The following is a 57,671-nucleotide window of genomic DNA, read 5'->3' on the forward strand; positions in this document are numbered from 1 at the left end:
CCCGGCACTTCACCCGCTCGTTCACCCAGGAGGTCGGGGTCGCGCCGGGCCGCTACGTCGACCAGGTGCGGCTGGAAGCCGCCCGGCTGCGGTTGCAGGACACCGACGACAGCGTCACCAGGGTCGCGCGCGCCTGCGGGTACGGCACGCCTGAGGCGATGCGGCGGGCGTTCCTGCGCGCGTTGTCGGTGGGGCCCGCGGAGTACCGGCGGCGCTTCTCGTCCACTGTGGAGAGCTGATCCGCGCTGGGGGTGTGCCCCGGCCCTCGGGTCCCCCGGGGTCGGGGCGGGATCCCAGTGCTGGCAAGGCGATCGGTACTTGGGCCATTCGGGGGTACCTGTGCGCCGTGGTGTTCTTCTAGCGTGACCGGCGTTCGCTGGCACGACCGCCCCGCGGGGGTGGGCGGGCCAGGCCGTCGGGGAACGAGGGCGAACTGGTGAACTCTGTCCAGGACAGCGGCGGTGGGTCCGCGCCGGGAGACGAACGCGGGACCGCGCCGGTCGGTCGGCGCGGGGTCCCGGTCGGCGCCCCGCGCGCCCGCGCGGCCGAGGGTGCCGCACCGGCCACTGTGGACATGATCGAGCACCCGCCCCGCCCGCTCGGGCCAACCCCAGAACTGCTCGCCGAGGTCGGCGCGCTCGGGACAGACCGGTGGCTGGTCACCCAGCTCAACCCCGCCGGGATCCCCGACGCCGACCGCGGGTGGCAGGCGCCCCCGACCGCGCCGATGTCGGCGCGGCGGGTGCGTGGTCGCCGTGGAGGAGTACGGCTGGACGCGATGGTGGCCTATGCCCAGGCCACCCTCGCGCGCCAGTCGCCGCCCGGCTGAGCTCGTCCCGACCGGCCACCGGGGTCCCTTGTGGACCAGGCAGGCGCCGCCCGCGCGCACACATCACCCGATCGGGGTCGGCCCGGGCGGGTTTGGCGAAAGTCTGCCCAGGCCACGGGTTTCGACCACTGGTCGCGTTCGGTCGGTACCGCACCGGGTGGGTGAGGTTGCTGGCTTCCGCCCTCTGTGGACGGTACGACTCTGGGTGCCACGCCGATCGGCGCGGCGTCGCGTCCCCGAGGAGTGGAACCGATGAGGCGTGCCCACGTCACCAGACTCGCCGCCGCCGTCGTGGCGGTGTTCTGCGCCGCGACCGTCCCCGCCCAGGCGGCACCACAGGCCCCGTTCCAGTGGGTCGCCCTGGGTGACTCCTACGCCGCCGGGGTCATCCCGGCAGCGGGTGTCGAGCTGCCCGTGCCCGGCGGCCGCGACGGGTGTTCCCGCACGGCGGGCTCGTACCCGGAGGTGCTGCGCGTTCGCCTCGCGGCCGTCTACGACCTGACCAACGTCTCCTGCGGCGGCGCGACGATCGCGAACCTGTTCAACGAGTCGCAGGAACCCACCGGGTACCACCTGCCGTTCTTCGACGTGCTCGACCCGGGCTACCCGTTCCGGCCGGTGCCGCCGCAGATCGACGCCGTGTCCGAGAGCACGAACCTGGTCACCATCGGCGTCGGCGGCAACACGTTCGGGTTCGCGGAGGTGATCTACGCCTGCCTGCAGCTGGGTGCCTCCGCCGACAAGGACACCGACCACCCCTGTGCCGACGCCTTCACCACCGGCGGCGACGGCGTGCCCACCGTCAACGACCGGCTGGCCGCGGTCAGCCAGCAGTACGGCGAGCTGATCGAGATGATCAAGGCGCAGGCGCCCAACGTCACCGTGGTCGCCGTCGGCTACCCGGCGATCATCCCCGAGGACGTCTCGACCTGCGCGTACGGCTACGGCCCTGAGGCGCTGCGCGACTTCGCCACCGCCACCTACCCCGACCTGAGCTGGCTGCGCTCCGACGTGCTGATCCGCCTCAACGACGTCATCGCCCAGCAGGCCGCGACGCACAACGCCGTCTACGTCGACACCTTCGCCGGTACCGAGGGCCACGACGTGTGCCGTCCCGAGGGCACGAACTGGATCGAGGGCATCCTCGACAACTCCGGCGGCTGGGCCCTCATCCACCCCAACGCCGCGGGGCACCTGCGCATCGCCGACCTCGTCGAGGCCGCGCTCCCGCTGAACTGACCCGGGCCGGGCACGTCTGCCGGGGCGACCCGGATGGCAGGCGTGCCCGCGCGGTCACGGCTCGATCATGGTGACGCCGTTGCCCGGGGTGTTGCCCATCGCGGTGAGCGCCGTGGGGGCCTCGTCCAGGCCGATGGTGCGGGTGATGAGCAGGTCGGGCCGCAGGGTGCCGGTGGCGACCATGGACATCATCTCGGGGTAGGCGTGGGCGGGCATGCCGTGGCTGCCCAGCAGCTCCAGCTCGTGGGCGATGACGCGGGACATGGGCACCGGCGGGTCCTTGGGGAGCAGGCCGACCTGGACGTGGCGGCCGCGTCTGCGCAGGCTCGTGATGGACGCGGCGCAGGTGGCGGGGCTGCCGAGGGCGTCGAGCGAGAGGTGGGCGCCGCCGCCGGTCAGGTCGGTGATGGCCGCGGGGATGTCGACCGTGGTCACCGGGTTCAGCGATGCCACCGCACCCAGCGCGGCCGCCATCTCCAGGGCGGCGAACGAGATGTCGACGGCGATCACCCTGGCACCGGCGGCCGCCGCGACGGCCACCGCGGACAACCCGACACCCCCGCAGCCGTGGACCGCGACCCACTCGCCCGGCTTCACCCGGCCCTGCGCGATCACCGCCCGGAACGCCGTCGCCACCCGGCACCCCAACCCGGCGGCGGTGGCGAACGGCATGTCACCGGCCAGCCCGATCAGGTTGACCTCCGCGTCCTCCACGGCGACGTACTCCGCGAACGACCCCCAGTGGGTGAACCCGGGCTGGGTCTGCCGCTCGCACACCTGCTGGTCGCCCGCCGCGCACGACGGGCACCGGCCGCACGCGCACACGAACGGCACCGTCACCCGGTCGCCCTCCCGCCACCGCGTGACGCCCGCGCCCACCGCCGCGACCGTGCCCGCCAGCTCGTGCCCCGGCACGTGCGGCAGTCGGATGTCGGGGTCGTGCCCGATCCACCCGTGCCAGTCGCTGCGGCACAACCCGGTGGCGGCGACCCGGATGACCACCCCGCGCGCGGACGGCGCCGGGTCCGGCACCACCTCGACCCGGGGGTCCTCACCGAACTCCTCGAACACCACGGCACGCACCGGCGGTCTCCCTCCACACGCGGACCCACCCAGCATTCGGCCAGGCACCGCGCACGGTCAAGGCAGGCACCCGGTCGGCAGCAGGCCCCCGCGCCCACCGCGCCCCGCCACCGCCGGGGAGGATGGGTGAGTGACCCCGCGCCGGATCGACGTCAGCCAGCTCCCCGCCGAGGCCGTCGCGCTCATCGACGCCCTCGGGCCGGACGAGCACCTGGTCATCACCCGCGACGACGTCCCGATCGCGGCGGTCGCGGCGTTGTCCGCGCCGGAGGAGGCGTCCGAGGACGACGGCGAGGTGACCGTCGTCGCCACGGCGATGAAGCTGTCGTCGGAGGCGCGCGCCGCGTTGTCCGCCGGGCTGGGGCCCGGGTACATCGTGCTCGACCTGCACTCGGCGCCCGACACCGCCGATGTGCTGCTGGTCCCGCCCGCGAGCCCGCAGCTGGTCGAGAGCCTCCGCGAGATGTACCCGAAGGCGCGCGTGGTGGTCACCGAGATCGAGGACCGGGAGCTGGGCATCAGCTACCGGGGCCCGGTCCGCCGCCTGCTCGACGCGGGGGCCGAGACCTACCTGACCCCGACCACCATCCCGCGTCTCGCCCGGCAGCTCGACCACACGATCACGCACCGGCCCCAGATCACCGGTACCCGCTTGCGGATCGACAGCGGCGAGGGCTAGCCCAGTTCGGCGCGGACCTGGGGGAGGACCTCGGTGCCCAGGAGTTCGATCGCGGACATGACGTGGTTGTGCGGCACACCCGCCCAGTCCATCTGCATCGCGTAGCGGTCAGCGCCCACGAGACGGCCCACGGTGATGAGGCGCTCCGCGATCTCGTCAGGGCTACCGGCGAAGATGGCCTGCGAGTTGTGGGTGTAGCTGTCGTAGTCGGCTCGCGACGGGATAGACCAGCCACGGGCGCGCGCGCCGTACTTCATGGTCTCCAGCCAATACGGGTAGAAGATGTCCTTAGCTTCCTGGGACTTCTTCGCGATGAACCCGATGGCGCCCATCGTCACGTGCAGGCCGGTCTGACCGTTGCTCTCACCCGCGCGGCGATAGAGCTCGACCAAAGGCGCGAACCGCTCGGGTGCACCGCCGATCACGGCGTACACGACAGGTAGACCCAACAGGCCCGCGCGTGCGGACGATTGGGGGTTGCCGCCGGTGCCGATCGAGATTCGCAGGTGCTCGCCATAGGGCCGGGGGAGCACGTGCGCGTTCTCCAGCGGCGGGCGGAACCGGCCGGACCACGTGATGGGGTCCTCGCGGTCGAGGTGCAGCAGCAGCGCCAGCTTCTCGTCGAACAGGTCCTCGTAGTCGCCGAGGTCCGCGCCGAAGAGCGGGAACGACTCGGTGAACGACCCGCGACCGGCGAGCAGCTCCGCGCGACCCCGGCTGAGCTGGTCGAGCGTGGTGAACTGCTGGTAGACCCGGACCGGGTCCTCGGTGCTCAGCACGGTGACCGCGCTGCTGAGCGTGATCCGCTCGGTGATCGACGCGGCGGCCGCGAGGACGGTGCCCGGGCTGGAGATGGCGTAGGTGTCGAGGTGGTGTTCGCCGAGGCCGTAGAAGGAGAGGCCGAGCTCGTCGGCGAGCTTGATGCGCTCCAGCGTGTTCGCCAGCGCCTCGGCCACCGAGACCTGCTCACCGGTGACCGGGTCGGGGTGGCGGTCGGCGAAGCTGTAGATGCCGAGTTCCATACGACTTATGATGACACATCAACAAACTGCCCGAGGGAGGCCCACCGTGCCGCGTTGGCTCGACGACCGCGAGTCCCGGGTCTGGCGTGCGTACCTGGCCCTGCACACCGAGTTGCACGCGGTCCTGGAGCGTGAGCTCGCCGCCGACTCCGGCCTGTCCCTCGCCGACTACGCCCTGCTCGTCCCGCTCTCGGAATCCCCTGGCGGCGTCGTCCGGGCCCGCGACCTCGCCGTGTCGGTCGGCTGGGAGCGCAGCAGGCTCTCCCACCACCTCACCCGCATGCAGGGCCGCGGCCTTGTCGTCCGTGAGACCTGCCCGGAGGACGCCCGCGGTTCCATGGTCCGCATTACCCCTGAGGGCATGGCGACCATCACCGCCGCCGCCCCGTCGCACGTCGCCACCGTTCGCCGCACCTTCATCGACCCTCTTACCGAGGCCGATCTCACCGCGCTGGACGACATCTACAGCCGATTGCGCGCGGCCTTGGTGGAGGAATCCGAGCTGTAGCGTCTCGGGGGGCGGGAGAGGGCGAGAAAGAGGGGGCCTGGATGGACGCGCGGGATTTGGTGTGGGGTGCGAGGGCGGTCGTGTTCGACCTCGATGACACGTTGCTGCTCACGCGGGTGGTGAAGTGGGCGCACCACCAGGCGGTGGCGGCGCGGTTCTACGGGTTCGAGCTGACCGAGGCCGAGCTCGGCGAGCACTGGGGCAAGCCGTACGACGAGCTGATCACCCTGCTCTACCGCGGGTCGGCGTCCCTTGAGGACATGAAAAAGGCCAACCTGAGCCTTGAGCACCTCTACCGCAAGACCGCCGCCAAGGGGGCGCGCGAGCTGGTCACCGCGCTGCTCGACCACGGCACGCAGGTCGGCGTCGTCACCTCCGCCAATACCGATCCGACCCTCGCCGACCTGGACCACTCCGGTTTCCCGGTGGATCGACTGGCGTTCGTGCACGGTGCCGACCGCACCGACAGCCACAAACCGGACCCGGCCGTGTTCGACGAGGCCAAGCGGATCCTCCAGGCCCGCGGCGTCACCGAGTCCGGCACCGTCTACATCGGCGACGCCCCCATGGACGCCGTCGCCGCGCGGGGAGCCGGGTTCGGGTTCGTCGGCGTGGGATCGGCGCTGGGGGAGTTTTGGGCACCCGACCTCGCGGAGTTAAGGTAAGGCTTACTTAACACTGGGAGGCGTGGGTGCGGTTGGGGCTGCTGGGCGCGGGGCTCGTCCTCGTCTGCCTGTTCAGTGTGGCCGTCGGGTCGCGGACGATGTCGATCTCGACCGTCTGGGACGTGTTGACCGGGGTGATCCCGTCGGGCGACGAGGCGACCATCATCTGGGACCGCCGGGTGCCCAGGACGCTCATCGGGCTGGTGGTCGGCATCGCGCTCGGTGTCGCTGGGGCGCTGATGCAGTCGTTGACCCGCAACCCGCTGGCCGACCCGGCGCTGCTCGGCGTCGACATCGGCGCGTCGACCGCCGTGGTGGCCTCCATCGCGTTCTTCGGGATCACCACCGTCAGCGGCTACATCTGGTTCGCGTTCCTCGGTGCCGCCATCGCGTCCGTGCTGGTCTACGTGCTCGGCTCGACCGGCCGCACGGTCACCCCGGAGCGGATGGTGCTGGCGGGCGCGGCGATCAGCGCGACGCTCGGCGCCTTCGTCGCGGCGACCATCGTGCTCGACCCGGCCGCCTTCCAGCAGTTCCGGTTCTGGCAGATCGGCTCGTTCGAGGGCAGGGACATGGCGGTGGTCCTGGAGATCACCCCGTTCATCGCCACCGGGTTGGTCGTGGCGGCCGGGCTCGCCTCGCCGTTGAACGCCATCGCGCTCGGCGACGAGACCGGTCGGGCGCTGGGGGTGAACCTCACCCACGTCCGGATCGCCAGCGCGGTCGCCATCACGCTGCTCTGCGGTGCCGCGACCGCCGCCGTGGGCCCGATCGCGTTCATCGGCCTGACCGTCCCGCACATGGCCCGCGCCATGGTCGGCCCGGACCTGCGCTGGGTGCTGCCGATCAGCGCGCTGCTCGCCCCGGTGCTGCTGCTCGGCGCGGACGTGGTCGGCCGGTTGATCATCGCGCCCCGGGAGATGGAGGTCGGGATCATCACCGCCTTCATCGGCGCCCCGGTGTTCATCGCGCTGTGCAGGCGCAGGAAGCTGGCGCACCTGTGAGCGTCGTGACCGGTGTCCCCGTCCGCCTCGGGGCGGTGTCCTTCCGCGCGCACCCGCGCGCGATCCTCGTCGTCGTCGGACTCCTGCTGCTCGCCGCCGGACTGGCGCTGCTCGGGCTGCTGACCGGTGACTTCCCGTTGAACCTCACGCAACTGTGGAACACCTTGCAGGGCGCGGGGACCGGCGGCCAGAAGTACATCGTGTTCGACCTGCGGCTGCCCAGGGTCACCATCGCGGTGCTGGTCGGTGCCGCGCTCGGGATCAGCGGCGCGATCTTCCAGAGCCTGTCGCGCAACCCGCTGGGCAGCCCGGACATCATCGGCTTCTCCACCGGGTCGGCCACCGGCGCGATCCTCGTGCTGGTCGTCTTCGGCGGCGGCATGACCGAGATCGCGCTCGGCTCCATCGCGGGCGGGATTGTGGCCGCGATCGTCGTGTACGGCCTCGCCTACCGCACCGGCGTTCAGGGCTACCGGCTGATCCTCATCGGTATCGGTGTCACGGCGGTTCTTGGCTCTCTTAACACTTACGTCCTCACTAGGGCCGGGTTGCGCCAGGCGCAGGCGGCACAGGTGTGGCTCGTGGGCAGTCTTAACGGCCGTGGGTGGTCGGAAGTGCTGCCGATAGCCATATCTCTCGCGGTACTCCTACCGGCGGCCGTCATTCTGGGACGCAGGCTCGCGGTCCTGGAGATGGGCGACGAGACGGCGACGATGCTCGGCATCCGCACAGAGCCAACGCGGCTCTCGCTCGTGGTGATCAGTGTCGCTCTTACCGCCGTCGCGACCGCGTGCGCCGGTCCTATCGCGTTCGTCGCCCTCGCCGCCCCGCAGTTGGCGCGGCGGCTTGCGGGCTCGTCCGGGGTCGCGCTGCTGCCTGCCGCCGCCATGGGTGCCGCGTTGCTGCTCGGCGGGGATGTGTTGTCCCAGCGGGCTTTCGGCCAGAACGCGTTGCCGGTGGGCGTCACGACGGCGGCCATCGGCGGCCTCTACCTCGCCTGGCTGCTGGCGACCGAATGGCGGTCCGGCCGCCGGTGAGCGGGGTCGCGGGCGCCGCTGGTCCATCACATTGACACCCCGGCGTGTCGCAAGTAAGGATGACCTAACTTTTCTTAGCGCGCCCTGACTCGCGCGCGGCCACAGGGAGGACACCGGGGTGGATCTGCTGCGCAGCGGCCTGCGGAGGGAGCGGGTCGTGCTCGGCGCGGGCCTGGCCGCCACGGTGGTGCAGCAGGCCGCGCTGCTCGCCCTGCCGTGGTGCGTCCAGCACGGCCTCGACGAGGGGATCGCCCCCGGCGACACCGGCCGCACCGTGTTCTGGTCGGTCACGACCTGCCTGGTCGCCGCCGTCATGCTGGTCGCGGCCGTGGCGGGCAAGTGGTGGTCGAACCTGGCGGCGAACCGGATCGCGCACGCGCTGCGCGCCGACCTCGCCACCCGGGTCGGCGCCCTGGACCGGGCCGCCATCGCCCCGTTCGGCCGCGGTGACCTCGCCATGCGGGTCACCAGGGACACCGAGATGATCAACGCCTGGGTGCAGGGCCTGAGCAGGTGGGCGCGGGTCGCGGTCACCGTGCTGGTCGTGGTGCCCGCCGTCGCCGTGCTCGACCCGGTGCTGCTGGCCGTGCTGCTGGTCGCGATGCCGGTGCTCGGCCTGCTCAACGCCCAGTTCCCCGGCCGCTACCGGCGGGCCAACGAACGCCTCTCCGGCGCGCACGGCGACCGCGCCGACGCCGTGGAGGACCTGCTCTCGGCCAGCGCCGCGGTGCGCGGGCTCGGCGGCGAGCAGGTGCTGGTGCGCCGCCACGGCGAGGTCAGCGCGCACGTCACCCGGCACACCCTCGGGGTGGCCAGGATCTCGGCGTGGTGGGTCTCCGCCCCGCCCGCGGTGCTGCGGCTCGCGGTCGCCGTCGGGCTCGCGGTCGGCGGCCTCGCCGCGATCGACGGCCGGATCACCGTGGGCTCGCTGGTCGCGTTCACCTCCTGGATGATCACCATGACCGTGGCGGTGACCGTCCTGGTCGACCTGCTGGTCAACCGGGGTCAGGCCAGGGTCGCCGCGGCCAGGGTCACCGAGGTGCTCACCGCCAAGCCCGCCGTGGCCGCCCCGGACGACCCGCGACCGCTGCCCGAGACCGGGATGCTCTCGGCCGTCGGGGTCAGCGCGGTGCGCGACGGCAGGACCGTCCTCGGCCCGGTGGACCTGATCGCCGCCCCCGGCGAACTGGTCGTGGTGACCGGTCCGACCGGGTCCGGCAAGTCCGTGCTGGTCCGCCTGCTGTGCAGGCTCGACGACCCCGACCACGGCACCGTCCACTTCGGAGGGATCGACCTGCGGCTCGCGGACCCGGAGGAGGTGTGGCGCCGGATCGGCGTGGTGCCGCAGCGGCCGGTAGTGCTGTCGGGGACGTTGCGCGACAACATCACTCTTGACCGCGACGTCGACCCGGACCTGGTTCGCGAAGCATGCCGTGTCGCCTCTCTCGACGAGTTCATCGAAGACCTACCTGATGGTTACGACACCGTGGTCGGTGAACGCGGTGAGACGCTCTCCGGCGGTCAGGTCCAACGGCTCGCGTTAGCCCGGGGGCTGCTGGACAAGCCACCGGTGCTGGTGCTCGACGACGTCACCTCCGCGGTTGACGCCGAGACCGAGCGGACGATCCTGCGCAGGCTGCGCGACTGGTCTCCCCAGACCGCGATCGTGTTCGTCTCACACCGCCCCAACGTCGTCGCGGCCGCCGACCGGTTGATCGTGCTGGCCGCGGACCGGGAAGACATGGAGGTCGTCGGTGGCTGAGATCCGCACCCTGGACGAGGCGCCGCCGACCAAGGGCGTCCTGCGCCGGTTCTGGCCCCACCTGCGCCCGCACCGCTGGCGCATCGGCGCCGCGCTGCTCACCACCGCCGCCGCCACGGCCGCCGTGGTCGGCATCGCGCCGGTGATCGGCTCCGGCGTGGACGCCGTGCTCGGCAAGGACTCCGACGGCCTGTGGACGGCCGTGTTCGTCCTCATCGGACTGACCCTGGCCCGGCTGGTGCTGCTCGCGATGGCCGAGCTGCAGCTCACCTCGGTCGGCGAGCGGGTGGTGCGCCACCTGCGCGAACTGGTCGTCGACCGGCTGGCCGGCGCGCCGCTGCGGTTCATCGAGGCGCACCGCACCGGGGACCTGCTGCGCCGCAGCACCGGCGAGGTCGCCGAGCTGGCCCAGTTCGTCCGCGCCAGCCTGCCCGACCTGCTCGGCGCGGTGATCTCGCTGAGCATGACGATCATCGTGCTGCTCGCCTACTCCTGGCTGCTCACGGTGATCCTGCTGGCGGTGTTCCTGCCCGCCGCGGTCCTGGTGCTGCGCTGGTTCGAGCGCGACGCCGACGACGCGTTCGGCGACCAGGCCGCCGCCGAGGCCACCATGGCCGCGCAGTTCACCGAGTTCGTCGCGGCGGGCGAGACGCTGCGACTCGGCGGCGGGGTGCGGGCCCGGCTGCGCCGCTTCGGCAAGTCCAACGACGAGGCCCTGCGCGCGGCCAACCGCTCGGTCGCGGTGCAGAACCGGCTGGAGACGATGAGCCTGCTCGAAGGGCTCTCCACCGCCGTCCTGCTGCTGCTCGGCGTGTGGTTCGTGACCTCGGGGCAGATCAGCGTGGGCACCGTGGTGGTGTTCGTGCTGGCCACCAAGAACCTGTTCGAGGGCGTGCTCAACCTCTCCGAGCTGCTGGCCGAGATGCAGCTGGCCCGGGTCGGCCTGGCCCGGCTGCTCGATCTGCTTGGGGCCACCGAGCGCCCGAGCAGGCAGAGCGCCGCCATCGCGCCGCCCCCGCGCGCCGAGCTGTCCACCTCGGACCTCGGGTACGCCTACATCGGCGGTTCCGAGGTGCTGCACGACGTCTCGGTGTCCTTCGCCGAGGGCGACCGCGCTGGACTGGTGGGGCAAACCGGCTCCGGTAAGACAACCTTGGCCAAGCTGCTGAGTGGCCTCTACACCCCAGACCGGGGACAGGTCACCTACGGCGGCGTTGACCTAGCCGATCTCGACGAGGCCGACCTGCGGGGCAAGCTTGTCCTAGTGCCACAACAGGTCCACCTGGTCGACGGCACTATCGCCGACAACCTCGCTCTTGCGCCTACCGCCCCGACGCGCGCGGACATGGTCGCCGCCGTGCACTCCCTCGGGCTCGACGACTGGGTCGCGTCGCTGCCCGACGGCCTGGACACCGTCGTCGGCCGCCGCGGCGACCGGCTCTCGGCGGGGGAGCGGCAGATCCTCGGCCTGGTCCGCGCCTCGCTGGTCGACCCGGCGGTGCTGATCCTGGACGAGGCCACCGCCGACATCGACCCGGAGACCTCGGCCCGGTTGGAGCGCGCGGTCGACCGCCTGCACACCGGTCGTACGCTGATCGTCATCGCGCACCGCGAGGCCACCATCGAGCGGCTCCCGCGTGTCGTCACACTCGCCGGTGGGCGGGTCGTCCAGGAGGAGAGGGCAGGTTAGTGCCGCTTGTCGAGGTCAACGGCATCAGTTTGAGCTACCACGACAAGGGCACCGGTGACCCTGTCCTGATGCTGATGGGCACTGGCAGCTCTGGCCGTGTGTGGCACCTGCACCAGCAGCCCGCTCTTGTCGCGGCCGGCTACCGCGTGATCACAGTGGACAACCGCGGCATCGCGCCGACCTCGGAGTGCGCGGACGGCATCACCGTCGCCGACATGGCCGCCGACGTCGCCGCGCTGGCCGAGCACCTCGACCTGCCCCGGTTCGACCTGGTCGGCACCTCGCTCGGCGCCAGGATCGCCATCGAGGTCGCCGCGACGCGGCCAGACCTGGTGCGCGGCCTGGTGCTGATGGCGACGCGGTCGCGGGCGGAGGCGCTGCACGCCGCGTTCGACGCGGGCGAACTGGAGTTGGCGAAAGCGGGAATCCGACTCCCGGCCCGCTACCACGCTGCTTCTACAGCTTTGTGGAACCTTTCTCCGCGCACCCTGTTCGACGCCGGGAAAGCGCGGGAATGGCTCGACGTGCTCGAGTTCGGCACCCAGCCGCCGAGCCGGGGCGTGCTCGCGCAGATGGCGATCGCCGACGACCCCGACCTGCTCGCGGTCTGCGCCAAGATCACCGCGTCCACGCTGGTCATCGCCTTCGCCGACGATGTGATGACCCCGCCGCACCTGGGTCGCGAGGTCGCCGACGCCATCGCGGGCGCCCGGTTCGGCCTGGTCGCCGACGGCGGTCATTACGGTTATCTGGAACAGCCCGCCGAGGTCAACTCCCAACTGCTGGAATTCCTCGGGCAGCGCTGATCGCGCCGGTGTGACCGAACCCGCACGAGTTCGACTACCACTTCTCCACCAGGGCGAATTAGGTTAGCCTAACCAACGGAAATCCCCGGTCCCTGAGGAGTGCGCGCGATGTCGACCAACCCGTTCGACGACGAGAACGGCACCTTCCACGCCCTCGTCAACGACGAGGGCCAGTACTCGCTGTGGCCGACCTTCGTGGCGGTCCCCGCGGGCTGGCAGGTCGTGTTCGGTCCGGACACCCGGGCCGCCGCGCTGGCCCACATCGAGGCGAACTGGACCGACATGCGCCCGCGCAGCCTGGCCGCCCGGATGGACGCCGACAAGGCTGGCGCCTGACCGTGGCCGCTCCAGGAGTGGCCCGCCGCGGTCCGGCTGGGCGCGATTCGCTGCGCCCGTACCGGCTCACCGTGGCCAGGACGACGCGGATCACCCCGCACATGCTCCGGGTAACGCTGACCGGGCCGGACTTGGTCCACTACACCGAGGTTGGACCGGAGCCGCGGTGCAAGGTACTGCTGCCGCCCGCCCCTGGTGCGGAGGTCGTGGTGCCCGACAGCGTCCCGTTCTGGGACGCGCTCGCGGCGCTACCGGAGAGTCTTCGGCCCATCGTCCGCACTTACACCGTGCGGGCCGCGCGCCCGGCAGAGCAAGAGATCGACATCGACTTCGTGCTCCACGGCGACACTGGTCCTGCCTCTCGGTGGGCGGCCTCTACGAAGTCGGGTGACGCGGTTGGCCTCTATGGCTGCCTGAGCAGCTTCGCCCCGCCCGCAGATACCGCTGCCTATCTCGTTGTCGGTGACGAGACCGCGCTGCCCGCCATCACGGGCATCGTCGCGTCGCTGCCCGCCGGTGTGGCCGCGCGGGTCATCGTGGAGGTCGACTCGGCCGACGAGCAGCAGCCGCTGGAGTCGGCGGCGGACCTGTCGGTCACCTGGCTGCACCGCGGCGGCGCCGAGCCCGGCACCGGGACCGGGCTGCTCGACGCGGTCCGCGCCGAACCGGTCGACCAGCGCGCGTACGCGTGGGTGGCGGGGGAGTCCTCGGCCGTGCAGGCCATCCGGGCGCTGCTCGTGCTCGAGCGGGACCTGACCAAGCAGCGGGTGTACTTCAGCGGCTACTGGCGGCGCGGGCACGCCGAGGACGACTGAGCCGGGTTTACCAGCGAGAGCAGTGCACGCCGGGCCGCCGTCGCGGACCCGGCGTGGTGAAGGCCGTGCCGGAGAGGGTGAAGCGGGGATGTCTGTGCCAGTGGTCGCGGTGGGTCTCTCGCCCGCCCAGCAGGCGCTGTGGTTCGCGCAGCGGCTCGACGGCACTGGAGCCGGGTACACCACGGCCGAGGCGGTCGACCTGCGCGGACCCCTGGTGGTGGCGGCGTTCGTGCAGGCGGCCACTGCGGTCGCCGCCGAGGCGGAGGCGCTCGGCACGGTCTTCACCGTCGACGGCGACGAGGTCGCGCAGCTGCCTGGCGCGGTCGAGGTACCGGTCACCCTGGTGGACGTCAGCGGCGAACCCGACCCGGTGGCCGCGGCACGGCGGTGGATGGACGACGACCGCGCGCGGCCGATCGACCTGGTGACCGGTCCGGTCGCGGCGCAGGCGCTGTTCGTGCTCGGGCCCGACCACCACCTCTGGTACCTGCGCGCGCACCACATCGTGCTCGACGGCTACGGGTTCTCGTTGGTCGCGCGGCGGGTCGCCGACGTCTACCGCGCACTGTCCACTGGCGCGGAAGCCGGTCCCTCGCCTTTCGCGCCGGTGTCCGCCTACGTGGCAGAGCAGGACTCTTACTGCGCTTCGGATAAGTTTGCCGCCGACCGTGTGTGGTGGACCGAGCGGGTCGCGGACCTGCCCGAGGTGGTGTCACCGTCGAACTCGACTGCGTCGGTCGTGGGGTTCCGGCGGGTTCGGGGCAGCGTTGACCTCAAGCTGGATCCCTTGCACGGCCCGGCTTTCGTGTCCGCGGCTGTGGTGCTCGTGGTGCACCGCGCGACCGGGGCGGACGAGGTCGTGTTAGGCCTGCCGATGATGGGCAGGCTCGGATCGGTCTCGGCGAGGATCCCGACTACGACGGTCAACGTCTTGCCGCTGCGGGTCGCGGTGGCGCCTAGTACGTCAGTGGGGGACTTGCTCGCCGCGGTACGGGCAGAGCTGCGCGCGGTAAGTCCCCATCAAACCTACCGGGGCGAGGACCTGCGGCGGGAAGCGCACTTGCTCGCAGCCGGGCGGCGGTTGGTCGGACCGTGGGTGAACCTGAAGCCGTACCGCGCGGAGTTGGACTTCGGCGGGGTCGACGCGGCGGTGCAGTACCTGGCTGCTGGTCCCACGGAAGACCTGTCGTTCACGGTCTACAGCGCGCAGGGGTCGCTGGAGATCGAGGTCGACGGTAACCCCGCTCGGTACACTGAGGCAGACCTCTTGGGCTACCTCGACGCGTTCGCGACCGTGCTTCGAGGCCTGGTTGGCGCTGACGCTGAGCTGCCGACCGGTCGACTGGGGCTGCTGGACGAGCCTGTCTCCCTGGTGGGTCCTGCGCCGGTTCGTCCGTCGCTGGGGCTGGCGGAACTCGTTGTCGCGCAGGCAGAGCGGACGCCAGCCCGGATCGCGGTACGGGACGGTTCGCATTCGGTGACGTACCGCGAACTGGTTGACCGGGTCGGTGCAATCGCTGCGACGTTGCGTGAGCGGGGTGCTGCTCCGGAGACGGTGGTGGCGGTAGCCCTGCCTAGGACCGTTGACCTTGTCGCGACCCTCCTCGCGGTGGCGTCGACCGGCGCGGCTTACCTGCCGCTGGACTTGGGTTTCCCGGCCGACCGCATCGAGTACATGCTTGCCGACGCCTCACCGGTGTTGGTGGTTGGCGCCAACGGCTTGCAGCTCACCGAGGTTGGTACTGGGACCGTTAGCCCTGTCTCGGTGCGTTCTGACCAGGCCGCGTACGTGCTCTACACCTCGGGCTCCACCGGTCGCCCCAAGGGCGTGGTGATCCCGTCGGGCGCGTTGGTCAACTTCCTGCTGGACATGGTCGACCGGTTCGCGCTGGGTGCCGACGACGTGTTGGTCGCGGTGACGACGGTTGGGTTCGACATCTCCGGGCTGGAGTTGTTCGTCCCGCTGCTGTCGGGGGCCACGGTCCGGTTGGTGGATGGGGACACGGCGCGCGACCCGGCACTGTTAGCAGCGGTCATCGCCGATGGCGCCACCGTCATGCAGGCGACCCCCTCGCTGTGGCAGGCACTGCTCGCCGCATACCCGAGTGCGGTCCAAGGCCTCCGCGTGCTGGTGGGTGGGGAAGGCCTACCAGCCGACCTTGCCCGCGACCTCGCGTGGTCCCGTGGCGTCACGAACCTCTATGGGCCTACCGAGACCACTATCTGGTCGACCGCGCATGAGCTGAACGGCGACGGCGTCTCTATCGGCCTGCCTATCGCGAACACGACCGTCTATGTGCTGGACGGCGCGCTTAAGCCTGTCCCCGTTGGCGTTCCCGGTGAGCTTTACATCGCCGGAGACGGTCTCGCGCGTGGCTACCACGCTCGTCCCGGCTTGAGCGCCGAGCGCTTTACCGCCGACCCGTTCGGCCCCGCTGGCACGCGCATGTACCGCACCGGTGACGTCGCGCGCCGTGGTCCCGACGGCCTGCTGTCTGTGCTGGGCCGGGTCGACCACCAGGTGAAGGTCCGTGGCTTCCGAATCGAACTCGGGGAGATCGAGACCGTTCTCGCCCGGCACGCCGAGGTCGAGCGCGCCGTAGTGGTCGCGCACGGGTCGGGTCTGGCGGAGCAGCGACTCGTCGCTTACGTCGTACCCGCGGTCCCGGATGACCTGGCTGACTGGGCTCGGTCAGCGCTACCGGACTACATGGTTCCGTCCGCGCTGGTGGGTCTTCCTGAGATTCCGTTGACCCCTAACGGCAAGGTGGACCGCCGTGCGCTGCCTGAGCCGGACCTGGTTGGTGGCGGTCGAGCCCCGCGAAACCCCCGTGAGCGCGCGTTGTGCGATCTCGTCGGTGAGGTGCTCGGCGTTCGCGATGTCGGTATCGACGACGACTTCTTCGCGCTAGGTGGCACTTCGCTGCTCGCGACTCGGTTGAGCGTGCGGGCGCGGGTTGAACTCGGCGTCGAGGTCTCGATCCGTTCGGTGTTCGACGCGCCAACGGTGGCCGGGGTGGTCGAACACCTGACGACGGCTGCCGCTGTGGCTGTTCCAAGAGCGGTGGAACGACCGGAACGCGTGCCACTGTCGTTCGCGCAGCGGCGGTTGTGGTTCGTGCACGAGCTTGACGGACCTGACCCGACCTACCACATCCCGCTGCTGCTGCGGTTCGCCGAGAAGATCGACGTGCGGGCACTGCGCGCGGCGGTCGCCGATGTCGCGGAACGGCACGAGGTGCTGCGCACCGTCGTTGCCACTGACGCCGACGGGATCGCGTACCAGGTGATCGGGCACGCGTGGCCCACCGTCGTCGAAGGCGGTTCGGTGAACGAGGCCGCACGCGCCCCGTTCGACCTACGCGCCGACTCGCCGTTGCGGGTCCACGTGCTCGGTGACGCTGTCTTGCTCGTGTTGCACCACATCGCTGGTGACGAGTGGTCGCTCGGGCCTCTTGTGGCTGACCTGGGCGTGGCGTATAGCGCCAGGTTGGCGGGCTCGGCCCCGTCGTTCACGCCGCTTCCGTTGCAGTACGCGGACTTCACGTTGTGGCAGCGCGGGCTGGCCGAGGACGGCCTGGACTTCTGGGCCACGACATTGCGCGGCGCGCCGGACGAGGTCGGGCTGCGGCCGGACCACGCCCGTCCCGCCCGCTCGTCGCACCGTGGTGGCACCGTGCCGCTGGAGATCCCCGCCGACTTGCACGCGGGCGTGCGCGAGTTGGCGGTGCGATCGGGCACCAGCGTGTTCATGGTCGTGCACGCCGCCCTCGCGGCAGTGCTATCGCGGCTGGGCGCGGGGACCGACATCGTGATCGGTACGCCTACCGCCGGTCGGGTCGATCCCGTGGTGGACCCGCTGGTCGGGTTCTTCGTCAACACGGTGCCGCTGCGCACCGACGTGTCCGGCTCGCCGACCTTCGCGCGGCTGCTCTCGCGCGTCCGCGCCGCCGACCTCGCCGCGTTCGACAACCAGAACACCCCGTTCGAGCGCATGGTGGAGACCCTCGCGCCGCGCCGCTCGGCCGGTCGGCACCCGCTGTTCCAGGTGCTGTTCGCCTACCACCCCGAGCTGCCGACGGGCTTCGCCGAGTCGCTGGAACTCGTGCACACCGACACGGCCAAGTTCGACCTAACCGTCGACCTGTCGGAGCGGTCCGGCGGGCTGCACGGTTTCGTGGAGTACGCGCTCGACCTCTACGAGCCCGCCACCGCCGCGGCGTTCACCGCTCGCCTGGTGGCCTTCCTGCGCGCCGTGGTGGCCGCGCCCGAGGTCTCGGTCGAGTCGGTGGACCTCCTGTCGGCGCCGGAGCGGGCCGCGGTGACGTCGCTGTGGCAGGGCGCGCGCGTGCCGGTCACGGCTGAGTCGATCCCCGTGCTGTTCGCGGCCCAGGTCGCTTCGCGCGCTGACGCCCCTGCCGTGCTCGTCGATGGTGGCATCAGCCTGACTTACTCCGAACTCGACACCCGTGTGTCCGCGCTGGCCGCCGAACTACGCTCCCGCGACATCGGCGAGGACTCCATCGTCGGCGTCCTCTTAGAGCGCTCCGCCGCCCTGATCGTCGCCCTCCTCGCCATCCAACGCGCAGGCGCCGCTTACCTCCCGCTAGACCCGGACTACCCCCACTCGCGCCTGACCTACATGGTCGACGACGCCACTCCCGCGCTCGTCATCGCGAGCCCCGGTGGGCCCCTTGTAGGCACCTCCCACTTCCTCCTCAACCCCGACGGCACTTGTCCACAAGCGCCCAATTCCGGCCCTCTGCTCACCCGTCTGAGCGACACTTCGGCGCCCGATTCACCCACAATCCCTCCACAGTCAACCAATCCATCCACAGCCCAAGCCGACCCCTACCCCGCACCCCCCACCCCCGGTAGACTGGACCAGGGACGCCCCCCGGGAGTGGTGGGGGCCGGGCCGCGCGCGAGGGCAGCGGATGGTGTGCCGTTTGTGGGCGCGGTTGTGGGCGCTGGGCGGGGCGGGGTTGGAGCTTCAGAGTCCGGTGTGGACGGTGGACTCGACGGGGTTGTCGGGGTCGGTGATCGGGCCGCGTATGTGATCTACACGTCCGGGTCTACGGGGCGGCCCAAGGGTGTGGTGGTGCCGCAGTCGGGGATCGTGAACCGGTTGCGGTGGATGCAGGCCGAGTACGGGCTCGTTCCGGGGGAGCGGGTGCTGCAGAAGACGCCCGCCAGCTTCGACGTATCGGTGTGGGAGTTCTTCTGGCCGCTCATCGCCGGGGCGACGCTGGTGTTCGCGAAGCCGGGTGGGCATCGCGATCCGGCGTATCTCGCGGAGGTCGTCGAGCGGCACCAGGTGACCACGGTGCATTTCGTGCCGTCGATGCTGCGCGCGTTCGTGGCGGACCCGGCGGCCCGTGATGTCACTAGCCTTAAGAGGGTCCTGTGCTCCGGCGAGGCGCTGCCGGAAGATCTGCGAGACGAGTTCCGGGCCATCTCCGCCGCCGAGCTGCACAACCTCTATGGCCCGACAGAGGCGTCCGTCGATGTTACGGCTATCCGAGTCGAGGACACCGGGACTGTCTCTATTGGACGACCGGTCTGGAACACCGATACCTACGTCCTGGACCACAACCTGCGTCCGGTCCCCCCTGGCGTCCCGGGTGAGCTGTACCTGGCGGGTGTACAGCTCGCCTGGGGCTACCTCAAGCGCCCCGAACTCACGGCCACCCGGTTCGTCGCCAACCCCTTCGCCGAGGGCAGGCTCTATCGCACGGGTGACCTCGCGCGGTGGAACGACGGCGTCTTGGAGTACCTGGGTCGAGTGGACGACCAGGTCAAGCTCCGCGGGTTCCGCATCGAACTCGGCGAGGTCGAAGCCGCAATGGCGGCCGTCGACGGTGTCACCCACGCGGTAGCGACCGTTCGGCAAGACAGGCTTATCGGCTACGTAGTCCCGGCCGACGCCAGTGCTGGTGTCCGGGATGAGCTGGCCAAGACCCTACCCGCGCACCTAGTGCCCTCTGTTGTGGTTGGCGTTGACGCCATCCCGTTGAGCCCTAGCGGTAAGACTGATCGCAAAGCCCTCCCGGAGCCGCAGGCGCAGGCAGACATCCGCCGCGCCCCCAGCAACTCGGTCGAAGAGTTCCTCTGCGCCGCCTACGCCGACCTGCTCGGTCTCGACGCGGTGGGCGTAGACGACGACTTCTTCGCACTAGGTGGCCACTCGCTGCTGGCGACCCGCCTGGTCAACCGTGTCCGCACTGGTCTCAGCGCCGAACTCTCGGTAAGAGACGTCTTCGAGGCGTCGACGGTCGCAGATCTAGCGGCGCGCACGGACGTCACCACCGCCCCACGGCCCATCCCCGGCGAACTGCAGCGCCCCGAGCTGGCTCCACTTTCGGCCGCGCAGCAACGCCTCTGGTTCGCCCACCGCGTCGAAGGCCCCTCCCCGACCTACAACATCCCCTTCGCCGCGCGTCTTACCGGTGACGTTGACGTCCCCTCTCTCGTTGCCGCGCTGCACGATCTAGCCGCGAGGCACGAAAGCCTCCGCACAGTCCTCACCGACACCCACCAGGTCGTCACCGACCGTCAGCCGGGTCTCGACGTCGTCGCGACCACCGAGGAAGCACTACCGGCGCTCGTCACCGAAGCCGCCGAGCACGCCTTCGACCTCGCCACCGACATCCCGGTCCGCGCGTGGTTGTTCACTACGCCCGCCGCGTCCGTGCTGCTGGTCTTGGTCCACCACATCGCTGCCGACGAGTGGTCCGAGGCGACTCTGTGGGCCGAACTGGGCTCTGCCTACGCCGCCCGCAAGGCAGGCCAAGAGCCCGAGTTCACCCCTCTAGCAGTGCAGTACGCCGACTACGCCGTCTGGCAGCAGGCTCTGCTCGACACTGTCGCCGACACCCAGCTCGCGTACTGGCGGCGGGCCCTGGACGGCCTCCCTGAGGAGATCCCGCTCCCGACGGACCGCCCCCGGCCCGCGTCGGCCGACCACCGGGGCGCCCGCGTGCGCGCGGAGGTCGACGCCGACACCCACCGCGCGCTCACCGACCTCGCCGCTGGTCAGGGCGCGTCGGTGTTCATGGTCGGCCACGCCGCCGTCGCCGCGCTGCTGACCGGCCTGGGCGCGGGCACCGACATCGTGCTCGGCGCCCCCGTCGCGGGCCGCGTGGACGACCGGCTCGACGGGCTCATCGGGTTCCTGGTCAACACCGTCGTCCTGCGCGTCGACACCTCTGGCGACCCCACCTTCACCGACCTGCTCGCCCGCGCCCGCACCGCCGACCTCGCCGCGTACGCGCACCAAGACCTGCCGTTCGACCGGGTCGTCGAGGACCTCGCCCCAGTCCGCTGGCTGGGCAGGAACCCGCTGTTCCAGACCATGCTGGTGCACCGCGCGGCCCCCACCGCCAGCCCCGGCCTGCCCGGTCACGGCGGCGCGGCGGAACCGGTCGAGCTGACCACCGCCAAGTTCGACCTCACCATCACCCTGGCCGAACGCGCCGAGGGCGGCATCGACATCTCCGTCGACTACGCCACCGCCCTGTTCGACCGCGAGACCGCCGCCGACCTGGCCTGGCGCCTCACCACGCTGCTCACCGCGATCGCCGCCGACGCGGGCACCCGCCTGTCCGACGTGGACCTCCGCACGCCCCGGGAACTGGCCTGGCGCCAGTCGACGCCGCTGCCGGACGGTCCGCGCACGCTGCCCGAACTCCTGGCCGCGCAGGTCACCGCCCGCCCCGACGACGTGGCGCTGGTCGCCGACGAGACCCTCACCTTCGGTGAGCTGGGCTCGCGTGCCCGCAGGCTCGCCCGGTACCTCGTCCAGCTCGGGATCGGCGCCGAGGATATCGTGGCCGTCGCCTTGCCGCGCGGGGTCGACCTGATCGTCTCCCTGCTCGGCGTCATCGAGGCGGGCGCGACCTACCTCCCGCTCGACCCCGACTACCCGCGCGCCCGGCTCGACCACGTCCTCTCCGACGCCAGGCCCGCACTGCTGATCACCGACGGCCTCGCCGCGAACCTGCCGACGCTGCGCCCGAACGACCCGGCGATCGCGACCCAGCCGGACACCGCGCTCGGCGTCCTCCCAGACCCGGACGCGGCCGCCTACGTGATCTACACGTCCGGCTCCACCGGTCTACCCAAGGGCGTCACGGTCGCGCACCGCCAGATCACCGCCCTGTTCCAGGCCAACCAGGCCGCCGTGTTCGGCCCGGTGTCCGGCGGCGCGCGCGTGAAGGTCTCGCACGGGTTCTCCTTCGCTTTCGACGCGTCGTGGCAGCAGTTGCTATGGCTGCTCGACGGGCACGAACTGCACCTGCTTACCCGCGACGAGTACGCCGACCCCGCTGCCTACCTCAAGGCCGTCACCGACCGCGCCATCGACTTCGTCGAGGCCACGCCCAGCACCATCGGCATGCTCGTCGAGCGAGGGTTGCTAGACACCGGCGTCAAGGGTCTTGGCATGGGCGGCGAAGCGGTGCCGGAAGCGCTATGGGAGCGGTTGACCGGCATCACCGCGTTCGACTTCTATGGGCCGACCGAGGCAACGGTCATGGTCACGATGGCGCCCATCAGCGGCGACACACCCAACATCGGTGGTCCGGTGTCAGGGTCGACCGCTTACGTACTCGACGAGCGGTTGCGGCCTGTCCCAACCGGTGTCACCGGCGAGCTCTATGTCGGTGGAGCCCAGGTCGCGCGTGGCTACCTGAACCGTCCCGCGCTCACCGCCGAGCGGTTCGTGGCCAACCCCTTCGGTGAAGGCAGGCTCTACCGCACAGGTGACCTCGTCCGCCGTGGGCGCGATGGGTCGCTGAGGTTCGCGGGACGTGCCGACGATCAGGTCAAGATCCGTGGTTTCCGCGTAGAACTCGGCGAGGTCGAAGCGGCCCTGTCAGCTCTACCCGGAGTCCGCGCGTCCGCCGTCGTCCTCCGCGATCGTCGGCTGGTCGGTTACGTAACCCCGGCCACGGTCGACATCGCCGCCGCGCGCGCGGCACTGCAAAACACCTTGCCGGAACAGGCAGTGCCGGGCGCTCTAGTCGCGCTCGACGCGTTGCCGCTGACCATCAACGGCAAGGTTGACCGCGCCGCACTGCCCGAACCGGACTTCACCGCCGTTGTGTCGTCTCGTCAGCCCGAGACGCCCGCCGAGCACGCGCTGGCCGAGGTCTTCGCGACGGTGTTAGGCCTGCCGACCGTCGGTGTCGATGACGACTTCTTCGCCATCGGCGGCGACAGCATCATGTCCATCCAGCTGGTCACCGCCGCGCGCGCCGCCGGAGTCGGCATCGCACCCCGAGACGTGTTCGAACTACGGACGGTCAAGGCTCTCGCCGCACACAGCTCTACCGTCTCGACGGGCCTTGTAGGCTCACCCACCGGCGGATTGCCTCTTACCCCGGTCATGCGTGACCTGATCGAGCGCGGTGGCCCTATCCGCCGCTTCGCCCAGACGACCGTTCTAGTCACCCCCGAGGGCCTTACCGAAGATGTCCTGCGGCTCGCGCTGCAGCGGGTCCTCGCGACCCATAGCGTTCTTGGGGCTCGCCTCACCGAAACCGGCCTCGTCGTCGGCGATGCGCCTGTGGTCGCTGATGTCCTGCGGGTCGGCGCGTGGGAGGTGGCCGAGGCGCTCGACGCGTTGGACCCCTGGGCGGGCGCGATGATCGCGTTCCGCTGGGACGGCACCAGCAGGCTCCTCATCGCCGCGCACCACCTCGTGGTCGACGGAGTTTCGTGGCGTGTGCTGGCCGGTGACCTTGCCTCCGCGTGCGCGGGTGAACTGCCGCAAGAGTCGACCGCGTTCCGGCTCTGGGCGCGGGAACTGATGACCCGCCCCCGCACCGACGGCGACTTCTGGCGCCACCTGCTCGCCGAACCCGTCCAGCCGTGGGGGACCGCGCCGCTGGACCCGGCCCGCGACACCGCGGGGTCGACCCGCACCGAGCGCGTCGAACTTGACGCTGAGACCACGGCGACGCTGCTGACCGCTTTGCCCCGGCGCTTCGGCGTCGGCGCCCGGGAGGCCATCCTGACCGGTCTGGCGGCCGCCGCGGGCGGTCCCGTGCTGGTAGACGTCGAAGGGCACGGCCGCGAGGAGCAGGCCGTTCCTGGGGCTGATCTGACGCGCGCCGTCGGCTGGTTCACCTCGCTGCACCCGCTGCGTCTCGATGGTGGGCTCAAGCAGGTCAAGGAACTCTCGCGCGCGGTGCCGGACAACGGCATCGGCTACGGCCTGGTCGGTAGTCCTACCGCTGAGGTGCTGGTCAACTACCTAGGCAGGTTCACGCTCGACGGCCGCCCGTGGTCGCCTGCCCCTGACGCCAACGCGCTCGGTGGTGGCGTCGACCCGCAGATGCCTGTCAGCCACGCCATCGCGGTTAACGCCGCCATCGAAGACCGTGCAGGTGGCGCTGTCTTGGTGGCCGAGTGGACCTACGCGCCAGGTGCGTGCGCCGGCGTTGACGTCTCCGCGCTCGCGGCCGCGTGGTCTCTAGCGGTCAAGGAACTCGCCGCCGAGGCTCGATCCTCTGACGCCGTCGAGCACACCCCGTCTGACTTCTCGCTGGTGACGCTGCCACAGTCCGATGTGGATTCACTGGTGGCCGCCTACCCGACTCTGACGGACATCTGGCCTCTTAGCCCTCTCCAGACCGGCCTGCTCTACCTCGCCGAGACTGACGACGTCTACACGGTCCAGCTAGTGCTCGACCTCGAAGGTGACATCAACGCCGACCGTCTCCGCCGCGCCGTTGGGGCTCTGCTCGAACGGCACGCCAACCTGCGCACGTCCTTCCTGACAACGGATTCCGGCGTCCCCATCCAGGTAGTCACACCGCTGGCGGATATCCCCTTCGCGACCGCTGACGACCTGGCTGTGTTCCTGCAAGAGGACCGGGCGCGCGGGTTCGACATCACGGCCGGACCACTGGTGCGGTTCACTCTTATCGGCTCGCAGCTCGTGGTGACCAACCACCACCTAGTGCTCGACGGCTGGTCCGGCCCCCTCTTGGTCCGCGACCTCATCGCGCTCTACTCCGGCACGGAACTCCCCGAGCCCGGTGACTACCGCCGCTACCTCGCCTCCCTAGCCCAGCGCGACAGCAAGCCGTGGCAGGCCGCGCTCGACGGGCTCACCGAGCCCACGGTCCTCGCCCCCGACATCGCGGTCTCCGGCCCGCCGAACGAGGTCGCCGTCCCGGTGCGCCGGGACATCACCGCGATCGCCCGCGCCCACCGGGTCACCGCGAACACGGTCATCCAGGTCGCCTGGGGCCTGACCCTGGCCAGGCTGCTCGGCCGCGACGACGTGGTGTTCGGCACGACCGTGTCCGGCCGCTCCGGCGCGGTCGACGGCATCGCCGAGATGGTCGGCCTGTTCATCAACACCGTGCCGGTCCGGGTCCGCCTGGACCCGGCCGAGTCGCCCGGCGCGCTGCTCGCCCGGGTCCAGGACGAGCAGGCCGCGCTCATCGGCCACCACGACGTCGGCCTCGCCGAGATCCAGCGCCAGGCCGGGCTGGGCGAGCTGTTCGACACCCTGATGGTCGTCGAGAGCTACCCGATCGCCGACGAGCCCGCGGCCGCCGAACTCCGGGTCACCGGCGCCGTCGGCCACGACGCCACGCACTACCCGGTGGCCGTGGTGGCGCACCCCGGCCAAGACCTGCGTTTGCGCTACCACGGTCAGATCGGTGAACTCGCCGAGCGGTTCGCGATCGTGCTCGACACCCTTGCGACCGCTGACCAGGTCGGCGAGATCGACGTCCTCACCGACGCCGAGCGCGCCACCATCCTGGAGGCGTTCAACGACACGGCCGAGCCCGAGGTCACCCGCACACTCACGGCCATGGTCGTCGACCGGATGACAGCGACGCCTGACGCCATCGCCGTTGTCGACAACGGCCGCAGGCTCACCTACCGCGAGCTGGACACCCTGACCGCGTCTCTTGCGGCGAAGCTGCAAGACCACGGTGTCGGCCCGGAGAAGACCGTTGGCATTGCCTTGCCGCGTTCGGCCGAGATGGTCGTCGCGCTCGTGGCCGTGCTTCGCGCGGGTGGCGCGTTCGTTCCGGTCGACCCGACCTGGCCTTCTGACCGGCGCGAGCGGGTCCTAGCCGACTCGCGCGCGGTTGCCGCTATCACCGGCCCCGACGCGGTAGCGCTCACTGTGCCGACCGTTCCGGTCGACCTAGACGCCTGGCCGCACCCTCTCGCCGCCCCGAAGCCGGTGGCCGTTGACGGGCTCGGGCTGGCCTACGTGATCTTCACGTCCGGCTCCACCGGCGTCCCCAAGGGCGCCATGATCCGGCACGAGGCCATCTGCGCCCGCCTGCACTGGCAGCTGGGCCTGCTCGGCTTCGGCGCCGACGACGCGACCCTGTTCAAGGCGCCGCTGGCGTTCGACATCTCCATCAACGAGATCTTCCTGCCGCTGGTCGCCGGTGGCCGGGTCGTCGTTGCCGCTGCCGGGGGCGAACGCGACCCGAACTACCTGCTCGACGTGATCGACACCGAGGCGGTCACCTTCGTCTACCTGCCGTCGTCGATGCTCGACGCGTTGCTGACCGTCGCCACTGAGCCCGGGTCGCTCGCGGGGCTGCGGCACGTGTGGTGCGGCGGCGAGGTGCTGACACCGGACCTGTTCGACCGGTTCCGGCGCAGGCTCGACACGACGATGTACCACGGCTATGGCCCCGCCGAGGCCACCATCGGCGTCTCGCACGTCGTCTACCGGGAAGCCGCCGAGCGCATCGCGACCTCGATCGGCAAGCCCAACCCGAACACCCGACTCTATGTCCTCGACCCCCACCTTCGTCCGGTTCCGGTAGGGCAGACAGGTGAGCTTTACGCGGGCGGCTATCTCCTCGGTCGCGGTTACGTCAACGCGCCCAGCCTCACCGCGAACAGGTTCATCGCGGACCCGTTCGGTCCGGCTGGTGAGCGCCTCTATCGCACGGGTGACCTCGCGCGGTGGAACACCGACGGCTCTCTCGACTTCGTCGGGCGTGCCGACAACCAGGTCAAGATCCGCGGTATGCGCCTCGAACTCGAGGAGGTCGAGGCAGCCCTATCCACGCACCCAGCGGTTCGGCGTGCCGTCGTGACCGTGCGGCGATCGTCTCTAGTGGCCTACATCGTTCCTGACGGCGCGGTCACTGTGGCCGAGTTGACCGACTGGTCGCGGTCTGCCCTACCGGAATACATGGTCCCGTCCGCGTTTGTCCTCATGGACGTTCTACCGACGACCGTCAACGGCAAGGTCGACCGGGCAGCTCTACCTGAGCCGGAACGCGTCACCACGACCACCCGCGCCCCTGCGACGGCTGTTGAGGCCGCGCTCGTCAGCCTCTTCGCGGACGTCCTCGGGCTGGACGAGGTCGGTGCTGACGACGACTTCTTCGCGCTCGGCGGCGACAGCATCGTCTCCATGCAGCTCGTCGCGCGCGCTAGGGCTACCGGGATCAAGTTCACAACCCGGCAGGTCTTCGAGACCCGCACCGTCGCCGCTCTGGCCGCTGTCGCTGAGTTCGGCACGACAGCGCAAACGCTGCCGGACAACGCTATCGGCGAGATCCCGCTGACCCCGGTCATGCGCGAACTCCTAGGCCGGAGCGGTCCGATCAACCGCTTCCACCAGTCCAGGCTTCTCCTGTCCCCGGTCACGCTCACGTTCGACCGGCTGGTCTCCGCTGTGAACGCGGTGGTCGAGGTGCACGCTGTACTGCGCACTCGTCTCACAGGTGACGCCCTTGTCGTGGGCGCGGCGACTGCGGTCGTCACACACGTTGATGCTGCCGGGCACTACGGCCCGCAGTGGAGCAAGACCCTGCTGGACGCGACCGAGCGGGCCATCGGCGAGCTGGACCCGGCGGCGGGAGCCATGCTCCGCGTCGTCTGGTTCGACCGTGGCCAAGGTGAGCCGGGCCGCGTCCTGATCGTCGCGCACCACCTCGTCATCGACGGCGTCTCGTGGCGGATCCTCGTGCCCGCTCTCGCCGCCGCCGTCAACGGTGAACGCCGCAGCGCAACAGGCCTGTCTTTCCGAGGTTGGGCTACCGCGCTCGTCCGGCAGGATCGTGATGCGGAACTGTCCGCGTGGCAGGAGATCGTCGCCCCGGCGCACAGCCTCACCACCCGGCCCCTAGACGGTGCCGTCGACACTGTCGGCACCGCACGGAGCCACACCGTCACGATCCCCAACGCGACCACCCTGCTCGGCCCGCTCCCGGCCGCGTTCCACACCGGCCCGACCGAGGTGCTGCTCGCCGCGCTCGCGACCGCCATCGGCCAGCCGATCGTGGTCGACCTGGAGGGCCACGGCCGCTCCGACGAGGTCACCGACACGGTCGGCTGGTTCACCGAGATCCACCCGGTCCGGCTCAGCCCCGGCGACGACCCGGCCGCGACGCTCAAGCTCACCAAGGAGGCCGTCCGCGCCGTCCCCGGTGACGGGCTCGGCCACGGCCTGCTGCGCGACCGGCTCTCCGCCGACCCGCGCGACATCCTGGTCAACTACCTCGGCCGGATCGGCGCGGGCGAGACCGGCGACTGGTCGGCCGCCCCGGAAGCCGCGACGCTCGCCAGCGGCGCCGACGACGCGATGGCCGTCGGTCACCCGATCGCGCTCAACATCCTCGCCGAGGGCGACATGCTCACCGCGCACTTCGCCTGGGTCGGCGCCGTCGCCGACGACACCGTGCGCGACCTGGCCGACCGCTGGGCCGCCGCGCTGGCCGACCTCGCGCGCGTCGACGGCGGCGGGCACTCCCCGTCGGACTGGCCGCTCGCCGGGCTCACCCAGGCCGAGGTCGACGAGATCGACGCCGCCCACGACCCCGCGGACGTCTGGTCGACCACGCCGCTGCAGGAGGGCCTGCTCTTCCTGACCGCGTTCGACGAGTCCGAAGTGGATGTCTACACCACCCAGCAGGTGCTGACGCTGCGCGGCCCGGTGGACGGCAATCGTTTGCGCGCCGCCGCCCAAGCCGTCGTCGACCGGCACGACACGCTGCGGGCCGCGTTCCCGACGCTGTCCACCGGCCGGATCGCCCAGGTCATCACCCGCCGGGTCGACGTGCCGTGGCGCGAGGTCACCGCGGCCACCGCCGCCGACGCCGAGAACGTGATCGGCGCCGAGCGCGCCACCCGGTTCGACCTGGGCACCGCGCCGCTGATCCGCTTCCTGCTGGTGCGGCTGCCCGGCGACGAGGCGAGGTTGGTGCTCACCAACCACCACGCCATCCTCGATGGCTGGTCCACTCCGCTGCTCGCCCGCGAGCTGTTCACGCGCTACGCGGGGCAGGAACCGCCCGCTGTCCGCTCTTACCGCGAACATCTCGCGGACCTGGCCGCACGCGATCACGATGCCGCCAAGGCAGCCTGGCGCGACGCTCTAGCCGGTCTTGACGAGCCGACGCTGATCGCCCCGGATGCACCGCGCACCGGTGTGCTCCCAGGCCAGTTAGATCTAACGCTGCCCGCTGAGACTGTCACTGCGCTCACCACGACAGTGCGGGGCATCGGAGTCACGCTTAACGCCGCCGTGCAAGCCGCGTGGGCGCTGGTGCTGGCCAACCACACCGGCCGCGACGACATCGTCTTCGGCGCCACGGTGTCCGGCCGCGACGGCGATGTCGAGGGCGTGGGCTCGATGGTGGGCCTGTTCATCAACACCGTGCCTGTGCGGGTCCAGCTCGACCCGGCCGAGTCGCTGGCCGCGCTGCTGACCCGGCTGCACGGCGAGCAGGCCGCGTTGCTCGACCACCAGCACCTCGGGCTGGCCGACATCCAGCGTGGCCACGGCGAGCTGTTCGACACGCTGACCGTGTTCGAGAGCTACCCGATCGACTCGGACGCGTTGGAGCGCGCGGAGAACGCGGCCGGGTTCCAGGTCGCCGAGGTCGAGGGCCGCGACTCCACCCACTACCCACTGACGCTGTTGGTGCTACCGGGCGCGCGAACCACGCTCACCTTGCGCTACCGGCCGGATGTCGTCGACGAGGACACCGCGCACGTTCTGCTGGGTCGGGTCGAGCGCGCTCTAGAGACCATCGCTGACCAAGCAGCGGCCTCGGTGAGTGGGGTCTCGCTGCTCACCTTCGAAGAGAGCTACAACGCCCTCACGGCATGGCAGGGCTCCCCGGTCGCGGTCGACGCCACCACGCTGCCCGCCCTCTTCACGGCACGAGCGGCTCAGACCCCTGACGCAACCGCTGTTGTGGTGGACGGCGGGAAGTCCCTCACTTACGCCGAGCTGGATAACCGGGTCGCCACGCTTGCGGGCGTTCTTGTTGCTAGAGGAGTCCAGCCGGGTTCTGTTGTGGGTGTGCGGTTGGAGCGATCGGCCGCGTTGATCGTGGCGCTCCTCGCGGTGCAACGAGCCGGTGGCGCCTACCTGCCGCTAGACCCTGAGTACCCGGCGGACCGGCTCGCGATGATGATCGCTGACGCGGAGCCGACGGTCGTGATCGCCAGTGACCGCGTTGACGGTGAACTCGTCGTCGATGCTGACGGCGTACCGGGGGAGTGGGCGCTACCGCTCGCTAGTGAGGCCGCCGACCAAGACCGTCCTGCCTACGTCATCTACACGTCAGGGTCGACTGGGCGCCCCAAGGGCGTGGTGGTGCCGCACTCCGGCATCGTCAACCGTCTGTTGTGGATGCAGGCCGAGTACGGGCTCACCCCCGGCGAGCGGGTGCTGCAGAAGACCCCGGCGAGCTTCGACGTGTCGGTGTGGGAGTTCTTCTGGCCCCTCATCACCGGCGCCACGCTCGTGTTCGCCAAGCCCGGCGGTCATCGGGACCCGGCCTACCTGGCCGAGGTCATCGAACGGCACCAGGTGACCACGGTGCACTTCGTGCCGTCGATGCTGCGCGCGTTCGTCGCCGACCCGGCGGCCCGCGAGGTCACCACCCTGCGCAGGGTCCTGTGCTCCGGCGAGGCCCTCCCCGCCGACCTGCGCGACGAGTTCAGGCAGGTATCCCAGGCTGAGCTGCACAACCTCTATGGCCCAACCGAGGCGTCGGTCGATGTCACCGCCATCCAGGTAGCCGACACGGGCGCCGTGCCGATCGGACGGCCGGTCTGGAACACGCAGACCTACGTTCTCGACTCGTTCTTGCGGCCGGTAGCACCGGGCAACCCCGGTGAGCTCTACCTCGCAGGTGACCAGCTCGCGTGGGGTTACCTCAACCGACCCGAACTCACCTCCGTCAGGTTCGTCGCGAACCCGTTCGGCACCGGACGGCTCTACCGCACGGGTGACGTCGGCCGCTGGACCGACGGTGTCCTCGAGTACCTCGGTCGCGCTGACGACCAGGTGAAGCTGCGCGGGTTCCGCATCGAACTCGGCGAGATCGAAGCGGCGATGGCCGCGCACGTCACCCACGCCGTCGCCGCTGTCATCGACGACAGGCTCATCGGCTACCACGTCGGCGATGTCGACACCGACGCTCTCCGCGCCGAACTCGGCAAGACGCTGCCTGACCACATGATCCCGTCCGCGTTCGTCAGCCTCGACCACGTGCCGCTGACCCCTAGCGGTAAGACGGACAGGAAGGCCCTACCCAGGCCGGACTTCGCTGCCTTGATCACCGACCGGGAAGCGGAAACCGACATCGAGCGGGTCTTGGTCGAGTTGGTCGCGACCGTGCTCGGCCTCCCCGCTGTGGGCGTTGACGACGACTTCTTCGCGCTGGGCGGCGACAGCATCGTCTCCATCCAGCTCGTCGGACGCGCCCGCGCCGCCGGGATCACCTTCTCCCCGCGCGACGTGTTCGAACGGCGCACTGCCGCCGGGATCGCGCTGGTCGCCACGGTCGAACGCCGCGAGGCCGAAGCCGAGGGCGAGGGCATCGGGCTCGTCCCGTTCACCCCGATCATGCGCGACACCCTCGCCCGTGGCGGACCGCTCGACCGGTTCTCCCAGGCCAGGCTGCTGCGCGCCCCGGCCGACCTGGACCTCGACCGGCTCGTCCGCGCCGTCGACGCCCTCCGCGCCAAGCACCACGTCCTGCGCGCCCAGCTCACCGACGACGGCCTGCTCGTGCCCGACCTGGCGCCCGCCGACATCGTCCGCCGGGTCGACGCCAGCGCCCTCACCGACGCCCAGCTCGCCGAGGTGGCCGCGGGTGTCGCCGACGAGCTGGACCCGGCGGCTGGCGTGGTGCTGCGGGTCGTCTGGTTCGACCGTGGTGGCCGCGAGGGCAGGCTGCTGCTGGTCGCCCACCACTTCGTGGTCGACGGCGTCTCCTGGCGCGTCCTGGAGCCCGATCTGGTCACCGCGTACCGGGGTGCGGACCTCGACCCGGTCGGCACCTCGTTCCGGCGCTGGTCGCTCGGGCTCGCTGAGGCCGATCGCAAGGCCGAGCTCGACCACTGGAGCGGTCTCGCCGACTGCTCCGGCGCGCTCATCGCGACCCGGGAGATCGACGCCAGTGACACGGTCGCGACCGGCCGCGAGCTGCGGTTGACCCTGTCGCCGGAGGAAACGCTGCCGCTGCTGACGACCGTCCCGGAGCTATTCCACGGCACCGTCAACGATGTCCTTTTGGCAGGTTTCGCTATCGCCGCCGCCGCGACCAAGGGCAACGTCCCCCGCGTCGTCGACGTAGAGGGCCACGGCCGCGAAGAGCAGGCCGTGCCCGGCGCGGACCTATCCCGCACCGTGGGCTGGTTCACCACCGTCTACCCCGTGCGACTCGACCTGGCGGGTATCGACGCTACCGACGCGTTCGCCGGGGGAGCGTCCGTGGACGCGGCGGTGAAGAGGGTCAAGGAGCACCTGCGAGCGGTACCGGACAACGGCATCGGTCACGGCCTGCTCGGCGACACCGGTATCGCCCGCCGCGAGGTGCTCGTGAACTACCTGGGCCGTTTCGGTTCCGCTACCGAGACCGGACCGTGGACGGCAGCGCCAGAAGCGGCCGCGCTCGGTGGCGGGGTCGACCCGGCCATGCCCATCACGCATGCCATCCAGGTCAACGCCGTCACCGTCGACACGGCGGACGGGCCGACGCTGACCGCCACGTGGGCGTGGGGCGGCGCTGTCGTCGACGAGGACGCCGTGCGGGACCTGGCGAACGCCTGGTTCGCCGCGCTGCGCGCGATCGCCCGGTCCGGCAGCGGTGGCCACACCCCGTCGGACCTCACCTTCAGTGACCTGTCGCAGGACGAACTCGATGAGTTCGAGTCGGAGTGGAACCAGTGAACACGCGCAAGTCCGGACTGGAAGACGTCCTGCCCCTCTCGCCCCTGCAGCAGGGCCTGCTCTTCCACAGCGAGTACGGCACCGAGGCCGAGGACCCCTACCTGGTCCAGTTCGTGCTCGACCTGGACGGGCCGCTCGACCCTGCCGTGCTCAGGGGCGCCGCACAGGCTCTTATCGACCGGCACACCAACCTGCGCGCGTGCTTCCGTCGCCGTAAGAGCGGCGAGGTGCTGGCTCCGGTCCCGCGCGAGGTAGAGCTGCCGTGGCGTGAGCTGGAGCTGGACGAGTCCGAATGGGACGGTGTGCTCGCCGCCGACCGCGCTGAGCGGTTCGACCTCGCGCAGGCCCCACTGCTGCGGGTTCTCCTGGCCAGGCTCGGTGAAGACCGGCACCGGTTGCTGCTGACCTATCACCACATCCTGCTCGACGGGTGGTCCACGCCGCTGCTGGCGCGGGAGCTGTTCCAGCTCTACACCGCCAAGGGGGACGCGTCGAAGCTACCGACCGTGCGCCCATATAAGGACTACCTGTCGTGGTTGCGCGCGAAGGACGCCGACATCGCCCGCGCCGCCTGGGCCGAGGCGCTCTACGGCGTCGAAGAGCCCACGCTGCTCTCACCCGGCGCCGACCCGTCCGGCTCCGCAGAGCAAACCCCCATCGCGCTACCCGACGGGCTGCTCGACGGACTGACTGCGCTGGCCCGCTCGGCGGGCGTCACCCTCAACACCGTCGTGCAGGCCGCGTGGGCGTTGCTGCTGGCTCGCACCCTGGGCCGTCAAGACGTCGTGTTCGGCGCCACCGTGTCCGGGCGTCCCGCCGACCTCGCGGGCGTCGAGTCGATGATCGGCCTGTTCATCAACACCGTCCCGGTGCGGGTGCGGCTGGACCCGGCGGAGACCGTGGCCGCGCTGCTGGCCCGCGTCCAGGCCGAGCAGGCCAGGGTCATGGACCACCAGTACCTCGGCCTCGCCGACATCCAGCGCACCGCCGGGATCGGCGAGCTGTTCGACACGCTCACCGTGTTCGAGAGCTACTTCGTCGACACCGACGCCCTGGACCGCGCCGAGGCAGCGACCGGGCTGCGGGTGCGCGCGGGGGAGACCCGCGACGCCACGCACTACCCGGCCACGCTAGTCGCCACCGGCGGCGCGCTGCTGCTCAAGTACCGGCCCGGCCTGGTCGACCCCGACGCCCTGTCGGCCCGCCTGGTCCGCGTCCTGACCGCGCTCGTCGCCGACCCCAGCGCGGTGGTGGCGACGGTCGACAGCCTGTCCGACAGCGAGCGCGACAACCTCGCCAGGGTGTGGAACCCCACCGGGCAGCCGGGTGCGGCCGCGACCATCCCGGCCAGGTTCACCGAGCAGGTCACCCGCGCGCCGGACGCGGTGGCGCTGGTCGCGGGCGCCGAACGGCTCACTTACGCCGAGTTGGACGCGCGGTCCGACCGTCTCGCGCGCGTCCTTGTCGAGCGTGGCGCACGACCGGGCGGGATCGTCGCGATCGGGCTGCCTCGCTCGGCTGACCTCGTGGTCGCGGTACTAGCGGTCCTCAAGTCGGGCGCGGCTTACTTGCCGCTTGACCCGGGTTACCCGCGCGCGCGACTCGACCTGATGCTCGCCGACGCTAACCCGACGCTGCTCGTGACAGACCTAACCGACTTCGACGTCCCCACGGTCGCACCGACAGAGGGCACTGACGGACCCCTGGAGCCGGTAGCACTCACTGCCGACCACCCGGCCTACGTCATCTACACCTCGGGCTCCACGGGCACGCCCAAGGGCGTTCTGGTGCCACACCGCAACGTCGACCGGCTTCTTACAGCCACCGACCACTGGTTCGGCTTCGGCCCGGACGACGTGTGGACCCTGTTCCACTCTTACGCGTTCGACTTCTCGGTCTGGGAGCTGTGGGGGCCGTTGCTGCGCGGCGGGACGCTCGTCGTCGTCGACCACGCCACCAGCCGCTCCCCAGAGGCGTTCCTGGACCTCCTGGAGCGCGAGCGCGTCACCGTGCTCAACCAGACCCCGTCCGCGTTCCACCAACTCGACGCCGCTGACGCTGCCCGAGGCGGAGCAGACCTGGCGCTGCGGTACGTCATCTTCGGCGGTGAGGCTCTAGAGCCGCGCAAGCTCGCTGGCTGGTACGAGCGCCACGCGGACGACGCCCCGCGCCTGGTCAACATGTACGGCATCACCGAGACCACCGTGCACGTCACCTACCTCCCGCTGACGCGCGCGGCCGCCACAGAGGGCACCCCCGACATCGGTGTCCCGATCCCCGACCTCCGCGCCTACGTCCTAGACGACGGGTTTGGCCTCGCGGCGCCTGACGTAGTGGGAGAGCTGTACGTCGCCGGTGGCGGTCTCGCTGACGGTTACCTCAACCGGCCAGCGTTGACGTCGACTCGCTTCGTTGCCAACCCCTTCGGACAGGGCCGCCTCTACCGCACCGGCGACCTAGCCCGGTGGCGCGCTGACGGCACCCTGGAGTACTTCGGCCGCGCGGACGGACAGGTCAAACTGCGCGGGTTCCGAATCGAACTCGGGGAGATCGAGTCAATCCTCTCCGCGCACCCCTCGGTCGCGCACGCCGTTGCTGTGGTCCGCGAAGACCGCACTACCCGTCTCGTCGCCTATGTGGTGCCCACGGCTGGTCAGACGCTCGAAGACACCGACCTAAGAGAGTGGGCAGCGCGCGACCTACCGGAACACATGGTGCCCGCGGCGGTCGTAGTGCTCGACCGGATCCCTCTTACGCCGAACGGCAAGGTGGACCGCAAGGCGCTGCCTGCTCCCGACTTCGCGGGTCTCACTACGTCCCGGCAGCCCGAGACCGACGCCGAACGGACCCTCGCCGCTGTGTTCGCCGAGGTCCTCGGCGTTCCGTCGGTCGGGCTCGACGACGACTTCTTCGCCCTGGGCGGCGACAGCATCATCTCCATCCAGCTCGTCAGCCGCGCCCGCGCCGAGGGCCTCAAGTTCTCCCCGCGCGACGTCTTCGAGCGCCGCACCGTCGCCAGGATCGCCGAGGTCGCCGCCGAGCCCGCGCCGGTCGCCACCTCCACCGGGACCGGCTCCGTGCCGCTGACCCCGATCATGCGCGAACTGCTTGGTCGGGGCGGCCCGATCAACCGGGTCTCCCAGGCGCGGCTGCTGGTCGCCCCCGACGGGCTGACGGTGGACCGGCTCACAGCGGCAGTCCAGTCCGTTGTGGACACCCACGACATCCTGCGTGCCCGGCTCGCGGATGACGTGCTCGACGTGCGTCCGATCGGATCGGTTCGAGCGGCCGACATCGTGCGTCAGGTCTCAGGCGCCGACTTCGCGGCGGAGGCCGCCCGCGCCTACGGGGAACTCGACCCGGCGGCGGGCGAGATGCTGCGGATTGTGTGGTTCGCGCCCGACCGGCTGCTGGTCGTCGCGCACCACTTGGTCGTCGACGGTGTGTCCTGGCGGATCATCGTGCCGGACCTCGCTGACGCCGTCGACGGCAAGGCGCTCGCGCCGGTCGGGACCTCGTTCCGCGACTGGGCGACCGCATTGTCCACTCAGGATCGTACGGCTGAACTCGACCACTGGCGTGCGACAGTGGAAGGGGTTGCGGGCCGTGAGGTCGTGCCCGCCCGCGACACCGTGTCCACCGTCCGGTCGGTCCGCGTCGCGGTGCCTCGCGAGACCACATCCCGCCTGCTCGGCGCCGTCCCCGCCGCCTATCACGCCGGCATTGAGGACGTCCTGCTCGCCGCGCTGGCGTTGGCCGTCGCACGGACCCGAGGCGTGTCGTGGCAGGTCGTGGACCGCGAGGGCCACGGGCGCGTGGAGGAAGCCGTCCCAGGCGCGGACCTGCACCGCACCGTCGGCTGGTTCACCTCCCTGCACCCCGTCCGCCTCGACCTCACCGGAGTCGACATCGCCGACGCGTTCGCAGGCGGCCCGGCGGCGGGATCGGCGCTGAAGCTGGTCAAGGAACAGCTGCGCGCCGTGCCGTGGGAGGGCATCGGATTCGGATTGCTGCGGGACTCCCTGCCCGCGGCCACCCCCGAGATCCTGTTCAACTACCTGGGCCGCTTCGGGACCGCGGGAGCCGTCGGGCCGTGGTCGGGCGCGCCGGAGGCCGGGGCGCTCGGCGGCGACGCCAACGCGGACCTGCCCGTCGGGCACGCGCTGGACATCAACGCCGTCACCGCCGATGGCGAGCTGACCGCGACGTTCGCTTGGCCCGCCGCTCTGCTGGACCAGGCCGAGGTCGACGAGTTGGCCGCCGCGTGGGTCAGCGCGCTGGACGCCATCGACCAGCACGCCGCGACCGGCGCGGGTGGCTTCACCCCGTCCGACTTCCCGCTGGTCGACCTCGTCCAGTCCGATGTGGATGCTCTGGCCAGCACGCACCCCGGTTTGGTCGACGTGTGGCGCCCGACGGCGTTGCAGCAAGGCATCGCGTTCCTGTCGCGCTTCGACGACGCCGCCACCGATGTCTACACCGTTCAGTTCGCCTGCGAGCTGAATGGTCCACTTGACACTGTTCGACTGCGGTCCGCCGCCGAAGCGCTGATCGCCCGCCACGACACCTTGCGGGCCGGGCTGGGCAGCACCGCGGGCGGCGATCCCCTCTTGGTCGTGAACGACCGGGTTTCACTTCCGTGGCGCGAGGTCGATCTGGACGGCTGGGACGAACTGGTCGCCGAAGACCGGCGGACCAGGTTCGACGTCACCGCCGCGCCGCTGGTGCGCTTCACCCTGGGGCGTGGCGGTCCTGAGCGGCACCGCCTGCTGTTCTCGTTCCACCACGTCCTGCTGGACGGCTGGTCGACGCCGCTGCTGGTGCGGGAACTGTTCGAGCTGTACGCGGGCAACGCGCTGCCCGCTGTTCGGCCGTACCGCGACTTCCTGACCTGGCTGTCCACTCGGGACGCTGGCGTCGAACCGTGGGCACGCGCACTGGATGGCGTCACCGAGCCCACGCTCGTCGCGCCTGCGGGTGCCGCGAAGTCGGGTGCGTTGCCGCGCAAGGTGGACTTGGTGTTGCCCGAGGGACTGCCGAAGGTCGCGCGGGAGCGTGGGGTCACGGTCAACACCCTCGTTCAGGCGGCGTGGGGCCTCACTCTCGCGCGGGGGCTCGGGCGGGGCGATGTCGTGTTCGGCGCGACCGTGTCCGGTCGCCCGGCGGACCTCCCGGGCGTTGAGTCGATGATCGGCCTGTTCATCAACACGCTGCCGGTGCGGGTGCGGCTCGACCCGGCCGAGTCCGTGGCGTCGCTGCTGACCCGCGTCCAGACCGAGCAGGCCGCCCTGCTCGACCACCAGCACGTCGGGCTCAGCGACATCCAGCGCGCGGTAGGTATCGGCGAGCTGTTCGACACGCTGACCGTGTTCGAGAGCTTCCCGATCGACACCGCCGCGCTGGACCGGGCCGAGACCGCCGCCGGGTTCCAGGTGAGCGGCGTGACCGGCGCGGACGCCACGCACTACCCGATCACCCTCACCGTCGGCGCTGGTTTGTCGGCGTGGCTTGATGTTCGAGACGACCTCGTCACCGCTGAGGTCGTCTCGGCGTGGGCGCAGCGGTTCGTCCGGGCGCTGGAAGCCTTCTCGGCATCGGGAACACGGGTCGGCGACCTGGATCTTATGTCTGATGTGGAGCGTTCTCGGCTGCTGTCCGCCGCGCGCGGGCCGGTGCTGGACGTCACGGACTCGTCGGTGTTGGACGTGCTGGCGCGGCAGGATCCGTCGGCGCGCGCGTTGGTCGGGGCGGATGCTGTCCTGACCTACGGCGAGTTGGCCGACCGGTCGGACCAGATCGCTGGACTTCTTGTCTCCCAGGGTGTTCGGGCGGGTGACGTGGTGGCGTTGGCGCTGCCGTCGTCAGCCGGGCTCGTCGCCGCGATCATCGGCGTGTGGAAGGCGGGGGCGGCCTACCTGGTGCTCGACCCGGAGTACCCGGCCGACCGGCTGGCGTACATGGTCGAGCAGGCGCGGCCCGTGGTGACGCTGACGATCGCCGCTGTCGGGTACCCCGGCGCGCTGGAGATCGACACCGTGTCCGATCACGCCTTCACCGGCGGCCCGGTGTCCGGCGCGGCGTACGTGATCTTCACCTCCGGCTCGACCGGCCGTCCGAAGGGTGTCGTTGTCGAGCACTCCGGTCTGGTGAACCTGTTGGCCTCGCACCGCGCAACGGTGATGCGACCCGGCCCGGCGTTGCAGGCGGCGTCGTTCTCGTTCGACGCGTCGCTCGACCCGCTGCTGTGGATGGTCGCCGGGCACGAACTGCACGTCGTCGCCGATCCCGGTGTCGAGTACGTGCGGTCCAACGGCATCGCCTACGTCGACGCGGCACCGTCGCTGCTGGGGCAGCTCGTGGCCGACGGTCTGCTGACCTCCGGTGTGTCGGTGGTCGGGACCGGCGGTGAGTCCGTCAGCGCGGCGCTGTGGAGCGAGCTGGCCGCCAGTCCCGTTGAGGCATTTAACTTCTACGGTCCAACAGAGTGCACTGTGGACACTGTGGTGGCGCCGGTCGCGGGATCGGATGTCGTCATCGGGCGGCCGGTGGCGAACTCCGTCGCCCACGTGCTGGACCCGGCGCTCGGGCTCGTCGCGCCTGGCGTGGTCGGTGAGCTGTACATTGGCGGGCCTGGTGTGGCGTGGGGCTACCTCGGTCAGCCAGGGCTGACTGCCTCCCGCTTTGTGGCGAACCCGTTCGGGGACGGGCGGTTGTACCGGACCGGTGACCTCGTGCGCTGGGTGTCCGGGTCGCTGGAGTTCCTCGGGCGGGCCGACGACCAGGTGAAGGTGCGCGGCTTCCGGGTCGAACCGGGCGAGGTCGAGGCCGTGCTGTGCGAGCACCCGGACGTCACCGCCGCCATCGCAACCGTGCGCGACGGCCGACTTGTTGCGCACGTCATCGGATCTGTCGACCTGCGTGCGCACGCGGCGTCTCGGTTGCCGGACCACATGGTCCCGTCCGCCTTCGTTGCGGTCGACGAGTTCCCGTTGCTGCCCAACGGCAAGGTGGACCGCGCGGCGCTGCCCGACCCGGACTTCGCGTCCCTGGTCTCCGCGCGCGCCGCGACCACCGACCTCGAGGCCGCCCTGGTCGAGATCTTCGCCGCTGTCCTGGGACTTCCCACGGTCGGCGTCGACGACGACTTCTTCGCGTTGGGCGGCGACAGCATTGTCTCCATTCAACTGGTGAGCCGCGCCAGGGCCGAGGGCCTGCGCTTCTCCCCGCGCGACGTCTTCGAACAGCGCACCGTTGCGGCACTCGCACTGGTCGCGGTCACGGACAAGCCCGCGGTCGCAACGGATGACGGCACCGGCTTGGTCCCGTTCACCCCGATCATGCGTTCCGTCCTGGACATCGGCGGCCCACTCGACCGCTTCGCCCAGACCCAGGTCCTGCGCGCCCCGGCCGACCTGACCTATGAAGGTCTCGTCGCCGCCGTGCAGAAACTGCTCGACACCCACGACATCCTCCGCGCCCACCTGACCCCCGAGGGCCTCCAGGTCCCCGCGTCACTCCCGGCCGAGACCGTCGTCCACCGCCACAACGGCCCCCTTGACGTCGACCGCGTCCTGGACACCCTCAACCCCCGCACCACAACCCTCCACATCGCCTGGTTCCCCGACGCCACCCTCCCCCCGATCGGGTCAACTTCCGCGGCACCCGACCCCGTCACCACGGCATCCGCTTATCCACAACCCCCCGAGTTGTCCACAGGCAACGCCACCCCCTTCGCCGCGGGTGGGGGTGCCGGTAAACTGGACCAGGGGACGCCCCCCGGAGAGGGTGGGGGCTGGGGTCCGGCCGGAGGCCGCGACGGCGCCGAGGCGGGGGCGTTCTCCGGGGACTTCGGGGGCGACTTCAGCGGGGACTTCGGTGGCGGATTCGGCACTGACTTCGCGGGCGCCGGAATGGCGGCCGGTGCCAGTTCTGCCGCTGCAGTGGGCTCTGCCGTCGCGAGTGATGGTGAAGAGGCCACGGCGGGGGTTGTTGTGGTTGCGGCGCATCACCTGGTTGTCGACGGGGTGTCGTGGCGGACGGTGGTGCCGGATCTTGCCGCGGCCTACCGGGGTGAGGCGTTGCAGGCGGTTGGGACGTCGTTCCGGGGGTGGGCGCTCGGGTTGGTTGGGGCCGCGCGGCAGCGGGTTGACGAGCTCGCGCACTGGACCGCCGTGGTGGCCGCTGATGAGGCGCCGCTCGGGGATCGGGTGTTGGTGCCGGGGGACACCGTGGCCGGGCTCCAGCGGGTGGTCACGACCGTGGCCGCCGATGTCGCCGAGGCGTTGTTGGGGCCGGTGCCTGAGTTGTTCCACGCCGAGGTCGACGACGTCCTGTTGACCGGGTTCGCGCTCGGGGTGGCCCGGTGGTCGAGCCGGTACCGCGGCCAGCGCCGGACCGCGATCTCGGTGGACCTGGAGTCGCACGGTCGCGACGAGGAGGCCGTCCCCGGGGCGGACCTGCACCGCACCGTCGGGTGGTTCACCAGCGTGCACCCGGTCCGGCTCGACCTCGCGGGCATCGACATCGCCGACGCCGTCGAGGGGGGACCGGCGGCCGGACGGGCGGTCAAGCAGGTCAAGGAAAGCCTGCGGTCGACGCCGGGCACCGGGATCGGGTTCGGTCTGCTGCGCCACCTCAACCCCGACACCGAGCTGGCGCTCACCGGCAAGCGGCAGGTGCTGTTCAACTACCTGGGCCGCTTCGACGGCGCTGCCACGACCGGCCCCTGGTCCCCGCTGCCCGGCATCGGTGGTGGTGCAGACGTCGACATGCCCGCCGAGTACCCGTTGCAGGTGGACATCACCACCGTCGGGGGACCTGAGTTCCGCATCGCGTGGACCTACCCCGATGGGGTGTTCACCGAGCGCGACATCCGCGACCTCGCCACCTGCGTGGCCGGTGCCCTGCGCGCCTTGGCGGAACACGGTGCCGAGGAGGGCGCGGGCGGGCTCACCCCGTCCGACCTCCTGGTCACCGGCCTCGGCCAGGACCAGATCGACCGCTTCGAGGCGAAGTGGCGGGATCTATGAGCACCGCGCGAGCTGGGCGCCGCGCGGGGTCGCGGTCGAGTCGTGCGCGTGTTGGTTGCTACGAGGCGAATGGGAGGACCTCGTGAGCCGCGCGGGTCTGCAGGACATCTGGCCGCTCTCGCCGTTGCAGGAGGGGCTGCTGTTCCTCTCCGGCTACGACGAGTCCGAAGTGGACGTCTACACCGTGCAGACGGTGCTCGACGTCGAGGGCCCGCTGGATGCGGAGCTGATGCGCGAGGCGGCGGGGGCGTTGCTGCGCAGGCACCCGAACCTACGGGTCTGCTTCAGCACCGAGGACGCCGCCCGACCGGTGCAGCTGGTGCCCGCGCGCGTCGCCGTGCCGTGGACCGAGATCGAGACCACCGAGGCCGAGTGGCCTACCGTCGTCGAGCGCGACCGGGCCACCCGGTTCGACCTGGCCAGCCCGCCGCTGATCCGGTTCCTGCTGGCCAGGATCGGCCCCGACCGGCATCGGTTGCTGGTGACCAACCACCACATCCTGCTCGACGGCTGGTCCACGCCGCTGCTGCTCGGCGAGCTGTTCGAGATCTACGGCGCGCGCGGCGACACCGGGGGCCTACGCCGGGTCCGCCCGTTCCGCGACTACCTGGTCTGGCTCTCCCGCCAGGACCGCGACCTGGGCGAGAAGACCTGGGCCGAGGCGCTCGCGGGCGTCACCGAGCCCACGCTCGTCGGCCCGCCCGGGGCCGCGAACTCGGGCGCGCTGACCCAGCGGGTGCCGGTCGAGATCAGTCCCGACCTGGCCGCTCGGCTGGGTGTCGTGGCCCGCGAGCTGCGGGTCACCGTCAACACTTTGCTGCAGACCGCGTGGGGTCTCGTTCTCGCCCGCCACCTTGGGCGCGACGATGTCGTGTTCGGCGCGACCGTCTCGGGTCGCCCGGCTGACCTGCCCGGCGCCGAGTCGATGATCGGCCTGTTCATCAACACCGTCCCGGTCCGGGTTCGGCTCGACCCGGCCGAGACCGCCGCGCGGCTGCTGTCCCGCGTGCAGGCCGAGCAGGCGCGGGTGATGGACCACCAGTACGTCGGTCTGTCCCGCGTGCAGCGGCACACCGGCCTGTCCGAGCTGTTCGACACGATCACCGTGTTCGAGAGCTACCCGGTCGACACCGAGGCGTTGGGCCGCGCGGAGAACGCCGCAGGGTTGCGGGTTGTCGGCGTCGAGGGCACCGACGACACGAACTACCCGTTGACGCTGACCGCGGAGGCCTCCGGCGGGCTCGACGTCTGGATCGACCACCGGCCCGACATCATCGACACGGCCGCGACCGCCAGGTTCGCCGACCGGCTGGTGACAGCGCTAACCGCGTTCGTGACCGACTCGTCCATCCCGGTGCGGGAACTCGACCTGATGACGGTCGAGGAGAAGTCGACAGTCGCTGTCCTCTCTCGTGGCGTCACCATCGGCGTCGGCGGAACCTCGGTACTGCAAGCGTTTGCGTCATCGGTGTCGGCAGCCCCAGACGCTGCTGCGGTCGTTGACGCTGTCGACTCGTTGGCCTTCGCGGAACTCGATGCCCGGTCGGACCTGCTCGCGGGGTGGCTGCAATCCCAGGGCGTCACGCAGGAAGACGTGGTGGCGTCGATGCTGCCGCGCACGGTTGACGCTGTCATCGCTTTGCTGGCCATCTGGAAGGCTGGCGCGGTACACCTGCCGGTCGACCCGGGGTATCCGGCTGAGCGCATCCGGTTGATGCTGGAGGACGCGCAGCCCACATTGGTGCTGTCCTCCATAGAGGACCACATGTCGGCGGCCCTCACGCCTGTGCCGGTCTCGGGCGCGGCCTACATGATCTATACGTCTGGCTCGACAGGTAGGCCTAAGGGCGTCGTTGTCGAGCACGCCGGTCTAGTGAACCTGCTGGCCGCGCACCGCGCGATCATGCGACCTGGTCCCGTCCTGCACGCCGCGTCGTTCTCCTTCGACGCGTCACTCGACCCGCTGCTGTGGTTGTTCGCCGGGCACACGCTGCACATCGCTGATGGCGACCTGATGCGCGACCCCCAGGCCCTGGTCGAGTACGTCCGAACCCGGGACATCACCTACCTCGACGCCGCGCCCTCTCTGCTGACCCAGCTCGTCGCGGATGGCCTGCTGGACTCCGGTGTGTCCGTTGTCGGTACCGGCGGCGAGGCTGTCGGTGCGGCTCTATGGCGCGACCTGGCTTCTAGCGCTGTCGAGGCGTTCAACTTCTACGGGCCTACCGAGGCCACTGTGGATGCAGTGGTGGCGCCGATCGCGGGCACGGATGTCGTGATCGGACGTCCGGTGGCCAACTCGACCGCGTACGTGCTCGACCCGGCGCTGGCGTTGGTCGCGCCCGGTGTCGTGGGTGAGCTCTATGTCGGCGGAGCAGGTGTCGCACGCGGGTACTGGGAGCAGCCTGCCCTAACTGCGTCCCGGTTCGTCGCGAACCCCTTCGGTATCGGTCGCCTCTATCGGACAGGCGACCTGGTGCGGTGGACCTCGTCCGGGGCCCTGGAGTTCCTGGGCCGCGCCGACGACCAGGTCAAGGTCCGCGGTTTCCGGGTCGAACTCGGCGAGGTAGAGGCTGTCCTCGCGGAGGTCGCTCCCCGCGTCACGGCCGTTGTGCGTGACTCGCGACTGATCGCCTACGTCGTGGATGCTTCCGCCGAGACGGTTCGCGAACACGCGAAGGCAGTTCTACCCGAGCACATGGTGCCGTCTGCGGTGGTTGTCGTAGACGAGTTCCCCTTGCTCCCCAGCGGCAAGATCAACCGGGCAGCGCTACCGGACCCCGACTTGAGCGGGCTCGTCAGTGCAAGCCGGGAACCGCGCACCCACACCGAGTCCGTGCTGCGCGACCTGTTCGCGGGTGTCCTCGGCCTCTCCACGGTGGGTGTGGACGACGACTTCTTCACCCTGGGTGGGGACAGCATCGTCTCTATCCAGCTGGTCAGCCGCGCCCGCGCGGCCGGGGTCACGCTGTCTCCGCGCGACGTGTTCGAGCAGCGCACCGTTGCCGCGCTTGCTGTGGTCGCTGACGCTAAGAACGAGCCGGTAGTGGTCGAGGAGGAGGGGACCGCTGTCGGGCTAGTTCCGCTCACCCCGATCATGCACGACCTCCTGGCCAACGTCGGCCCTATCAACCGCTATGCCCAAGTGCAGGTACTGACGGCGCCCGGCGATCTCACCGAATTCAGTCTTAAGACGACGGTCCAGAAGCTCTTAGACACTCACGTCATCCTCCGGGCTCGCCTGACGCAAGACGGTCTCGACATCGCTGACACGTCGGACGTCGCTAGCGCTGTCTCGGTCGTCAAGGGCGCGCTCGACGTCGACGCTGTCCTGGACACCCTTGACCCTGCCGCTGGCCAGGTTCTCCGCGTGGTGTGGTTCCCCGACGAGGGCGTCGTCGTGATCGCCGCGCACCACTTGGTGGTCGACGGCGTCTCGTGGCGCATTCTGCTGCCGGACCTGGTCGAGGCGTACCAGGGCGCCGACCTGCAGCCGATCGGCACGTCGTTCCGGCGGTGGGCGCACGGCGTGGTCGACGCCGCCGCCGGTGTCGACGAACTGCCCCACTGGACCCAGACCCTGGCCGGGGACGACCCGCTGCTCGGGGCCCGCGCTCTCGACCCCACCGTCGATACGCTGGCCACCGCGCGCACCGCCCGCACCGAGATAGGCGCGCTGCCCACCGAGGTGGCCACCCGCTTCAAGGCCGAAATCGACGATGTCCTGCTGGCCGGGCTGTCCGTCGCCCTCGGGCGCTGGCGCGGCCTGACCTCCGTGCTGCTCGACCGCGAGGCCCACGGCCGCGATGAGGACCTCGTCCCCGGCGCCGACCTGCACCGCACCGTCGGGTGGTTCACCAGCCTCTACCCGGTGCGCCTCGGCGGGATCGACCCGTGTGACGCCGCCGCGACCCTCAAGCGGGTCAAGGAGAGCCTGTGCGCCACCCCCGGCACCGGAACCGGCTTCGGCCTGCTCCGCCACCTCAACCCCGACACCGCCGACCAGCTCACCGCGAAGCCGCAGCTGCTGGTCAACTACCTGGGCCGGTTCGAGGCCACGAGCCAGGACGACGCGCCGTGGTCCCCGGTCGAGGCGGGCATCGCGGGTGGCGCCGACAAGGACATGCCGCTCGACCACGCGCTCCAGGTCGACATCGTCGCTGTCGGGTCAACCCTGACTGTTGACTGGACCTGGCCGGACGGCGTGTTCACCGACGCCGAGGTCAACGCCATCAGCGACCACTGGCGTGACGCGCTCGCGGAACTCGCCACCGCCACAGGTGGCCGCACACCGTCAGACTTCCCTCTAGTAACCATCGACCAGGCTGAGGTCGACACGCTTCTTACCGACGACGTGGTCGACATCTGGCCGCTGTCGCCGCTGCAAGAGGGACTTCTGTTCCTCTCCGGGCTCGACGGCGCGGACGTCTACACCGTGCAGACCGTCTTGCACCTAGAGGGAGCTGTTGACGCTTCCCGGCTGCGTGCCGCTGCTGACGCACTGCTCGCCCGGCACGCGAACCTGCGAGTCTGCTTCCGCGAGCGCGCTAACGGCGAACTCGTGCAGTTGGTGCTGGGCGACGTCCGCGCGCCGTGGCAGGAGATCACGGGTGACGAGTCCGTCATCGCCGCTGATCTCGACACCCGGTTCGACCCGGCGACCGCGCCGCTGATCCGGTTCCTGCTGCTGCACCTGCCCGACGGCGGCCACCGCCTGGTGATCACCAACCACCACGTGCTGCTCGACGGTTGGTCGACGCCGCTGCTCGGCCAGGAACTCTTCGAGCTCTACGGCGGCGTCGAGCCCGGCGCGCCGCGCCCGTTCGTCGACTACCTGACCTGGCTGGCCAAGCAGGACGCGGCCCAGGCGAGGTCCGCCTGGGCCAAGGCGCTCGACGGCGCCGAGCCGACGCTGCTGGCCGCGCCGAGCACGACGACCGTGCGCCCCGAGAAGGTCGACGTCGACTTCACCCGGGCGCTGTCCGCGCCGGAGCGCGCCCGCACGCTCACCGCCCGCCTCACCGACGGCGCCAGGGCGCTCGGCGTCACCATGAACACCGCCGTCCAGCTCGCCTGGAGCCTGGTGCTGGCCCGCCACCTCGGCCGCGAGGACGTCGTCTTCGGTGCCACGGTGTCCGGCCGACCGCCCGACCTGCCCGGTGTCGAGTCGATGATCGGCCTGTTCATCAACACCGTCCCGGTCCGGATCCGGCTCGACCCGGCCGAGACCGTGGCCGAGGCCGCGCGTCGCGTGCAGGGGGAGCAGTCCGCCCTCATCGAGCACCAGCACCTGGGGCTCGCCGATGTCCGCCGCGCCACTGGCCTGACCGAGCTGTTCGACACCCTTACCGTGTTTGAGAGCTACCCGGTCGACACCGATGCTCTAGGGCGCGCGGAGCAGGCAGCGGGTCTACGCGTAACCGGCGTGTCTGGGACCGACGCGACCGACTACCCGTTGACGCTAACGGCCGAAGTTGGCGACACCTTGGAACTGTCGCTGGAGTACCGGCCGGACGTGCTCGACCGGGACACCGCTACCTGGTTGGCCGACAGCCTGGTCCGCGTGCTCGACACGATCGCCGACGAACCGAAGTCCCCGGTGCGCGGCATCACTCTTACGTCCGACCACGACCTGGCCACACAGGGCCGCGCGGGGACGGGTGTCACCGTTGTCGCTGCCGAGTCCGTTCTTGCCGTGTTTGACCGCCAGGTCACGGCGAACCCCGATGCCACTGGGGTTGTCGACGGGCAGCGCAACCTGAGTTACAGCGAACTAGACGCGTTGTCCCGCACGGTCGCCGGTCACCTTGTTGACCGTGGCGTGCGGCCAGGAGACGTCGTCGGATTGTCCATGGCGTCTTCGGCGGATCTTGTCGCCGCCATCTTCGGCGTGTGGCGGGCCGGTGCCGCTTATCTAGTGCTGGACCCGACCTACCCGGCTGACCGCATCTCTTACATGCTCTCCGACGCACAGCCGACCGTGGTCCTCAACGGCATCGATGTCACGGGTTTGTTCGACGGCACGAGCGCGCTCAGCGCTGCCTACGTGCTCTACACCTCGGGCTCCACAGGTAGGCCTAAGGGTGTCGTTGTCGAGCACAGCAACCTGGCCAACCTGCTCGCCTCGCACCAGGCGACGGTGATGCCGGAGCAGCGGCAGCGAGTGATCAACGCGGCGTCCTTCGCCTTCGACGCCTCCGTCGACGGTCTGCTGTGGATGGTGGCCGGGCATGAGCTGCACATCGTCCGCCCGGACTCGACCGCCCTCGTCGCCTACGTGCGCGAGAACGGCATCAACTACCTCGATGCCGCGCCTGCCCTCTTGGGGCAGCTGATTGATGATGGCCTGCTGGACACCGGGATCGCGTATATCGGCACCGGTGGCGAGGCGGTGAGCGAGACGCTGTGGGATCAGCTCGCGGCGTCGGGCGTGACCGCGTTCAACTTCTACGGTCCGACCGAGACGACCGTCGACGCTACCTTTGCTCGTATCGAGGCAGGTTCGCCCGTCATCGGTGGCCCCCTCGGCAACACCGAGGTCTACGTTCTCAACCGCACTCTGAGCCAGCCGCCTGTCGGCGTGCCGGGGGAGCTGTACATCGGCGGAGCCGGTGTCACTCGGGGCTACCTCAATCAGTCCGGTCTTACCGCGTCCCGGTTCATCCCGAACTTCCTCTCCGGCACTGGGCGGCTCTACCGCACTGGCGACCTGGTTCGCTGGACCCAAGACGGTCAGCTTGAGTTCCTAGGCCGCGCTGACGACCAGATCAAGGTTCGTGGTTTCCGCATCGAACCCGGTGAGGTCGAGGCCGCGCTGACGAACGACGCGTCCGTGGCCCGAGCGACCGTCATCGCTCGGGACAACCAACTCCTGGCTTACGTCATCGCAGCGGGCGACTCCACGCCTGACCCGACCAGTCTGCGTAACCGGCTCGCGGCAGTGCTGCCTGAACACATGGTGCCTGCGGCGGTCGTAGTGCTCGATGAGTTCCCGACTCTCCCCAGCGGCAAGGTGGACCGCAAGGCCCTACCGTCGCCCGAGTACGCCGCTCTCGCTGGCGCCGGCCGGGCACGCACCCCGGCCGAGGAGATCGTCGCGTCGCTGTTCGCCGAGGTGCTGGACCTGCCGTCGGTCGGCCCGGACGACGACTTCTTCACCATCGGCGGCCACTCACTGCTGGCCACCCGGCTCGTCTCCCGACTACGCGCGACCGTCGGCACCGAGCTGGCGATCCGGGACGTGTTCACCGCACGCACAGTCGCCGGCATCGCTGCCTTGGTCGGTAGCACCGAGGACGCTCGCCCGGCGCTACAGGCTGTCGAGCGGCCCGAGCGCCTACCGCTGTCGTTCGCGCAGCAGCGGTTGTGGTTCTTGTTCCGGATGGAAGGCCCTAGCGCCACCAACAACATCCCGTTCGTCGCTCGCCTCACCGGAGACGTCAACCCTGCCGCGTTGCAGGCCGCGCTCAATGATCTGGTTGCCCGGCATGAGAGCCTGCGGACGGTCTTTCCGGACCACGACGGCGTTCCGTATCAGTCGGTGTTGTCGGATGTAGAGGTCCCGTTCGAGGTTGTTGACGGCGGTGGCGTGCAGGAGGCCACGGAGTACGCCTTCGACCTGTCGCGGGAGATCCCGGTTCGCGCGTGGCTGTTCCGAGAGTCCACTGACGTGTCGGTGATCGTGCTGTTGGTGCACCACATCGCCGCTGACGAGTGGTCGACCGCGCCGCTGCTGGGCGACCTAGGTGCCGCTTACGCGGCACGCCGCGATGGGGCTGCCCCTGAGTGGACAGCACTACCGGTGCAGTACGCGGATTACACGCTCTGGCAGCGAGAACTGCTCGGCTCCGAAGATGACCCCACCAGCCTGGTGTCCAAGCAGGTCGCCTACTGGCGGGGCACTCTCGCGGGCGCACCCGAGGAGATCGCTCTCCCGCTAGACCGCCCCCGACCCGCCGTGGCCTCTTACCGCGGCGACGATGTGCGCTTCGAATTGCCTGCGGAGGTCGCTGCCGCACTACGCGACCTCGCTCGCCGCGAGGGCGTGACCACGTTCATGGTCGTGCAGGCCGCCGTGGCCGCGCTTCTCTCACGGCTTGGCGCGGGCACCGACATCCCCCTGGGAACGCCCATCGCGGGCCGCACGGACGAGAACCTGGACCGGCTGGTCGGCTTCTTCGTCAACACCCTGGTGCTGCGCACGGACGTCTCCGGCGACCCGACCTTCGCCGAGCTGCTGCGGCGCGTCCGTGAGGCCGACCTGGCCGCGTACGCGCACCAGGACGTGCCGTTCGAGCGGCTGGTAGAGATCCTGAACCCCGCCAGGTCCATGGCCAGGCACCCGCTGTTCCACGTCATGGTCACCCATACCGGGCTCGACACCGACGACCTCGGCCTGCCGGGCACCGAGACCGCCGCGCAGGACCTGGCCACGACCACGGCCAAGTTCGACCTGTCCGTGGGTTTCTCCGACACCCCCGGCACACCCACAGCTCCCGGCGCGCCAGCCGGGATGGTCGGGTCGATCGAGTACGCGACCGACCTGTTCGACCGATCCACCGTCGTCGACGTTGCCGCTCGGCTCGTCCGACTGCTCACCGCGGTGTCGGCCGACCCCGCGCAGGCGATCCGCACGATCGACCTCTTGGGCGCAGATGAGCGCGAGCTCGTGCTGCGAGGGTGGAACAACACAGCCGAGCCCGAGGTAACCCGCACGCTGCCGGAGTTGCTGACGGCTGCCTTCACCGGTTTCCCGCACGAGGTCGCTCTGGTGTCGGGCTCGACCAGGTTGTCCTACCAGGAGCTGGACGTCCTTGTCGGACAGTTGGCTACGGAACTCCTCGCCCGAGGTGTCGGGCCCGAGCGCGTAGTGGCGATCGGGGTGCCGCGCGGCGCTGAGATGGTCATCGCCCTCTTGGCGATCCTTCGCGCGGGGGGAGCGTTCGTCCCTCTTGACCCGACTTGGCCGGTGGCGCGACGCGAGACTGTGCTGAAGGAGTCCGGCGCGGTGTTGACCGTGACCGGCCCAGGCGGAGTCGCGGAGTCTGACCTCTTCGTCGATCTGACGAGCTGGTCGTTCGGCGGACATCCGGTCGCTGCGTCTGCCCACACACACGGCGCCCAACTCGCCTACGTCATGTTCACCTCGGGTTCGACCGGTACGCCTAAGGGCGCGATGATCCGGCACGAGGCCATCAGCGCCCGGCTGGTCTGGCAGAGTGGACTGCTCGGTTTCGGACAAGGGGACGCCTCGCTGTTCAAGGCACCCCTCTCGTTCGACATCTCCGTGAACGAAATCCTGCTGCCCCTGGTCACCGGAGGGCGCGTCGTCATCGCCAAGCCGGGCGGAGAGCGCGACCCGCGTTACCTGCTCGACCTCATCGACACCGAGCGCGTCGCCTTCGTCTACCTGCCGTCGTCGATGCTGGACGCCTTGCTGGAACTGGCGTCGGGAACCGAGTCCCTGCGCGGCCTGAAGCACGTGTGGTGCGGTGGGGAAGTCCTCACACCGGACCTGTTCGACCGGTTCCGCGCCGCGCTCGACACCACGATGTACCACGGGTACGGCCCGGCCGAGACCACCATCGGTGTCTCCCACGTCGTCTACCGCGAAGGCTCCGACCGGATCGCGACCTCCATCGGTAAGCCGAACCCCAACACTCAGCTCTATGTGCTCGACGATGCCCTTAACCCTGTCCAGGCCGGTATCGCGGGCGAGCTGTACGTGGGCGGTTATCTCCTTGGGCGCGGTTACGTGAACCGGCCCGATCTCACCGCGTCCCGGTTCGTCGCCAACCCGTTCGGTGCCCCCGGCACGCGCCTCTACCGCACCGGTGACCTGGTGCGGTGGGCCGGAGATGGATCGCTCGACTTCGTCGGCCGCGTAGACAACCAGGTCAAGATCCGCGGCATGCGCCTTGAGCTGGAAGAGGTTGAAGCCGCCCTGCTGGCCCACGACGGCGTGCGGTCCGCGGTCGTCACAGTGCCCGCCGGTAGCGCCTACTTGGCCGCTTACGTTGTCGCCGACGGTGGGGCTGACCTGTCTGATTTGGCCGCATGGGCGCGCAACACCCTCCCCGACTACATGGTGCCGTCCGCGTTCGTGGAGCTGGAAGCCCTACCGATCACGCCTAACGGCAAGGTCGACCGGAAGGCCCTACCTGACCCGGTTGTGGACACGGGGGAGAAGCGCGCCGCGCGTTCCCCGCGCGAGGAACTCGTCGCCGGGATCTACGCCGACCTGCTCGGGCTGGACAGCGTCGGCACCGACGACAACTTCTTCACCCTAGGCGGACACTCACTGCTCGCGACCAAGCTGGTCAGCCGCGTGCGCTCGGTGCTAGGCGTCGAACCGAGCATCCGTGACGTCTTCGAGGCCCCCACGGTAGCGGGGCTCGTCGCCCGCTTGCCGCTATCCGGTGTTGCCCGACCTGCCTTGACGCGGTTGGACCGCCCGGAGCGGTTGCCGCTGTCGTTCGCGCAGCAGCGGTTGTGGTTCCTGTTCCGCATGGAGGGGCCGAGTTCGACCTACAACATCCCGATGATCACCCGCCTTGCTGGAGACGTCAACCCTGCCGCGTTGCAGGCCGCGCTCAATGATCTGGTTGTCCGGCATGAGAGCCTGCGGACGGTCTTCCCGGACCACGACGGCGTTCCGTACCAGTTGGTGTTGTCGGATGTAGAGGTCCCGTTCGAGGTCGTTGACGGCGGTGGCGTGCAAGAGGCCACGGAATACAACTTCGACCTGTCGCACGAGATCCCCGTGAGGGCATGGCTGTTCCGTCAGTCAACGGGCCAGTCGGTGATCGTGCTGCTGGTGCACCACATCGCCGCTGACGAGTGGTCGACCGCGCCGCTGCTGGGCGACCTAGGTGCCGCCTACGCTGCCCGTCGTGTCGGTGCCGCTCCGGAGTGGACAGCACTACCGGTGCAGTACGCGGATTACACGCTCTGGCAGCGAGAACTGCTCGGTTCAGAAGACGATCCCGACAGTGTTGTGTCGAACCAGGTCGCGTACTGGCGATTGGCACTCGAAGGCATGCCGGAAGAGTTGGCGCTACCGGTCGACCGACCGCGACCGGTGGTGGCGACCTACCGGGGCGGGGAGGTCACGTTCAACCTCAGCGGTGACGCCCTGCGTGGCCTGCGCACCGCCGCACGAGCCAACGGCGCGACCCTGTTCATGGCGACCCAGGCGGTCGTCGCCGCGCTGCTGTCGCGGCTCGGCGCGGGCACCGACATCCCGCTCGGCTCGCCCATCGCGGGCCGCACGGACGAGGCGCTCGACGACCTGGTCGGCTTCTTCCTCAACACCCTGGTGCTGCGCACGGACGTCTCCGGCGACCCGACGTTCGCCGAGCTGCTGAGCCGCGTGCGCGCCACCGACCTCGCCGCGTACGCGCACCAGGACGTGCCGTTCGAGCGGCTGGTCGAGATCCTCAACCCGGCCCGGGCCATGGCCAGGCACCCGCTGTTCCAGACCATGGTCATCTTCCACGACGCCGACGACCGGGACCTCGGCCTGCCCGGGGTCGCCGCCGCGGGCCAGGACGGCGCCGAGCCGGGCGGTGCGGGCCAGGAGATCGAGGTGACCACCGCCCGGTTCGACCTGACCTTCACCTTCACCGAACTGGCCGACGGCATCACCGGCACCGTCGAGTACGCCGACGACCTGTTCGACCGGGCCACCGCCGCGCGGCTGGCCGACCGGCTGGTCCGGTTCGTGGAGGCGGTCGCCGCCACCCCGACGGCCCCGATCGGCACGGTCGACCTGCTCACCGGCGACGAACGGCGCGCCCTACTGGACTTCCCGGTAGAGCTACCCGTCACCGACACGATCCCGGCCCGGTTCGCGGCCCAGGCAACCGCCGCACCGGACGCCATCGCCGTAGAGGCAGCTGACGGTTCGATCACCTACGGCGACCTGCTGACCCGGGTCGAAGCGTTGGCCGGTGAGCTTGTCCGCCGCGGTGCGGGTCCCGAGCGAATCGTCGCGTTGGCCCTACCGCGCTCGGTGGACATGGTCGTCGCGATGCTCGCGGTGCTGCGTTCCGGCGCGGCCTACCTGCCACTTGACCCGGAGTTCCCGGCCGACCGGCTGGAGTACATGGTCGCGGACACCGACCCCGCGCTCTTGGTGACGACCGAGGCTCTTAAGGCAGTGCTGCCTCCCATCACGGAGACCGTCACCTTCGCCGACACGTGGAGCGGCGTCGCCTCGGTTGACCTGCCGGACGTCGACAGCCCTGCCTACGTGATCCACACCTCCGGCTCAACGGGGCGCCCCAAGGGTGTCGTCGTCCCGCACGGCGCGGTCGCGAACTTCGCCGAGGCCATGGCGAGCCTCATCGGGATCGGACCCGGTGATCGGTTGTTGGCCGTGACCACGCTGTCCTTCGACATCGCGGTGCTGGAACTGCTGGTGCCGTTGACCCGCGGGGTGACCGTGCGGGTGGCCTCCCGCGAGGAGGTCTTGGACCCGAGGCTGCTGTCCGGGGCGATCACCGACTTCATGCAGGCGACCCCGTCGCTGTGGCAGGCGGTCCTGGACACGGGCGTCGACCTCAGCGCCACGACGGTCCTGGTCGGCGGTGAGGCACTGCCGTCATCGCTGGCAGGCGCGCTCGCCGCCCGAGCCCGGCGGGTGGTCAACCTCTACGGCCCGACCGAGACCACCGTCTGGTCCACCTCGGTGGAGATCGTCGACGACCGGGTCGTGATCGGGCACCCCATCCGCGCCACTCAGGCCTACGTCCTGGATTCCGCACTGGGGCTGGTTCCTGACGGTGTGGTGGGCGAGCTGTACCTGGCCGGACATGGTGTGGTGCGCGGCTACCACCGCCGCCCCGACCTGACCGCGTCCAGGTTCGTCGCCAACCCATACGGCCCCGGGCGGCTCTACCGCACCGGCGACCTCGTTCGTCGTACCGCTGCGGGGATCGAGTACCTGGGCCGTGTCGACGACCAGGTCAAGGTTCGCGGCTTCCGCATCGAACTCGGCGAGGTGGAGTCCGTTCTCGCTACCGCGAACGACGTCACCCGCGCGGTCGTAGTGGCCCGCGACTCGCGTTTGGTCGCTTACGTGACACCCGCGTCCGTCGACCCAGCCCTCTTGAAGGTAACCGCGTCGGCACGCCTGCCGGAGTACATGGTGCCGTCCGCTTACGTCATCCTGGACGCATTCCCCCTGACCGCGAACGGCAAGGTCAACCGCCGCGCGTTGCCCGCACCGGACTTCGGGGCACTCTCTATCGGGCGCGAACCGGCCACCGACCGCGAACGGTTGCTGTGTGGGCTGTTCGCCGAGGTGCTCGGGTTGGACACCGTTGGTGCTGACGACGACTTCTTCGTCCTAGGCGGCCACTCGCTGCTTCTTGTCCGCCTCAGCGCCGCGCTCGAATCCCACACCGGCGTGCGCCTACCGATCACCACCCTCTTCACCGCGCCCACCCCGGCAGCTCTAGCGGCTCACCTGGACGGGGGCGCAACGGTCAACGCGCTTGAACCCGTGGTCGAACTCCGCGCGGGCTCTGGCGTCCCGGTGTTCGTAGTGCACCCCGCCAGCGGACTCGCGTGGCAGTTCGCCCCGTTGAAGGCATGGCTACCGGACGACGTTCCCCTCTACGGCTTGCAGTCCCCGCTACTCACCGAACCGGGGACGAGATTCGACAGCCTCGCCGACGTCGCACGCCGCTACGCCGCCGAGATGACCCAGCGCCAACCGGAAGGCCCGTACCGACTCGTCGGCTGGTCCTTCGGCGGGAACGTGGCCTACTTGATCGCCGCCGCCCTGCGCGACCAGGGCCACGAGGTGTCGCTGCTGGCGCTGCTCGACTCCCGCCACTTCGACCCCGTGCTCGACACTGTCCCCGCTGACCAGCGGGAAGCCCTGGAGGGCCTGCTGTCCGACTTGGACTACCCGCTGCCGGATGTGGTGACCATGGACTCCGCCGTGGCCGCGATCCACTCTCGTGGCGACGTCATGTCGGAGTTCGACCGCCCCGCTGTCGAGGCCGTCGTCACCAGCTACCTGACCAGCCAACGCCTACTCGCGACCGCCGAGTACCCGCCCTACGACGGCCCTCTCCTGCTGGTCGACGCGCTCGTCCCAGAGCCGGGCTTTGAAGAGGCGCACTACTCGGCCGCGGACGATTGGCGTGACCTGGCGCCGTCCCTCGAAGTCGTCGAGTTCGCGTGCAGGCACGCGCAGGTCGTCTCGCCCAAGATGCTGCCCGCGCTGGGGGAGGTGCTCTCCCGGCTGCTGTAAACCGTTGGGGTACAACAGGTTGCCCATCGGGGTAGGGTCCGGCCACGGGGCGGAGGCGGACCGACACGTTGTGCTAGTGTCGGATTTGCCCCTTTCTCTGACCTGGATCCAGGAGTCGCCAGATGTTCAAGCGGATGCTTTCGGCCTTCGGCGTTGGGGGGCCCTCGGTGGACACCGTGTTGGACTCGCCGCACGTCGGACCGGGTGGCACGCTCACCGGTCGGGTCCGCATCAAGGGCGGCAGCGCGGACGTGGAGATCGGGCAGGTCGTCCTCGCGCTCCAAGCGCGGGTCGAGGTCGAGCACCACGGCGGCGAGGCGCACGGCACCGGCGAGCTGCTGCGCGCGGTCGTGGCCGAGCGGCTGCGGATCTCCGCGAACCAGGACCTGGACGTGCCGTTCCAGCTGCCGGTGCCGTGGGAGGCGCCGATCACCGCCGTCGGCGGCAGCCCGCTGCCCGGGATGAACCTGGGCCTGCGCACCGACCTGGTCATCGCGGGCGCCCCGGACAAGGGCGATCTGGACCCGGTCGTGGTGCACCCGCTGCCCTCGCAGGACCGGGTGCTCGACGCGTTCGGCGCGCTGGGCTTCCGCTTCGCCAAGGCCGACCTCGAGGTCGGGCGGCTGCACGGGGTGCCGCAGCAGCTTCCGGTGTACCAGGAGGTCGAGTTCTACGCGCCGCCGCAGTTCTCCGGGCGGATCAGCCAGGTCGAGCTGACCTTCGTGGCCACCCCGAACGAGCTGCACATCGTCCTGGAGGCCGACCGCCGCGGCGGGGTCTTCGGCGGCGGCGGTGACGCGTTCGGCCGCTTCTCGGTGTCGCACCAGGAAGCCGAAAGCACCGACTGGGCGCCGCTGATCGGCCAGTGGCTGGAGCAGGTCTCCCAGCGCTCCCACGGCAACGCGGCCTTCGGCGGCGGCCACCAGCCCGGCTACGGCCAGCCCGCGTACGGCCAGCCCGGTTACGGCCAGCCCGCCTATGGCCATCACGGTCACCACGACCAGCACCGCCGCGGCCCCGGCATGGGCGCCGTGGTCGGCGGTGCCGCCGCGGGCATCGTCGGCGGCATGATCCTCGGCGACATGCTCGACGGCGGCCTCATCGACGGCGACGACTCCGGCGGCGAGGACTTCGCGGGCGAGGAGTGACCACAAGCGGCCCGCCACCCCCAGGCGGGCCGCTTGTCCCTCGTGGGTCAGAGCGCCGGTGGACCGCTTTCTATGCGCCGCAACACCGGAGCGAGGCGGTCGAGGTCCGCGCTGTCCTGGAGCTGTCGTTCGTCCCACCACGTCGCGCCCGCGGATGCCAAGGGACCAATGGTGTCCGCTGCGGTAGCCGGGTCGGTAGCGCCGCCGAGGACGATCTCGATCGGCGTCGCGCGCAGCGAGCGGACGTAAGAGATCACCTCTTGCGCCAACGCGAGCGGCGGCACAACCCCGTGGCGTGCCTCGGTAAACAGCGGCACCACCCCGTCCCACTGCACTGCACGGCGGATGGGGCGGCGGTGGGGCCAGAACCCGCCGACCCACACCGGCGGACGGGGGCGCTGCACAGTCGCGGGAAGCAGAGTGACGTCACGGACCCGGTAGTGCTGCCCGTCGTGGTCGACAGGTTGTCCTGACCAGTACCGGGTCAACAAACCCAAACCCTCGTCTAGCCGCGACGCCAGCACCCGCGCATCAGTCGGTTCCCCGAAGCTGCCGTAC

At 70.4% G+C, this 57,671-nt stretch carries 20 protein-coding genes (2 of these 20 running past the window's edge); 17 read left to right on the forward strand and 3 right to left on the reverse strand.

Annotated features, from left to right (window positions below; all coding sequences use genetic code 11):
* The 3 genes from LV79_RS28020 to LV79_RS28030 all read left to right on the forward strand — a co-directional run.
* Positions 1 to 239: the final stretch of a GlxA family transcriptional regulator gene (locus tag LV79_RS28020; RefSeq protein ID WP_253841283.1), read on the forward strand. It extends 730 nt beyond the left edge of the window; 239 of the gene's 969 nt are visible here — the last part of the coding sequence; its start codon lies beyond the left edge, outside the window; it ends in the stop codon at positions 237 to 239.
* A gap of 197 nt (positions 240 to 436) precedes the next feature.
* A complete protein-coding gene (locus tag LV79_RS28025; protein WP_253841284.1) occupies positions 437 to 829 on the forward strand; it encodes a hypothetical protein in 393 nt (130 codons plus the stop codon).
* A 252-nt stretch (positions 830 to 1,081) separates the two neighbouring features.
* Complete coding sequence (locus LV79_RS28030; protein WP_253841285.1) at positions 1,082 to 2,068, forward strand: SGNH/GDSL hydrolase family protein; 987 nt, start codon at positions 1,082 to 1,084, stop codon at positions 2,066 to 2,068.
* A gap of 54 nt (positions 2,069 to 2,122) precedes the next feature.
* Here LV79_RS28030 and LV79_RS28035 read toward each other — a convergent pair whose 3' ends face one another.
* Positions 2,123 to 3,151 carry a zinc-dependent alcohol dehydrogenase family protein gene (locus tag LV79_RS28035; RefSeq protein ID WP_253841286.1) on the reverse strand — a complete coding sequence of 343 codons (1,029 nt, stop codon included), beginning with the start codon at positions 3,149 to 3,151 and terminating at the stop codon, positions 2,123 to 2,125.
* Positions 3,152 to 3,281: 130 nt separating this feature from the next.
* Here LV79_RS28035 and LV79_RS28040 point away from each other — a divergent pair, with 130 nt between their 5' ends.
* On the forward strand, positions 3,282 to 3,830 hold the full coding sequence (locus tag LV79_RS28040; protein WP_253841287.1) for a hypothetical protein: 549 nt from the start codon (positions 3,282 to 3,284) through the stop codon (positions 3,828 to 3,830).
* Here LV79_RS28040 and LV79_RS28045 read toward each other — a convergent pair.
* On the reverse strand, positions 3,827 to 4,852 hold the full coding sequence (locus LV79_RS28045) for an LLM class flavin-dependent oxidoreductase (protein WP_253841288.1): 1,026 nt from the start codon (positions 4,850 to 4,852) through the stop codon (positions 3,827 to 3,829). The two genes, LV79_RS28040 and LV79_RS28045, sit on opposite strands and share 4 nt — an antisense overlap.
* 46 nt (positions 4,853 to 4,898) lie before the next feature.
* On the opposite strand from LV79_RS28045, the gene LV79_RS28050 reads away from it, so the two are divergent.
* From LV79_RS28050 to LV79_RS28110, 13 genes are all read left to right on the forward strand, one after another.
* Positions 4,899 to 5,360 carry a MarR family winged helix-turn-helix transcriptional regulator gene (locus tag LV79_RS28050; RefSeq protein ID WP_253841289.1) on the forward strand — a complete coding sequence of 154 codons (462 nt, stop codon included), beginning with the start codon at positions 4,899 to 4,901 and terminating at the stop codon, positions 5,358 to 5,360.
* A gap of 41 nt (positions 5,361 to 5,401) precedes the next feature.
* Positions 5,402 to 6,025, forward strand: coding sequence for an HAD family hydrolase (locus tag LV79_RS28055; protein WP_253841290.1), 624 nt, complete (start codon positions 5,402 to 5,404; stop codon positions 6,023 to 6,025).
* A gap of 26 nt (positions 6,026 to 6,051) precedes the next feature.
* Complete coding sequence (locus LV79_RS28060; protein WP_253841291.1) at positions 6,052 to 7,029, forward strand: FecCD family ABC transporter permease; 978 nt, start codon at positions 6,052 to 6,054, stop codon at positions 7,027 to 7,029.
* Positions 7,026 to 8,066: a FecCD family ABC transporter permease gene (locus LV79_RS28065; RefSeq protein WP_253841292.1), complete on the forward strand. Its 1,041-nt coding sequence runs from the start codon at positions 7,026 to 7,028 to the stop codon at positions 8,064 to 8,066. The genes LV79_RS28060 and LV79_RS28065 overlap by 4 nt, the downstream gene beginning before the upstream one ends.
* A 118-nt stretch (positions 8,067 to 8,184) precedes the next feature.
* Positions 8,185 to 9,828, forward strand: coding sequence for an ABC transporter ATP-binding protein (locus LV79_RS28070; RefSeq protein ID WP_253841293.1), 1,644 nt, complete (start codon positions 8,185 to 8,187; stop codon positions 9,826 to 9,828).
* The gene (locus tag LV79_RS28075) at positions 9,821 to 11,518 is read left to right on the forward strand and encodes an ABC transporter ATP-binding protein (protein WP_253841294.1); all 1,698 of its coding nucleotides are present in this window, start codon (positions 9,821 to 9,823) and stop codon (positions 11,516 to 11,518) included. The genes LV79_RS28070 and LV79_RS28075 overlap by 8 nt, the downstream gene beginning before the upstream one ends.
* On the forward strand, positions 11,518 to 12,324 hold the full coding sequence (locus LV79_RS28080) for an alpha/beta fold hydrolase (protein ID WP_253841295.1): 807 nt from the start codon (positions 11,518 to 11,520) through the stop codon (positions 12,322 to 12,324). The genes LV79_RS28075 and LV79_RS28080 overlap by 1 nt, the downstream gene beginning before the upstream one ends.
* Before the next feature lie 108 nt (positions 12,325 to 12,432).
* On the forward strand, positions 12,433 to 12,660 hold the full coding sequence (locus LV79_RS28085) for an MbtH family protein (RefSeq protein ID WP_253841296.1): 228 nt from the start codon (positions 12,433 to 12,435) through the stop codon (positions 12,658 to 12,660).
* Between the two features lie 2 nt (positions 12,661 to 12,662).
* On the forward strand, positions 12,663 to 13,475 hold the full coding sequence (locus LV79_RS28090; RefSeq protein ID WP_253841297.1) for a siderophore-interacting protein: 813 nt from the start codon (positions 12,663 to 12,665) through the stop codon (positions 13,473 to 13,475).
* Between the two features lie 88 nt (positions 13,476 to 13,563).
* Entirely contained in the window at positions 13,564 to 32,670 is a 19,107-nt protein-coding gene (locus LV79_RS28095) for a non-ribosomal peptide synthetase (protein ID WP_253841298.1), read from the forward strand.
* The gene (locus LV79_RS28100) at positions 32,667 to 41,699 is read left to right on the forward strand and encodes a non-ribosomal peptide synthetase (protein WP_253841299.1); all 9,033 of its coding nucleotides are present in this window, start codon (positions 32,667 to 32,669) and stop codon (positions 41,697 to 41,699) included. The genes LV79_RS28095 and LV79_RS28100 overlap by 4 nt, the downstream gene beginning before the upstream one ends.
* A gap of 82 nt (positions 41,700 to 41,781) precedes the next feature.
* Positions 41,782 to 55,965, forward strand: coding sequence for a non-ribosomal peptide synthetase (locus LV79_RS28105; protein WP_253841300.1), 14,184 nt, complete (start codon positions 41,782 to 41,784; stop codon positions 55,963 to 55,965).
* 122 nt (positions 55,966 to 56,087) lie between these two features.
* Positions 56,088 to 57,113, forward strand: coding sequence for a sporulation protein (locus LV79_RS28110; protein WP_253841301.1), 1,026 nt, complete (start codon positions 56,088 to 56,090; stop codon positions 57,111 to 57,113).
* A 47-nt stretch (positions 57,114 to 57,160) separates the two neighbouring features.
* Here the strand turns inward: LV79_RS28110 and LV79_RS28115 are convergent, their stop codons facing one another.
* On the reverse strand, positions 57,161 to 57,671 hold the 3' portion of the coding sequence (locus LV79_RS28115) for an LLM class flavin-dependent oxidoreductase (RefSeq protein ID WP_253841302.1). The gene runs 341 nt beyond the window's last position; the window shows 511 of its 852 coding nt (coding positions 342-852); its start codon lies beyond the right edge, outside the window — the gene reads right to left on this strand; its stop codon occupies positions 57,161 to 57,163.

The sequence above is a fragment of the Actinokineospora globicatena genome (assembly GCF_024171945.1).
Classification (GTDB): Bacteria; Actinomycetota; Actinomycetes; order Mycobacteriales; family Pseudonocardiaceae; genus Actinokineospora; species Actinokineospora globicatena.

Bases quoted from the DNA above. Each gene is read 5' to 3' on its own strand.
- LV79_RS28030 (WP_253841285.1), top strand. From the start codon at position 1,082: ATGAGGCGTGCCCACGTCACCAGACTCGCCGCCGCCGTCGTGGCGGTG.
- LV79_RS28045 (WP_253841288.1), bottom strand. From the start codon at position 4,852: ATGGAACTCGGCATCTACAGCTTCGCCGACCGCCACCCCGACCCGGTC.
- LV79_RS28055 (WP_253841290.1), top strand. From the start codon at position 5,402: ATGGACGCGCGGGATTTGGTGTGGGGTGCGAGGGCGGTCGTGTTCGAC.
- LV79_RS28085 (WP_253841296.1), top strand. From the start codon at position 12,433: ATGTCGACCAACCCGTTCGACGACGAGAACGGCACCTTCCACGCCCTC.
- LV79_RS28095 (WP_253841298.1), top strand. From the start codon at position 13,564: ATGTCTGTGCCAGTGGTCGCGGTGGGTCTCTCGCCCGCCCAGCAGGCG.
- LV79_RS28110 (WP_253841301.1), top strand. From the start codon at position 56,088: ATGTTCAAGCGGATGCTTTCGGCCTTCGGCGTTGGGGGGCCCTCGGTG.